This is a genomic window from Pandoraea captiosa (genome assembly GCF_902459775.1).
GTDB classification, from domain to species: domain Bacteria; phylum Pseudomonadota; class Gammaproteobacteria; order Burkholderiales; family Burkholderiaceae; genus Pandoraea; species Pandoraea captiosa.
Genome location: NZ_CABPSQ010000006.1, coordinates 171,808 through 229,478, shown reverse-complemented (window position 1 = coordinate 229,478; position 57,671 = coordinate 171,808). Strand labels below are relative to the sequence as shown.

Here is a 57,671-nt window from a genome sequence, read left to right as displayed (position 1 = left end):
ACGCCGACGCGGGTATGCCGAGCGTGGTGGGCGACCCGGACGGTCGTGTGGCCGAGCTGTACAAGGGCATCGCCCGCAAGGTCGCGGTAAAGATCGCGGCGAAGCAGAAGGACATGACCAGCAAGTTCCCGTCCATCGTCGTTCAGAACACGTAAGGACCGGGGGCAGCGGCCCGCGCGGGGCGGTGCGAGTGAAAACATCACCGCACCGCAACAATCGCGTAAAATACGCCCACTTTTTACGTACTACCCCAATTCAGGCCCAGACATGAGCATCAAGTCCGACAAATGGATCCGGCGCATGGCCGAAGAGCACGGCATGATCGAGCCCTTCGAACCGTCGCAGATCCGGTATTCCCAGGACGGGCAAAAGATCGTCAGCTACGGCACGTCGAGCTACGGCTACGACATTCGCTGTGCGCCTGAATTCAAGGTCTTCACCAACATCAACTCGACCATCGTCGATCCGAAGAACTTCGACGAGAAGTCCTTCGTCGACGTCGAGAGCGATGTGTGCATCATTCCGCCGAACTCGTTCGCGCTCGCGCGCACCGTCGAGTACTTCCGCATTCCGCGCAGCGTACTGACCGTGTGTCTGGGCAAGTCGACGTATGCCCGCTGCGGCATCATCGTGAACGTGACGCCGTTCGAACCCGAATGGGAGGGATACGTGACCCTGGAATTCTCGAACACGACACCGCTGCCGGCCAAGATCTACGCCAACGAAGGCGTGGCTCAGGTGCTGTTCTTCGAATCCGACGAAGTCTGTGAGACCTCGTACAAGGATCGCGGCGGCAAGTACCAGGGCCAGCGTGGTGTCACGCTGCCGAAAACCTAGCCTGTCAGGCTCGCACTCGCCGCCGGTGAGCACCCTACATTTCGCAATGCCCCAGAGCCACGGCCATGTCGGACCGTGGCTCGTTCTTTTGTCGAAGGAACGCCAATGAAATTCCGTTTTCCGATCGTCATCATCGACGAGGACTTCCGCTCCGAAAACATCTCCGGATCCGGGATTCGCTCTTTGGCGGAGGCTATCGAAGCCGAGGGCATGGAAGTCAACGGTCTCACCAGCTACGGTGACCTGACCTCGTTCGCGCAGCAGGCAAGCCGCGCGTCGAGCTTCATCCTGTCCATCGACGACGATGAGTTCGGCACGTTCTCGAGCGAAGCGGGCGGCGAAGGCGAGGGCGAGCTGGCGCTGGCCATCATCAACCTGCGTGCCTTCGTGCAGGAAGTGCGCCGCCGCAATCCGGACATTCCGATTTTCCTGTACGGCGAGACGCGCACGTCGCGCCACATCCCGAACGACATCCTGCGTGAGCTGCACGGCTTCATTCACATGTTCGAAGACACGCCGGAGTTCGTGGCGCGTCACATCATCCGTGAAGCCAAGTCCTACCTCGACTCGTTGCCGCCGCCGTTCTTCCGCTCCCTCACGCATTACGCGGCAGACGGTTCGTATTCGTGGCACTGCCCGGGGCACTCGGGGGGCGTGGCGTTCCTGAAGAGCCCGGTGGGACAGATGTTCCACCAGTTCTTCGGCGAGAACATGCTGCGTGCCGACGTTTGCAACGCGGTGGAAGAGCTGGGGCAGTTGCTCGATCACAACGGCCCGGTGGGCGCTTCCGAGCGCAACGCGGCGCGCATTTTCAACGCCGACCACCTCTTTTTCGTGACGAACGGCACGTCGACGTCGAACAAGATCGTGTGGCATGCGACCGTCGCCCCGGGCGACATCGTCGTGGTCGACCGCAACTGTCACAAGTCGATCCTGCACGCGATCACCATGACGGGGGCCGTGCCGGTGTTTCTCACGCCGACGCGTAACCACCTCGGCATCATCGGCCCGATTCCGAAGTCCGAGTTCGAGCCCGAAGTCATTCGCGCCAAGATCGAAGCGAACCCGTTCGCCCGCGAGGTGCTGGAGCGTGACCCGAACGCCAAGCCGCGCATTCTCACGATTACGCAGAGTACGTACGACGGTGTGATCTACAACGTCGAAATGATCAAGGACGTGCTGGGCAACAACATCGACACGCTGCACTTCGACGAAGCGTGGCTGCCGCACGCCGCGTTCCACGAGTTCTATCGCGACATGCACGCGATCGGCGAAGGCCGTCCGCGCTCGTCGGAAGCCACGATCTATGCCACGCACTCCACGCACAAGCTGCTCGCCGGGATCTCCCAGGCCTCGCAGATCGTGGTGCAGGACTCGGACGCGCGCACGTTCGACACGTACCGCTTCAACGAGGCGTATCTGATGCATACGTCGACCTCGCCACAGTACGCGATCATCGCGTCGTGCGACGTGGCGGCCGCGATGATGGAGCCGCCGGGCGGCACGGCGCTGGTGGAAGAGTCGATCGTCGAGGCGCTGGACTTCCGTCGCGCCATGCGCAAGGTGGACGCGGAGTACGGCGATTCCTGGTGGTTCTCGGTCTGGGGCCCGGAGCATCTGGGCGACGAAGGCACGATTCAGCGCGAAGACTGGGTGCTGCGCGCGAACGAACGCTGGCACGGCTTTGGCGATCTGGCCGATGGCTTCAACATGCTCGACCCGATCAAGGCAACGATCATCACGCCGGGACTCGACGTGGACGGCGAGTTCGGCGAGAGCGGCATTCCGGCGGCCATCGTCACGAAGTATCTCGCCGAGCACGGCATCATCGTCGAGAAGACCGGCCTGTATTCGTTCTTCATCATGTTCACCATCGGCATCACCAAGGGCCGATGGAACTCGATGCTGACCGAGTTGCAGCAGTTCAAGGACGACTACGATCACAACCGCCCGCTGTGGCGCGTGCTGCCGGAATTCGTAGCGCAATTCCCGCGCTATGAGCGCATTGGCCTGCGCGATCTGTGCGATCAGATTCATAGCGTCTACAAGGCGAACGATGTGGCGCGCGTGACGACCGAAATGTATCTCTCGGACATGCAGCCGGCCATGAAGCCGACGGATGCCTTCGCCAAGCTGGCGCACCGCCAGATCGACCGGGTGCCCATCGACGAACTCGAAGGCCGCGTGACGAGCGTGCTGCTCACGCCGTACCCGCCGGGCATTCCGCTGCTCATTCCGGGCGAGCGTTTCAACGCTGCGATCATCGAGTATCTGCGTTTCGCGCGTGACTTCAACGAACGCTTCCCGGGCTTCCATACCGATATCCACGGTCTGGTCGTCGAGGAAGTGGACGGGCGCCCCGAGTACTTCGTGGATTGCGTGCGTCAGTAAGCGCGTCGGCAGCGCGTGTATCGCGCGCGGATGCCTGACAACGCGGCCTCGTGTGAAAGCACGAGGCCGTTTTGCTTTGGCGACGTGCACGACGTGCGCGGCATGCACGGTGATTGGCGCAATGCCGCTTACGCGAATTTCGGTCGATGGAATTTCAATTAGCGCTCATACGCGTGGCGCGTACACTCGCTGGCGTTCCGAAGCGACACGCAACTTGCAGTGAAAGTACGCCAAATTCCACCAAATCGATGTGACGTAACGCAAAACGCAGGTTTTGTGGGGAAGCTCGACTTCACATTGTTTGGGACTTTTCCCGCAAATTCATGCGGTGACGGTTGCTACACTCGTCGCACTTTTGTCGCGGGGGAGAGGCATGGAAATCACCAGAGAATTCGCGTTCGGTACGTACGGCACGCTTGTGTGCGCGACGTTGGTGTTGTTGCTCGGACGTAAGCTGGTCGAATGGTTTGGTCCGTTACGTACGTACAGCATTCCGGAGCCGGTGGCGGCGGGACTGCTCGTTGCGCTCGGCACGCTGACGTTGCGCGAATTTGCCGACATCGAGCTGAAGTTCGATACGACGTTGCAGGGGCCGCTGATGCTGGCGTTTTTCGCGACGATCGGCCTGTCGGCGAACCTGGCCAGCCTGAAAGCGGGCGGCAGGCGGCTGGTGTTGTTTCTGGGCATCGTGGCGGCCATGCTGGTGATGCAGAACGCCATCGGGTTGAGCCTTGCGATGGCGATGGGGCTGCCGCCGGGCGTCGGGTTGCTGGGCGGGTCGATCACGCTGGCAGGTGGGCACGGCACGGGGGCCGCGTGGGGCGAGACCCTCACCGAGCGTTACGGCGTGCAGTCGGCGCTCGAAATCGCGATGGCGTGCGCCACCTTCGGGCTGGTACTCGGCGGCCTGCTTGGCGGGCCGGTCGCCCGTTATCTGGTGAGCCGCCTGGGGCGCTCCGGGGGCGGCGCGCCCGGTGTCGATGCCGCGAAGGACACCGCGCCTGAAGGATTCGAACAGCCGCATACGGTGCGCCTCATCACCGCCCAGGCGCTGATCGAGACGGTTGCGATGATTGCCATCTGTCTGCTCGGCGGCGAGATCATTGCGCGCGGGTTGTCGGGCACCGCCTTCGAATTGCCGACGTTCGTGTGCGTGCTGTTTACCGGCGTGGTGGTGCGCAACGTACTGTCGCTTGTCGGATACGAAGTGTTCGAGCGCTCGCTCTCGGTGTTGGGCAACGTCAGCCTCTCGCTGTTTCTCGCGATGGCGCTCATGACGCTGCGCTTGTGGGATCTCTCGACGCTTGCCCTGCCGATCGTCGTGATTCTCGTCGTGCAGGCAGTGGCGATGGCCGCATTCGCCATCTTCGTGACGTTTCGCGTCATGGGGTGCAACTACGACGCCGCTGTGCTCGCTGCGGGGCACTGCGGGTTCGGTCTGGGGGCGACGCCCACGGCCATTGCCAACATGCAGGCGGTGACCGAGCGCTTCGGCCCCTCGCATATTGCTTTCCTGATCGTGCCGATGGTCGGCGCATTCTTCATCGATATTCTCAACGCACTCGTCATCAAAGGCTTTCTGTCGTTGCCCGTGTTCTGAGACGTCGGGCGCACCGGCCAAAAAAAATGCCACCTGAGGTGGCATTTTTCATTGGCGAAGCTGACGCCGTCGAGCGGTAGACGCCTATTTGGCAAGATTACTTGGCGAGCTTCGCGCGGGCGGCCGCAATGGCGCGCTGCACTTGCGCCGGGGCGGTGCCGCCAATGTGGTTACGGCTGGCGACGGAGCCTTCGAGCGTCAGGTATTCGAAGACGTCTTCGCCGACGAGCGGCGAGAACTTCTGCAACTCGGCAAGCGACAGGTCGGCCAGATCGATGTCGCGATCCGAACAGATCTTCACCGCGTGCGCGACGATCTCGTGAGCATCGCGGAACGGCAGCCCCTTCTTCACCAGGTAGTCGGCCAGGTCGGTGGCCGTCGAGAAGCCCTGCAATGCAGCGTTGCGCATGTTGGCTTCGCGCACCTTGATGCCCGGCACCATGTCGGCAAAAATGCGCAGCGTATCGATCACGGTATCGACCGTGTCGAACAGCGGCTCCTTGTCTTCCTGATTGTCCTTGTTGTACGCGAGCGGCTGGCCCTTCATCAGCGTGAGCAACGCGATCAGATGGCCATTGACGCGGCCGGTCTTGCCGCGAGCCAGTTCGGGCACGTCCGGGTTCTTCTTCTGCGGCATGATCGAGCTGCCCGTGCAGAAACGGTCGGCCAGATCGATGAAGCCCACGCGCGGGCTCATCCACAACACCAGCTCTTCCGAGAAGCGCGAGACGTGCGTCATCACGAGGGCGGCGGCGGCGGTGAATTCGATGGCGAAGTCGCGATCCGACACGGCGTCGAGCGAGTTCGTGCAGACGTCCTCGAAACCGAGCGTCGCGGCCACGCGCTCACGGTCGATCGGGTAGCTCGTGCCGGCCAGTGCGGCCGCGCCCAGCGGCAGACGGTTCACGCGGCGGCGCACGTCGAGCATGCGCTCGGCATCGCGGCTGAACATCTCGAAGTAGGCCATCAGGTGATGACCGAACGTCACGGGCTGCGCGACTTGCAGATGCGTGAAGCCCGGCAGGATCGTGGCGCTGTGCTGTTCGGCCAGATCGAGCAGGGCGCGGCGCAGGTCGCCGAGGTGCTTGCCGATGGTGTCGATTTCGCTGCGCAGCCACAGGCGGATGTCGGTCGCGACCTGATCGTTGCGCGAACGGCCGGTGTGCAGACGCTTGCCGGCGTCGCCGATCAGGGCGGTCAGGCGCGCTTCGATGTTGAGGTGAACGTCCTCGAGATCCAGTTGCCACTCGAACTGACCGCCCTCGATCTCGCTGCGAATCTGCGTCATGCCGCGCTGAATGTCAGCCAGATCCTGTGCGCTGATGATGCCTTGCGCGGCCAGCATGTCGGCGTGAGCGAGCGAGCCCTCGATGTCGAACAGCGCAAGTCGCTTGTCGAAAAAGACCGACGCGGTGTAGCGCTTGACGAGATCGGAAACGGGTTCGGAAAAGCGTGCCGACCAGGCTTCGCCTTTCTTGTGGAGTTGGGAGGTCATTGTCGTAGCGTGGCTAGTCGTGGGGCCCGTGCTGGCCCGTTGGCGCAAACCGTGGCAAAGCACGGCAAACCGCAATTATACAGCCCCGGCGGGCACGCTACGACAGGCATCGGCCGAAGGGCCGCGCGACACGGACGCGCCCGTCGTCGCGTCTCAATTCACCCGCGACAGCGTCCACACCCGTGGGGGCGCGGACAGGCACAGGCCGGAGGTCGCTTCGTCGAATGCCGCGCGCTGCAGCGCTTCGAGCTTTGCCGTTCTGGCGATACGCTCGCGCGCCTGATGGATGCGGGCCAGACGCGACGGATCGTCCGGCAGCGCACACAGACGTCCGAGGTCGTGCATCAGCGACGTGCCGAGTTTGTCGAGCGCCGGTCGCAGCCGGGTGGCCAGATCGACCGGTTCGCCCGGCGCATGGCCGTCGCGGGTCCAGCGGGCGAGCAGGGCCGTTTGCACCAGCTTGCCCGCTTCGATCTGAAGGCGGAAGAAGGTGCGGGCCTGTGCCGGCGTCAGGCCGAACTGCGGTGCGCGCTCGGCCATGCTGTCTAGCAGTGCCTGCTCACGAGGCGTGTCTTGCACCGGCTTGCCCGAGGCGTACTTGTTGCGCGCCACGGCCTCGCTGATGGCCAGACGTTTGAGGATGCCGTTCATCAGCGGATCGAGCACCGGATCGACGATCTGTCGCGGTTTGGCCGGTTGCGCTGCCTGCGAAGGCGAAGCGGCCAGCGCCTGCGAGACCAGACGCACCGCAACGCCCCGCACGCCGTGCGGTGCGGCCGCCAGCGTGTGCGTGACGGGGGTTCCTGCGTCCTGCTCCGGGAATGCGGTTTCCGACGGGGCGGCCTGGGCGCCCGCGCAAACGGCGAGAAAGGTGAGGAGCGCGAGGCGCTTTGGAAGGGCGGGAAGGGCGGGAAGGGCGGTCACGAACCGGGCTGCCCGCCGTGTAAAGGTTCTCAATACCGATGAAGCATGTGCGGTGAAGCGAGTCGATCGGGCGGAAAGAGCGGAACGAGCGCGTTTTAACGGTCGTGTGGTCGAGTCGGATTGCATGATGGATTGGCCCCCCGGCAGCCATCGGGTCGAATGCGTCGAAATATACCGTTCTATCGGTCCCCTGTCGTTGGGGAGATTCCCAAGGATCGATGCAACGATCCCTGGGAATTTACACCGCGATGCGTCCGTCCTCCGTCACTTTCCCGTGCGGCGGAGTGCCGGGACCGGGCTGCCGCTTGGGGCGACGTCAGCCGGCATTCAGACGTTACTCAGTCGGTAGTCGGCCGATCTTTCAGCCGGTATTACGCAAGCCCGCTGCAATCCCGTTGATGGACAGATGAATGCCGCGACGTGCGCGCTCGTCCGATTCCCCTGCGCGATGCCGGCGCAGCAACTCGACTTGCAAGTGATTGAGCGGGTCGAGATACGGGAAGCGGTTCTTGATCGAGCGGGCGAGCAGCGGGTTGTCCGCCAGACGCTCCTCATGGCCTGTAATGAGCGCCAACGCTTGCGACGTGCTTTGCCACTCCGCCACGATCCGACTGAACACACGCTTGCGCAGCTTCTCGTCCGGCACCAGCTCCGCGTAACGCGACGCCACCGCCAGATCCGTCTTCGCAAGCACCATGTCCATGTTCGAGAGCAGATTCGCGAAGAACGGCCAGCGCTTGACCATCTGACGCAAGGTGTCCAGACGCTTGTCGCGACCGGCGGCGGCCGCCTTGCTGCCGTCGCCGTCCAGATACGCGCTCACGGCGCTGCCGAAGCCGTACCAGCCGGTGAGCAGCAGACGGCACTGCCCCCAGGAGAATCCCCACGGAATGGCGCGCAGATCTTCAATGCGGCGATGCTTCGGATCGGAGAACTTGCGCGAGGCCGGGCGCGAGCCGATGTTGAGTTCGGCGATCTCCGCAATCGGCGTTGCCGAGAAGAAGTAATCGGTGAAGCCGGGGGTCTCGTAGACGAGATCGCGATAGGCCGCGAACGCCGTATCGGAGAGCTGCTGCATGACCGCCTCATAGGCGGCCAGACGCGGCGGCTGATTGCGGCTCGGCAGCAGGGTCGCTTCGAGCGTTGCGGCGACGATCGTCTCCAGATTGCGGCGCCCGATTTCCGGGTTGGCAAACTTGCTCGCGATGATTTCGCCCTGCTCGGTCAGACGGATCTGGCCGTTCACCGTCCCCGGCGGCTGCGAGAGGATGGCCTGATAGGTCGGGCCACCGCCGCGCCCCACCGTGCCGCCCCGACCGTGAAACAGCCGCAGGCGAATGCCCTTCTCCTCGAACAGACGCACCAGCGCGAGTTCCGCCTTGTACAGCTCCCAGTTGGAGGTGAGGAAGCCGCCGTCCTTGTTGCTGTCGGAGTAGCCGAGCATGACTTCCTGCTCGCCGCCTTGCGCCGTCACGACGTCGGACATGCCCGGAATGTCGAAGAACTCGCGCATGATGACCGGCGCGTTGCGCAAGTCGGCGATCGTCTCGAACAGCGGGATGACCATCGCGCCGACCTTGGGCTCGACGTGTCGGCTGCTGCCATTGCCGCCATCGACTGCATTGCCCGCATTGCCCGCATTGCCGAGCGCACCCTGAAAGAGTCCCGTCTCCTTTTGCAGCAGCATCACCTCCACCAGATCGCTCACGGTTTCCGTATGCGAAATGATGTAGTTGCGCACTGCGCGTGCGCCGAACCGGGCGCGGATGTCGCGGGCCGCGGCAAACACGGCGAGTTCGTCGCGCGTGCGTTGCGAGTACTCGAGATACGGGGAGAAGAGGGGACGCGCCTCACGCAATTCGCGTAGCAGCAGTGCCAGCTTTTCGCTTTCGTCGAGCTTCGCGTAATGCATCTCGACGCCAGCTTTCGCAAACAACTCCGCAATGACCGCTTCGTGAACGTCCGAACTTTGGCGCAGGTCGATGCTTGCGAGGTGGAAGCCAAACACTTCGGCCGCACGCACCAGCGGCCCGAGGCGCTGCGAGATGAGCGCGCCGCCGTGATGCGCCATGAGCGAGGCGACGACCGTATTCAGATCGGAGATGAACTCGCTGGCGTCGAGGTAGGGGCTGGCGTTGCCCACCGCGCCGCGATGCGGCACGTGACCGACCCATTCGCGCGCGGTCGCAGCCAGTCGCGCGTACACGCCGATCAGCGCGCGTCGATAGGGCTCGTCGGTGCGGTGCGGCGAGTCGTCCGGCGAGCGGCGCGCGAGCGTGAGCAGGGCGTCGCTCGCACCGGCGAGCAGATGCGACACGGATAGCTCGGCACCCAGCAAATGCACCTGTTCGAGATAGTGCGCAAAGATTTCCGTGGCCTGACGTGTGATCGCCAGTCGCAGCGTCTGCGCCGTGACGTTCGGGTTGCCGTCGCGATCGCCGCCGATCCAGCTTCCCATTTGCAGGAAACGTCCGAGACCTTCGGAACGCACGCTCGGCACGGCGTCGTGCAGCTCGGCCGCAACGTCGTCGTAAAGCGCCGGGATTTCGGACAGGAACGTGCTGCGGTAATACGACAGCGCATTTTCGATTTCGTCGGCCACCGTCAGACGTGAGCTACGCAGCATGCGTGTCTGCCAAAGTGTGGTGACGTAGGCGCGCATCGATTCCGTATTGCGCGCCGATTCACGCTCGGTCAGGGCATCGTCACGATGTTCGAGCAGGCGGGCAATTTCGCGCTCGGCATCGAGAATGCTCTTGCGCTGGACTTCGGTGGGATGCGCGGTGAGCACCGGCACGATGAGGGCGCTGGCGAAGAAGGCTTGCAGCGTGGCGGGATCGTCGCGGCCGGCGTCCTTCAGGCTTTGCAGGGCGGCGCTCAGGCTGCCCGGCTGTGGGCGGCTGCCTGCGAGCGCGTGCACGCGGCGGCGGCGGTTGTGGTGACGATCCTCGGCGATGTTGGCCAGATGCGAGAAGTAGCTAAACGCCCGCACGACCTGAATGGCATGCTCGTTGGTCAGGCCGTTGAGCAGCTTGTCCAGCGCTTTGGCGGCGCTGCGATCGCCTTCGCGGTGAAATCGAACGGCGTTCTGGCGAATCGTCTCGACCAGATCGAAGGCGTCGCTGCCTTGTTGCTCGCGCAGCACGTCGCCAAGCAGGCGGCCGAGGAAGCGGATGTCCTCACGCAGCGGCGCGTCCTTGTCTTCGCGCGAGCGGCGGGCCTTGGGGCTGGCGGCAGTCTGTCCCGCGACCTTCGGCACCACGATCGCCGATGCGGACTTGTCCGCGCCGTTGAGCGCAGTGCCCGAGCGCGGCTGACGCACTGTGCGCGACGGCGTGGGTGGAGGGGATGAAACCGCGGCTGCTGCTTTCGCGGGGGACGTCTTGCCGACCGACTTGGCGAGGCCCTCTTTCGGGGCTTTTGCCTTTGCGCTGCTCTTCATGTCACTCCTCTCGCGACCCGCCGTTCGGGCCGGTCAAGCGTGTTACCATTTTTTCTTTTGGTCTTCACGCGGTTGCTGAATGAACTTCGCTGCTCCTGAAACCCTGGTGATCGCATCGCGCGAGAGCCGTCTTGCCATGTGGCAAGCCGAACACGTGCGTGACGCGCTGCACAAATTATATCCGCAGTGTCACGTCAGTATTCTCGGAATGACCACTCGCGGTGACCAAATTCTGGATCGTTCGCTCGCCAAGGTCGGCGGCAAGGGTCTGTTCGTCAAGGAACTCGAACTGGCGCTGGCCGACGGGCGGGCCGACCTCGCCGTCCATTCCCTCAAAGATGTGCCGATGCAACTGCCGGAAGGCTTCGCGCTGGCGGCCGTGCTTGAGCGCGAAGACCCGTGCGACGCGTTTGTGAGCAACGATTACGACAGCCTCGACGCCTTGCCTGCCGGGGCGGTAGTCGGCACATCGAGCCTGCGTCGCGAGGTGAGCCTGCGCACCCGTTACCCGCATCTGCGCGTCGCGCCGTTGCGCGGCAATCTCGATACCCGGCTGGGGAAGCTCGACCGTGGCAACTTTGCCGCCATCATCCTTGCGGCGGCGGGACTCAAGCGCCTGGGGCTGGGCGAGCGCATTCGCGCGATCATCCCGACGGACGCGAGCCTGCCGGCGGCGGGGCAGGGCGCGCTCGGTATCGAGGTGCGCGCCGGACGTCCCGAAATCTTGCAATGGCTCGCACCGTTGCACGATGCCAACACTACGCTGGCGGTCAGCGCCGAGCGCGCCGTCTCTCGCGCGCTTGGCGGCTCTTGTCAGGTGCCGCTGGGGGCCTACGCGGAATTCTCGGCGCAGGGTGAGCTTGCCTTGCGCGCCTTCATTGCGTCGACGGACGGAGCGACGGTACTGCGCGCGCAAGGCGCCGCCAAGGTGGCGTCGGGCGACGTGGCCGGTGCGGAAGCGCTCGGCCAGCGCGTGGCGCAGGAATTGATCGACGCGGGCGGGCTGGCGCTGGTGCCGCCGTCCGAGCCGAAGGACGCCGTTTGACGCCGCGCGCGCCCGTGCCGCCAGGCTCGTCGCCCTCGTCGGGTCCGTCGGGCGATCCGGTGTCGCCGGTGTCGCCGGTGTCACCGGCGTCGCCATCGGGCGGGACTGCCGGTGCGACGTCGGCCGACCTGGGGCACGTGACGAGCGTGCGCGCGGTCGCGGCGCCCGCCGCGCCGTGCGCGATCCTCACGCGCCCGGACGGGCAGGCCGATGCACTGGCCCGCGCGCTGAGCGTCGAAGGTATCGACGCGCTCGACTTCCCCTTGCTCGACATCGCCCCACAAACCGATCCTGATGCACTGACGGCGCTCGACGATGCGCTGCGAGCGCTGCCGTCGTATGCGATGGCGGTGTTCATTTCGCCGAATGCCGTGGCCTATGCGCTCGCGCGGCTGGTGCATTTGCATGTCGGCGACGATGCACAGAGTACGACGCGCGCGGCGGCCGCGGCCCCTGTGCGAGCCGCTGGCGCATTCTGGCCGACAACGTTGCCGGTGGCCGTCGTCGGCCCGGGCAGTGCGCAGGCGCTGGCGGACGCTGGCATCGCGCCGCCCGCGCATCGCGTGATCGTGCCGCCGGGCGGGCCGCAGGCACGCTTCGACTCCGAGGCGCTGCTCGAACAGCTCGATCTGCCCGCACTGGCCGGACGCCGCGTGCTGTTGGTCCGGGGCGACGGCGGTCGCGAACTGCTGGCCGATACGTTGCGCGCCAGCGGGGCGCAGCTGGATATCGTAAGCGCCTACACGCGCCGCGCGCCGACGCCGGACACCGCGGCATGGGCGGCGCTCGAAGCGCGTCTGGCCTCGCCGGAGCGCTGCGCGTGGGTGCTGACCAGTTCCGAGGCGGTGCGCCATCTCGCGACATTGCTCGCTGCGCGTTACGGCACACGTGCCGGCGTGCACACGCCGGGCACGCCGCAAATGCTCGCCAGAATCCTCACGGCGCAGTGCTTTACTTCGCATCACCGCATCGCGGATGCCGCGCGCTCCGCGGGGTTTGATAGGATTACGCAATGCGCGCCTGGTGACGAGAACTTGCTGGCCGCAATCAAAACATGGGCGGATCCCATTCAAGTCAAGCATGACGACAGATAATCGCGTTCCAGAGTCTTCTCAAAACCCGTCGGCGTCGACCGGCCCGACGGCGAATTCAACCGCGACGGGTAGTGCCGCCGGCCCGACCGCCGGAGGGGCAACCCGGGGTGCCGCCGCGGGGCCCGCCTACGGTACCGCCGGCGTCCCGCCCGCGTGGCAGCCGCCGGAACCACCGCAAAAGCGGCGCGGGTCGGGCGCGGCGCTGCCGTGGCTGCTCTTCGTGCTGGTCTCGGCCGGGGCTGGCATTGGCGGCTGGTCGCTCAACCAGAAGCTCGACCGCGTGCAGCAGGAAATGGCGCGCCGTCAGCAAGCGGGCGACGCGCAAGTCATGCAGGCGCAGGTGCGCACCGCGCAGGCGCTCGATAACCAACGCGATCTCCAGAACCGCCTCACGGCGCTCGAAGGCCGTGTGTCCGATTCGCGCAGTCAGCAGGCCGCGCTCGAACAGCTCTATCAGGAACTCGCGCACAACCGCGACGAGTGGGTGCTCGCCGAGACGGAGCAAATCGTTACCAGCGCCAATCAGCAATTGCAGTTGACGGGCAACGTGCGCGGCGCGCTGATCGCCCTTGAGGGGGCGGACGCCCGTCTGGCCCGCACCGGGGCGCCCCAACTCGCCGGTGTGCGCGATGCCCTCAAGAAAGACATCGATCGTCTCAAAGCCGTACCGGCTGCGGACCTGCCGCAGCTCACCGGCAAGCTGGATCAGGCCATCGCCATGATCGACACGCTGCCGTTGCAGGCCGAAGAGCAGCGCGTGGCCCCCAAGGCGGACGCCAGCGGCCCGAGCGGTGCTGGTGACACCGGCTGGAGCGCGACCTGGCATCGTTTGTCCGGCGAAATGCTCGGCAGCCTCAAGCAACTGGTGCAGGTGCGTCGACTGGACGATCCGGACGTGATGCTCGTCGCACCGGAGCAGGGGGCGTTCCTGCGCGCGAACCTGAAGCTGCGCCTGCTCAATGCGCGTCTGGCGTTGCTCGCGCGCAATGCGTCGGCGGTGCATAGCGACGTGCAAGTCGCGCAGGCCGCGCTCGACAAGTATTTCGACGCCAAGTCGCGCCGCATCGCCGCCGTCAAAACGCTGCTCGATCAGGTCGACTCGGGCTCGCGCACCATCGAACTGCCGACCCTTGACGCCAGCCTGACCGCCATCGGTCAGGTCAAGGACGTCAAGGAAAAGCCGTAAGGAGCCGGGCATGCGAGGACTGATCTGGTTGACGCTCCTGTTCGCGGTGGCGGCCGGCTTTGCCGTGCTGGCCACGTTCAATCACGGGCAGGTGGTGATGCTGGTGCCGCCGTACCGGGTGGACGTGTCGCTGAACCTCTTCGTGCTGGCGCTGCTGGCGCTGTTCGTTGCGCTGTACGTGATCATTCGCGTGTTGCGCAACATCTACAAGATGCCGGAGCGCGTGGCGGCCTATCGCAACCGCCAGCGCAGCCGTCGCGCGAACATCGCGTTGCGCGACGCCGTGGCGAACCTTTTCGCGGGACGCTACACCCGCGCCGAAAAGGCCGCACGCGAAGCCGCCGAGCAAGACGACAATCGTGGCGTAGCGGCGATCATCGGCGCGCGTGCGGCGCATCGCATGCGCGAGTTCGCACGTCGCGACGCCTGGCTGGCCGAGGCGCAAGGGGCGAATCTGGAAGAGGCGCGTCTGTTGCAGACGGCGGAGTTGCGGGTCGACACGCGCGACGCCGAAGGGGCGCTCGAGGCGCTGACCGAGATGCGGGCACAGGGCGCACGCCGCATGCAGGCGCAGCTGGTCGCGCTGCGCGCGCATCAGCATCTGAAGCATTGGCCCGAGGTGCTCAATCTGCTCAAGATGCTCGAAAAGCGCGAGGCGCTGCATCCCGCGCTGGCCGCGAAGCTCAAACAGACCGCCAGCGAAGGCATTCTGCGCGACCATCGTCACGACGCGGATGCGCTGCTCAAGTGCTGGCACGAACTGCCGGCCGATGCACGGACCTCGGCGCGCATCGCCGATGTCGCGGCAGAATTGCTGATCTCGCTGGACCGTCCGCGCGAAGCCCGGGATATCGTCGAAGCCGCGCTCGCCGAACACTGGGATGCGCGCCTGCTGCGCCGGTATGCCGATTGCGCGGGCGGTGACGCGCTGCCGCTCATCCAGAAAGCCGAAGCATGGCAGCAGCGTCACCCGAACGATCCCGACCTGCTCTATGCGCTGGGCAAGCTGTGTCAGCATCAGCGTCTGTGGGGCAAGGCGCAGACCTTCCTGGAAGGCGCGCTGCGCCACACCGACGATCGTCATTTGCAGCAGCGTCTGCACCTGGCGCTGGCCCAGTTATTTGAAGGCCTCGGGCAGATGGAGCAGGCCAATCGCCACTATCGGGCCTGTGCCACGGCATAAGCACACAGGCACATAAGCACAAGAACGCCGACGCAGTCCCCATGACACCCGCGTAAAGCGGGTGTCGTCATTTTGTGTTCCCGCCTCCTCCAGTTAGTCCATCATCGTCGCCTTGTACTCGTCGCAGACCTCGGCGAGCGTGTCTTCCAGAGTGCGGGTAAGGTCGTCGAAGCCGAGGCGTCGGCACGTCGAGCGCAGGTCGTCGAGCATTTGCGCGCTCTCGTCCGGGCCGAACACGAGGTAGTCGAAATCCCCGCGCATCATCACGATGTCCACGAGGTGTCCGATCAACGCTCGCGCGTCTCGCGCCGGCATTCGGTCGACGCAACCGGAGATGCTCTCCACGATGTCCTTCATGTCGGCGCCGTACAGTCGGCGTTCCGCCTGCGTCATTGCGCGCGCAATCTGCGCCATGTCGCGCGACGGCACCGCGCTCACTAACAGCGATGTCAGTTCGCGCCACCCGCCATGCGCCGCGAACGCGCATGACGCGTCGATGATGGCCATCGCCGCCGGCACCTGCTCATCGTTCGCCAGCAAACCGATAAAACGGGCAAGCGATGCGAGGCGCTCCGTGCTCGTGCAGATTTTCAGGCGACGCAGGCTTGCGAGCAGCTCGTGCCACGTCGTGGCGCGCCGCTCGGCGGGCATGTCGGCAATGGCATGCAGCCGGTGTCCGACAAGATGCTCGATGCTGGCGTTCGTCGAGGCCCGGGCCAATGCCTGCGCACCGTCGCCGGACGCCCTGTCGCAAGTCAACAGCATCGAACGGGCGACCTTTTCCGTGCGGGGTTCGAAGCGCAGCGTCAGCGCCACAACGCGCTCGAACGCCGTGGTCCAGTGTGCCAGCGATTGCTCGGCCTCCAACCGTCGAAGCAACCCTTCGAGCAGACGGTGCGCATCGACGTACGGACCTTTGTCCAGCACGACATCGAGCGCGCGCGATTCGAGTCTGGCCAACAAGTTCGGAGCGTGCGTCGCAGGGTCGCCGAGCGTGAGCAATGCGCTGCGCAACACGTTGTCGGGAACGGACGGGGTGCCGGATGTGCTGGATCCAACCACGCCGGACGTCGACGGTTTCGGTTCGAGCGTCGGCACGGCATGCAGGGCGGCGGCGCGCTTGCGGTGCGCTACGTCGGCGGCGGCGTCGCCGAATGCCAGAGAGAAGCCGCGCTTGCCTGAGGCCTGCGAGCCTTGTGCGTCTTGCCAGGAGACACCGGCAGGAGGCAGCAACGCGAAAGCGCCTGAAAAGTCGAAGTGCAAGGCCGACGTGGCGACAACCGACGACGGCAACGTCGGGAGCGCGTCCGCAGCCGATGTCCGATGCGTTTCCGGGATCAGGCGGGGCGGACTGAGCGGCGCTTGCGACGTCTGCCAGAAGTCATTGACGAACGCCGCACGCGGCGTGGCGTTTTCGGTGCTCGAATGCGTCGCGGCAGGCGCGGAAACTGCCATTGCCCCCGCTGCCGTTGTTGAGGGGCTGGAGGCGCTTGAGGGACTTGCGGGGGCGCTCGTCGGTGACGTCGTTTGCGTATGACGCGAGGAAGGGAACAAAGTGGACTCCATGAGCGAAAAAGTCGAAGGAGTCCGCACTTTGCAGCGATCGATGGCCGCAGACTTCGCCGCATGCGTCGGGGCTTTGCAGACCGAGCCCATCAGCCCGCCATCACCTCGCCATCACCTGCGCCACCCCGCTTCCACCCACATCACCGCCACCTGCCTGCCGTGGCTCACCCGTCGATCGATAACGGCGGTGTGCCCTCGATGCTGAGCATGTCGTCCAGCAGCAGGCCATAGGCCGGCGTGAACGCTCCCCGCAGGGACTGGAACACCGCGCGCACCGGGGCGTGCATACCGTCGCTGGTGTCGCGAGAACGCGTGAAGAGGGCCGCCGTGACGAATCCCCGGATGTTGAGGTCGTCCAGTGCGCGCAACACGTTTCGCAAATACGACTGCGCCGATTCGGGCTCGCATGCCGTTCTCGCCAGTGTGAGCAGGTAATCGGCGAATGCCTCGGCCGCCTTCCACTGCGCCGACGGCGCGGCCGATGGCAGATGCGCGATCGCATTCGCGTGAGGGACCAGGTCGGACGCGTCCGGCAATGCGCCCGGCTTCAGCCCTTCCTTGAGGGCGTTCAGGGCGCTGTGCCACGGACCGAGCCGGTAGCGCAAAAGCCGTTGCGGGAGCGTCCACAGGGTGGTCGAGGCCATGATGCGCGCCGAGTCTTCCGATGCGAAATGGGCCACCCCGTCGCTGATGCCCCACGCAACGAGGTGCTGCTTGCCCTCGAAATAGAGGCTGGCGTGTTCCCGCAGTGCCGCCGCAAACACGCCTGCGCTCGGTTCGTTTTTCATCCCCCGGAACACCGTGCCGATCTTGTCGCCAAGGCATCCGGACTGTCCGTTGGCAACGTGCCACTTCTGGAGACAGCCGACCGCGAATTTCGCCGCGCTGGCGCGCTGCGCGTCAGGCAGTCCGGCAAGGGCATCGACGTACGGACTCAGGAGGTCGGGCGGGATCGCGCCGTTGCTGTCACAGGATTGGTACGCCGAGGCAACCCATGCGTCGTGGCGTGTCTCATCGGGGAGGTCGGTCAGGCCTAAAAGGCGGTGACGAATGACGTCCCTCGGGGCAATGCCGCTCGCGTTGGGGTCGAGGGTCGCGCTCGGAATTTGCGATCTCAGGATCGCGTCGCCTCGCGCTCGGGCGCGTTGCATGTCGCTGTCGGGCGCGCGGGAGACCCGGTTGCCGAATCGGATAATGCGGGTAATAGATGACAAGCTAGTTGCCAGATCGCTCAGCACATTGCCCGACGACGAACCCGGTGCTGCGGCACGCACGACGTTGAGGTCGCCCGGCATGGCGGACGCGGCCGATAAAGACGGCTCGGCTTGTGCCCCCGCTTGCGCACCGTGAGGCGGACAGATCGGCAATGCCGTCGTCAGTGACGGGGTGGACTCGGCTTTCATGACGAACTCCTTGGAAGGCTGAAGGAGTTGTCACAGTGCCGTTAGTGTCGATTGCGCAGTTTGGGGAAAGTCGGCAAAGCGAAGCCGAACGCACGAAGATGAGCGAAACGTAAAAAGGACGAGATGCCTGCGCCCCGCAGGCACCCCGAGTCCGACGATCGCCCGCAAGTCGTCACTCGATCGCCGTCGCCTCGTTGCCCGAGCTTTGACGCAGCGGCAGTTCCGGCAATCGTGCAAGTGCGACGATGGCCAGCGCCGCGATCAGCGCACTCCCGCCGAAAAACGCCCCGAAGGCCACCCGAAGATGTTCCGCCATGCCGGCCGGTGCGCCGCCCGGGCGCAGGAAGTCCGTGAGTTCGTGGGGCGCGCCGCTGCCTTCGCCCGAGACGAGCAGGCCGACGATCAGCGCCCCGAACATTGCCACGCCGATCATGCCGCCCAGTGCGCGGAAGAAGGCGTGCGCCGCGGTCGCAATGCCGATGTCGCGCGGCGCCACGGCGTTTTGCGTGGCCACCGTCATCACCGGCATGGCGGAGCCGAAGCCGATGCCCACGAGACCCAGACAGATCCCGATGACCACGAGCGGCAGCGACGCCACCCCGATGGCAATGACCGCCAGTCCGGCAAAGGCCACCGGCAGACCGATTTGCGGCGGGCGCTTGTAGTGCCCCGTTCTGCGCATGTAGTGCCCGGAACTCAGCGCGCCGACCACAATGCCGAGCAGCGGCAGAATCAGCATCAGTCCCGAACTGCTGGCGGACTCGCCGCGCTGCAATTGCAGGTAGAGCGGGACATAGATGCCGATGCTGATGTTGACCATCATCACGAGTACGGCCATGGTCGAGGTCATGCGGAACACCGGGTTGGCGAGCAGGGCAACGGGCAGCAGCGGTTCACGCACCGTGCGCTGATGACGCAGGAACACCGCACCGATCACAACGGCGGCGGCGACGAGCGCGCCGATCTGCGGTGACATCCACGCATAGCGATGCCCGCCCCAGGTGAGCGCAAGCAGCAGGCAGACGGTGGCGACGATGAGCAGCAGCGAGCCGAGATAGTCGATGCTCGGCTTGCCCGAACGACGCGGCAGACGTCGCAGCGCACGATCGCTCAGGTAAATGGCGAGCAGGCCGAGCGGGAGGTTGATCCAGAAGATGAGCGTCCAGTTCAGGTATTGGGCGAATACGCCGCCGGTGACCGGCCCCGCCACGCCCGAGACGGCGAACATCCCGGAAATGTAGCCCTGGTAACGCCCCCGTTCGCGCGGCGAGACGATGTCGGCGATCACGGTGTTGGACAAGGCGATCAGCCCGCCGCCGCCGAGGCCCTGAACGCCGCGCGCGACGATCAGCGCCAGCATGCTCGGCGCGAGCGCACACAATACCGAGCCCACGAGGAAGACGGCGACGCTCACGGCAATGACGACGCGGCGTCCGAACAGATCGGAGAGTTTGCCGACAATGGGCGTGATTGCCGTGGAGGAGAGCAGGTAGGCGGTGACGACCCAGGAAACGGCATCGAAGCTGCCGAGGTCCCGGGCAATGGTGGGCAGTGCGGGCGCGACGATGGTCTGGTCGAGCGAGCCGAGAAACATGATGAGCAGCAGGCCGGTGAGGATCGACTTGACCTCGGCGGGAGTGAGCGAGACGCCGGCCGGCGTCGTCTGTGAGTCGTTGGCGGGCATGCGGATCTGCAAAACGGTAGGGGGCAAAAAACAAGCCGTCCCGGACGGGGACGGCCTCATGCGCGTTTGGCGTGCATGGCGCGCATCACGTGCATCACATGCGTCACGTGCATGAAGTGCAGGTGAAGCATGTTACTCCCACCCTTGCACCGACACCAACCGTCCCATGCCAGTAGGGTCTCGGGCGTCGAGACAGGGTTTCGTCAGGCGATCCGGCGTGGCATCGCCCGACGACGCGCGCGCTCAGCGATTCACGAGTCGCGCGGGCACCGCGAGCGTCAGCAAACCGCCGAGAATCATGAAGACGGTGAGCAGGAACATCCCGCTGTTGGTACTCTGCGTCGCGTCCTTGAGAAAGCCGATCAGGTACGGCCCGACGAAGCCCGCGAGATTGCCCAGCGAGTTGATCATGGCGATCCCGGCCGCTGCCGCCGTGCCGCCGAGAAACGCCGTGGGCAAACTCCAGAACAGCGGCAGCACGATCATGATGCCCATCGTGGCGAGCGTGAGCGCCACCATGGCGAGTTGCGTGTTGTGGCTCCACACCGTCGACAGAAACAGGCCGATCGCACCGATGAAGGCCGGAATGGCAATGTGCCAGCGACGCTCGCCGCGCAGGTCCGAGCGGCGTCCCACGAGCACCATCGCGATCACGGCGAAGAAGTACGGAATGGCCGTGAGCAGGCCGATCTGCAACGGATCGGTCACGCCGGTGCTCTTGATGATCGTCGGCAACCAGAAGCCCACCCCGTACAGCCCGATCACGAACGAGAAGTAGATCAGGCTCATCATCCACACGCGCGCGCTGGCGAAGACCTGTCGCAGCGGCAGATCTTCCTTCGTGAGGACATCGCTGGCGATGTTGCGCTCGAGCAGCGTTTTTTCGTCGTCGGTGAGCCATTTGGCGTCGCGAATCCTGTCGTCGAGCACGAACAGCACTGCAATACCGATGATCACCGACGGCACGGCTTCGAGCAGGAACATCCATTGCCAGCCCGCCAGACCGTTCACGCCGCTCATGTCCTTCAGAATCCAGCCGGAGATGGGCCCGCCGATCAGGCCGGAGAGGGCAACCGCGGTCATGAACCACGCCGTCATGCGCCCGCGACGCGAGGCCGGATACCAATAGGTAATGTAGAGAATGATGCCGGGGAAGAATCCCGCCTCGGCCACACCGAGCAAGAAGCGCATGACGTAGAACATCGACGGGGTGCTCACGAACATGGTCGCGCCCGAGATGATGCCCCACGAAATCATGATGCGGGCGATCCACACGCGCGCTCCCACGCGGTGCAGGATCACGTTGCTCGGCACCTCGAAGATGAAGTACCCGATGAAGAAGATGCCTGCGCCGAGACCGAACACCGTCTCGGAAAACTGGAGGTCGCCGACCATCTGCAACTTGGCGAAGCCGACGTTGACGCGGTCGAGATAGGCGACCACGTAACACAGCAGCAGGAAGGGGATCAGCCGCCAGCCGACCTTGCGGTAGGTGGCCGCTTCGAAGTCGGCCGAGGGTGCGCCGGTAAGGGAAGTGGGGGACGAGTGGGACGAGGGGGGCGTCGGAACGCTGTTCATGCGAAATCTCCTCCGGTTTGACGTGGTGTTGTCTAGTTATGGTGTGTTTGGGACAACTACGGTATTACCGACGACGAAAAACCTGCAGCAAGTACTCAGATACAGCGCCCGCCATCGACTTCGAGGCACACGCCGGTGATGAACGCGGCGTCGTCGCTGGCGAGATAAAGACAGGCGTTCGCGATGTCCTGCGCGGTGGAGAAGCGTCCAAGTGGAATCCCCGCGAGAAACTTGGCGCGGTTCTCGGGCGTGTTGGGCACCCCCATGAATTCGGCGGTCAGGCCGGTGTCGCCAATCACGGGATTGACGCAGTTGACGCGAATGTTCCGGGGCCCGAACTCGGCGGCCATGGCCTTGCTCGCGGTGATCACGGCGCCCTTGCTGCCGTTGTACCAGACGAGGCCGGGGCGGGGACGCACGCCCGCCGTCGACGCGATATTGATCATCACGCCGCCGCCGCGTTGCTGGAAATACGGGATGACCGCGCGTGCGCTCCAGAAGATGCTCTTCACATTGACGGCATAGACCCGGTCGAACTCGGCCTCGGTCACTTCGAGCAACGGCTTGTTGCGGTGCGTGGTGCCCGCATTGTTCACCACGATGTCGAGATGCCCGAAGCGGGTCACGGCCTCGTCGAGCAGGGTGACGTGATCATCCTCGCGCGAGACGTCGCCATACACGAAGGCAGCATGGCCTCCCGCTTCCACGATTTCGCCTGCCACGCGCTCGCCCGCCCCCCGGTTCAGGTCGTTGACGATGACGGCGGCGCCCTCTCGCGCGAAGGTCTTCGCGATGCCTTCGCCAAAGCCGGACCCGGCGCCTGTCACGATGGCCACTTTTTCTTGCAAACGCATGCCTTGTCTCCAAAGGTCTGTGCTGCTGCAAATCAACCGTGCCGGATGGCGACGGTCTTGAGTGTCGTGAAACCGTAAAGCGCTTCAAAGCCTTTCTCGCGGCCGTGGCCCGAGTGCTTCACGCCGCCGAACGGCAATTCCACCCCGCCGCCCGCGCCATAGTTGTTGATGAAGACCTGCCCCGCGCGAATGTCGCGCGCCAGACGCATCTGCCTGGCGCCGTCGCGCGTCCACACGCCGGCGGCCAGGCCGTACAGCGTGCCGTTGGCCAGACGCACGGCATCTGCCTCGTCCGTGAACGGCATGGCGGCGAGCACCGGACCGAAGACTTCGTCGCGAGCGAGGCGATGCGTGTGGGGTACGTCGCGCAACAGCGTGGGCGCCTGATAGAACCCGGCTTCGGGGGCGCTGCCGACAACCTCGCCCTGCGACATCACGGCAATGCCATCGTGCTGGGCTTCGGACAGGAAGTCCCATACGCGTTGCTGCTGACGGGCGTTGATGAGCGGGCCCAGGTCGAGATCGTCATGCGACGGTCCCACGCGCAGCCGGGCGAAGGCCTCCGCCAGATGCGCGAGGACAGACTCGTAGGCGTCGCGCTGCACCAGCAGGCGGCTGCCTGCCGAGCAGGTCTGTCCGGCGTTCTGCACGATCGCGTTGACGACGACCGGCAGCACGGCGTCCATGTCGGCGTCGGCAAAGACGATTTGCGGCGATTTGCCACCGAGTTCCAGCGTCACCGGGGTGTGATTCTCGGCCGCCATCTGCGTGATGAGGGTGCCGGTCGCGGGCGAGCCGGTAAACGAGATGTGGTCGATGCCGGGATGTTTGGCGAGGGCTGCACCGGCCTCGGCGCCATAACCGGTCACGATATTGAGCGCGCCCGGCGGTAGCCCGACTTCGAGCGAGAGCTCCGCCACGCGCAGCAACGACAGGCAGGCGTCCTCCGCGGGTTTGACGACGCAGGCGTTGCCCGTGGCCAGTGCGGCGGCCACGCTGCGTCCGAAAATCTGCAACGGGTAGTTCCAGGGAATGATGTGACCGGTCACCCCGTGCGGCTCACGCACCGTGAAGACGGTAAAGCCCTGTTGGTAGGGAATCGTCTCGCCATGCAGCTTGTCGGCCGCCCCGGCGTAGAACTCGAAATACCGCACGATCGCGGCGGCGTCCGCGCGGGCCTGTTTCAGTGGCTTGCCGGTGTCGCGCGCTTCGAGCTGAGCGAGCGCTTCCTGATGTTTAGCGAGGATGGAGGCGAAGGCGTAGAGCATGCGCCCGCGCTCGGCAGCGGCGGTGTGTCCCCAGTCGCCCTCGAAGGCGGCGCGCGCCGCGCGCACGGCGCGGTCGATGTCCTCTGCGTCGCCACGGGCGATCTCGGTGAAAGGGTGTCCGTCGGAGGGGTCGATGACGGCAATGACGGTGTTCGCAGCGTTGGCAGAAGTGGCGGAGAGACCCGCGCGCCTGGCGGGGGAGACCCACTGATTGCCGATGAAGTGTGTAGCTTCGGGCATGTCGACTGCACCTCGTGTGAAGGGTGGAGCCATTATCACTTAACTGACGAGAGCGTTGACCGTCGTATAGGTCACATCCGCATAAACACCTAAAACGATTGCATTGCAATTAAAGAGATTTTATTGCAATTTTTTCTCGCCTATCCTTGATTACAACGAATCGCCAGACGGGTGTCTGGTGGGGCAATGCCGCGCGTTGCGGTCCGACGCGCAGCGAGGCAGGCGAAGCGAAGCATTCAGGAGCAGGCAGGCAATGAACGACGCAGTCACGCACGACACGCTGTTGAACCGGTTGCAGGAAGCGCTTGGCGCGCATGCCGTTCTCTCGGGCGAGGCCGACACCGCCGGTTACACGGAAGACTGGCGCGGCCGTTACCGGGGTGAAGCGCTGTGTGTGGTGTTGCCGTCGTCGACCGAGCAGGTCAGCGAGATTGTGAAGCTGTGTGCCGCCGCAGGTGTGCCGATCCTCCCACAGGGCGGTAATACGAGCCTGTGTGGCGGCGCGGTGCCGCGCGCGCAGGGTCCGGCACCGGTCATTCTCAATCTGGCGCGCATGCGCCACATCCGTCAGGTCGATGCCGCCAACGGGTCGATGGTGGTCGAAGCCGGGTGCATTCTGAAAACCGTTCAGGACGCAGCGGCCGACGTCGGTCGTCTGTATCCGGTCAGCCTGGGCGCAGAAGGGTCCTGCCAGATCGGCGGCACGCTCTCGACCAATGCCGGTGGCACGAGCGTGCTGCGCTATGGCAACACCCGAGAGAACGTGCTGGGCCTCGAAGTGGTGCTCGCCGACGGCACGATCTGGGACGGTCTGCGCGCCTTGCGCAAGGACAACACCGGCATCGATCTGAAGCATCTCTTCATCGGGGCGGAAGGCACCCTAGGCATCATCACGGCGGCGGCGCTCAAGCTCCATCCGTTGCCCACGCATCACGCGCTCGCCTGGTTCGCGCCGCGCGACCCGGGCGCCGCGCAGCAGATTCTGGGCATGTTCCAGAACGCCTGCGGGTCGCGTCTGTCCGCCTTCGAAATCATGAACCGCCACCAGCTCGATCTGGTGCTGGCCAACGTGCCGAATCGCCGCAATCCGCTCACCGGTGCCCATGACTGGCACGTGCTTGTCGAACTGGGCGACACGCGCGACGCCGACGGCCTCGAAGCGGTCCTCACCGAAACGCTGGGCGCCGCCATCGAGCAGGGGCTGGTGGAAGACGCCGTCATTGCCGCGAACGAAACGCAGCGCGCCGACCTGTGGGAAGTGCGGCACAGCGTGAGCGAGGCGAACAAGAAAGCGGCCATCGGCCTGACGACCGACTGTGCGGTGCCGGTCTCGAGCGTGCCCGAGTTCATCGAAGCGTCCACGCGTGCGGTGCATGCCATCGTGCCGGGTCTCGATATCGCCATCGTCGGTCATATGGGCGACGGCAACGTGCACTTCATTCCGATGTTCTCGTTCGACGCCTGGGCGGCGCTCGCCGACAGCGCGGCCATGGGCGACGCGATGCGCGCCTGCGTCAATGACGTTGCGGCGCGGTTGTCGGGCACCTTCAGTGCCGAGCATGGCGTCGGTCAGACCGGCTTGCCGCTGATGCAGCGCTACAAGGCACCGGCCGAACTGGCGCTGATGCGCACGGTGAAGGCCGCGCTCGATCCGAACCAGTTGTTCAACCCGGGCCGCCTCGTTCCCTGATCGACCACGATTCCGTTTTCAAGTTTTTGCTGTTTGTTTTGCCATAACTGCGCGCGCGGCGGCTGTGCCGAAATCGCGTCCGTCGCCGCGCCCACCCTCCCAGTCAAGACCGGAGACCATGATGAAACGCAAGACCTCCGCAGGCCAGCTCGATACCTCTGAGAACAACGCGGCGACGCTCGCCCAACCGGGCCGTCGCACGGCCATGAAGACGGCGATCGTCGGGGCGGCTGCCGTCGCATTCCCGTTCGTGTGGACGCCGTCGCGCGCCGCCACCAAGCGCATCGTGGTGCGCGATGACGGCGGCATCTACACGAAGGCGTACGACGCCGTGTACTACAAGCCGTTCGCCAAGGCGACGGGCATCGAGGTGGTCGGTGTGCAGGCCAACGCCGAGCCGACCGCGCAGATCAAGAGCATGGTCGAAGCCGGTAGCTACACGTGGGACATGGCGAAGATCAGCCAGCCGGCGATCTTGCTGCTGACTTCGGGCGGCAAGGAGTATCTGGAGCGTCACGGTCTCGAGTCGGACCCGACCATCGCCAAGATTCCGAAGCAGTACATGTCGCCGTTCGGCGTGGGCACCAACGTCTACTCGACCGTGCTCGCCTATCGCACCGACGCATTCAAGGGCCGCAAGGCGCCGACGTCGTGGGCCGATCTGTGGAACGTGAAGGACTTCCCGGGCCGCCGTTCGATCCGCAAGTACCCGTTCGACACCATCGAGCAGGCGCTGCTCGCCGACGGCGTTGCGCCGGGTTCGGTGTATCCATGCGACTTCGATCGCGCATTCAAGAGCCTGGACAAGATCGCCAAGCAGGTCGCCGTGTGGTGGACGACGGGCGCCCAGGTCGAGCAGATGCTCGGCTCGGGCGAGGTCGATCTGGTCGCCACGTGGGCGTCGCGCGCGCAGTCGGCGCAAGCCAACGGCGTGCCGGTCGAGATCGTGTGGAATCAGAACATTTGGGGCGTGGACAACTGGTCGATCCTCAAGGGTACGCCGAATGCTGCCGCTTGCCGCGAATTCATCAAGTTCGCGAGCGATCCGAAGCGTCAGGCCGAGCTGGTCAAGTTCTTCCCCGCAGGCATGACGCAACCGGAAGCGTTCAATTACGTGAAGCCGGAAGTCGCAAAGCACTGCCCGACCTTCCCCGACAACATGAAGAGCGGCGTGCAAATCAACGCCCAGTTCTGGCAGCAGAACCAGAGCGTTGCGCTCGAACGTTTCAATCGCTGGATCCTGACCTGATCCTCACCTGCCGTTCCGTTTCACGTTTTTTGGGGTGTTGATCTCATGACCGTTGCCAATCTTCAAGTCTCGGGCCTGTCCAAGCGTTACGGCGATTTCGTCGCGCTCGCGCCGACCGACCTCGATGTCGCCCAGGGCGAATTCCTGACCTTGCTCGGCCCCAGCGGCTCGGGCAAGACCACGCTGCTCTCGCTCATCGCCGGTCTGTCGCAGCCCGATGCGGGCGCCATTCGTATCAATGGGACCGATGTCACGTACGGCGCGCCGTATGAGCGCGACATCGGCATGGTGTTCCAGAACTACGCGCTGTTCCCCCACATGACCGTGGCGGAGAACATCGCGTTCCCGTTGCAGATGCGTCGCACCGATGCCGCCGAGGCTCGCAAGATGGTCATGAACGCGCTGGAAATGGTGCATCTGCCGCATGTGGCCGAGCGCTATCCGCGCGAACTCTCGGGCGGCCAGCAGCAGCGCATCGCGCTGGCGCGCTGCATGGTCTACCGACCGTCGATCATTCTGATGGACGAGCCGCTGGGCGCGCTCGACAAGAAGCTGCGCGATCACATGCAGCTCGAAATCAAGCGCATTCACCGCGAGCTCGGCACCACCATCGTCTACGTCACGCACGATCAGGAAGAGGCGATGACGATGTCCGATCGCATTTGCCTGATGAACGCCGGGGAGATTGCGCAACTGGGCACGCCGGACGATCTGTACTTCCGTCCGAAGAGCGTGTTCGTCGCCGACTTCCTCGGCGAGTCCAACCTGCTCGACGCCACGGTGCTCGAACGCGCCGGCGATCAGGTGCGCGTGGCGATGCCCGGCGTGCAAGCCGAGAACGGCGCCCTCGCGATGGTCTATGACCCGCAGGTCGAGCGTGGTCGTCCGGTCAAGCTGATGTTGCGTCCGCAGAACCTGCATATTCACGACGGTCAGCCTGCGGGCGAGGGTGTCGCGACGATCACCGCCAAACTGACCGACATCATGGTCACGGGCGGCATGACGAAGCTGTACCTGCAATCGGCGGTGACCGGCGGCAATGGGGGCAATGGAGGCCACGGCGACCATTCGGGGCAGGGATTCGAGGGCGGCAAGTCGCTCGTCGCCGCCTTCCCCACGCACCGCCAGGGCAACCGCTACGAAATCGGTCAGACGCTGGGCCTCGCCTGGCGCGCTGACGATGCCGTGGCGATCGCGGGGTAAGCCATGAGTGCATCTGCCGTGGTTCGTCCTTCGTCCTCCCAACCCGTGCCGCCCACGCCGCGCCGCTCGCACTGGCGTGCGCGCATGCGTCCGTTGCTCATGGCCGCGCCCATCGTCATCCTGCTGGCGGTGATGCTGATCTACCCGGTCGGCCAGTTGCTGCTGCTGAGCATTCGCGGCGAAGGCGGCTTCACGCTCGCCGAATACCAGCGCCTGTTCGCCTCGTCGGTGTACGTCGAGGTGCTGCTCATCACGCTCAAGGTCTCGCTTTACACGACCTTCTTCGCGGTGCTCACGGGCTATCCGATTGCCTACCGGCTCTCCACGCTTTCCGGTGCACGCAAGCAGCGTTTGCTCTTCTGGCTGCTGCTGTCGTTCTGGACGAGCTTTCTCGTGCGCACCTTTGCGTGGGTGGTGCTGCTCGGGCGTAACGGGGTCGTCAACCGTACGCTGCTCGATCTGGGACTGATCGACCAGCCGCTCTCGCTGCTCTACAGCTTCCCTGCCGTGGTGCTCGGGATGGTGCATGCGCTCATGCCGCTTGCCGTGCTCACGATGCTGTCCGTGATGGAGAACATCGACCGTCGTCTGCCGAGCGCGGCCTCGACCCTGGGGGCGCGTCCGGGCACGGTGTTCTGGCGCGTGTATTTCCCGTTGTCGCTGCCGGGCGTGGCCGCCGGTGCGCTGATGGTATTCGTCACTTCCATCGGCTTCTTTATCACGCCGACGCTGTTGGGTGGCCGCCACGAGACCATGATCACGCAGCTCATCATCGATCAGGTGATGCAGGCGCTGAACTGGGGCTTCGCCGGTGCGATTTCGGTGCTGCTGCTTGCCGTGGTGCTGGTGGTGTTCTTCGTCTACGACCGCATGGTCGGCCTGTCGACGATGGCCGGCGGTGCGGGCGACGTGAAGACGGGCAAACGCCGGGGCGGCTGGAGCCGCACGCTGGGCGAGAAGGTGCTCGGCACGCTGGGCAGCGCCACCGACGTGTTGCTGCGGGTGCTGCCGCGCCATCAGGGCGAGCAGGGAGACGGGCCGCTGCTGCGCGTGGTCGTCTTCCTGTTGGTCGTGTTCCTCGCTGCGCCCGCGCTGCTCATGATTCCGATGTCGTTCGACTCGGCCTCGGGACTGGCCTGGCCGCCGAAGGGCTTCTCGCTCCAGTGGTATCAGCAGATCTGGGACTCGCCGCTGTGGATGCAGGCCGTGACGCGTTCGATGCTAGTCGGTATCGGGGCGGGCCTGCTGTCGATGCTCATCGGCACACCGGCGGCGTTCCTGCTCGTTCGCGGCGGCATGCGCGGCAAGTCGGCCATGCTCGCCTTCGTGCTCGCACCGATTGTCGTGCCGCGCATGATTCTGGCCGTCGGCGTGTTCTATTTCTTCGCGAAGGTCGGTCTGGTCGGCTCCAGCGTCGGTCTGACGCTGGCGCACACGGTGGTGGCCGTGCCGTACGTCGTCATCACGATGATGGCGGTGCTGCGCAACTACGACACCCGTCTCGATCTGGCCGCGTACAGCCTCGGTGCGCGTCCCTGGGCGACGCTGCGCCGCGTGACCTTCCCGATTCTCGGGGCCGGACTGCTGTCGTCCTTCCTGTTCGCATTCGCCACGTCGTTCGACGAGCTCACGATTGCGCTGTTCTCGTCGGGTGGTTTGTCGACCACGTTGCCCAAGCAGTTCTGGGACGAAATCACGATGCAGATCTCGCCGGTCATTGCCGCCGTGTCCACGTGCCTCTTCCTTTTCATTGCCGCGCTCATCTGGGTGGCCGAGCGGCTGCGTCGCCGTAGCTTGCGCAGCCTCGCCGCCTGAGGCGGTATCCGCTTTCACCGAACTCACGATTCACGGACGTCTATTACATGCTTCGCTCCGCACAACTCAAGGGCATCTTCCCGGCGATCCCCACGCCGGTGAATGCCGACGACACGATTCACACCGACGCCGCACGTGCGCTCATGCGCTACTTGCTCGCGCAGGGCATCGACGGTGTGGTGCCGCTCGGCGGCACCGGCGAATACGGTGCGCTCTCGCGCGCCGAGCGCGTGCGCATGGCCGAGCTCACGGCTCAGGAAGTCAAGGCGCACGGCCGCGACGTGCCGGTCATCGCCGGGGTGCTCGACCCGGGATATCACGACGCCATCGAGGCCGGGCGTGACTTCGCTGCGGCCGGTGCCGACGGCCTGCTGGTGCTCACGCCGTACTACACCAATCCGACGCAAGCGGGCATTCGCGACTACTTCCTGCGCTACGCCGACGAGTCGCCGCTGCCCATCCTCATCTACGAAATTCCGTATCGCACGCGTATCGCGATCGCGCCCGAAGTGCTGCACGAACTGTCGCGCCACGAGAACATCATCGGCATGAAGGCGTGCAACACCGACATGTGGCATTTCCTGCGCACGGTGGCCGGTGTGGACGAATCGTTTGCCGTGCTCAGCGGTGAAGACACGCTTTTCCCGCTGCATGTGGCCGCAGGCGCGCGTGGTGGGATCGTGGTGACGGCGTCGCTGCTGCCGAGCGCCTGGCAACGCATCTTCTCGCTCGCCGCCGAAGGCAAGACGGCCGAAGCGCTGGCGCTGCACCGTTCGCTCATTCCGCTGATGAATCTGGCGTTCGCCGAGACGAACCCGGGGCCGATGAAGTCCGTGATGGACCTGATCGGCGTGAACGCACCCGCGATGCTGGCACCGCTCGTGCCGCCGGCGCCCGCGCTGTCGGCAGAATTGCGCGAGGAACTCAAGCGTCAGCTCGCGATTTTCGAGGGGCGTTGAGCGCGTTGGGCGGTGACCGATGTCACCGCCTGAAGGCCTGGGGCGCCAAGTGCATGAGTGCTGCCAATCGGCGAACGGACTATCGCCGGAACGTGGAGAGTCGCGACTTCGAGATCGAGGTGGCGGCCACCTGAATGTGCGGGGCGAGTTCGGCTTCTGCACGCTCGCGTGTCCAGCGCGAGGTCGGCACCGAGATGTTGATGGCGGCAACCGCATGACCGTCGTGATCGGTAATCGGCGCGGCGACCGAGATGTCGCCCATCACCGTCTCGTTCTCGACGATGGCGTAGCCGCGACGTGCCGTGATCTGAATCCGTTCGAGCAGTTTCTTTTCGTCGATGAGCGTGTACGGCGTCATCGGTTCGAGCGCGGTGCCCGAGAGGATCTCGCGCACCCGCGCGTCCGGCAGGCGCGACAGGATCGCAATGCCCGACGCGGTGAACATGGCGGGCAGGCGTGCGCCCACCACGATGTCGATATTGACCAGATGCTGGCCGGGGAAGCGCGCGACGAACACGATTTCGTGACCGTCGAGCTCCTGAAGGTTGGTCGTCTCGCCCACGCGGCGGCTGATGTCGAGCAGATAGGGCGAGGCCTTGTCGACCAGTTCGTTCGCGCGGATGTAGTTGTACGAGAACTGCAAGACCTTGGTCGTGAGGCCGTACGTCCGTGTCTCGGGCACCCGGTAGAGATAGCCGAGCGCTTCGAGCGTGTGAACGAGTCGCTGGGTCGCGCTGCGGTCCAGGTCGGCGGCTTTGGCGATATCGCCGAGCGTCATGTAGCGCGCCGGTCCGTCGAAGGCGTGCAGCACCTGAAAGGTCTTCTCCGTGGAGCCGACGAAGAGCGACGAGCGCGAGGCGCGCGAAGTGCGCGGTTCGGGCGATGCGTTCGTTGTGTCGCTCGCAGGCTGGGCGGCAGCCTCCTGCAAAGCGCGCGACGAGCGTGACGACCCGGCGGATGAGCGCGACATGGGGTGAGTGATGATGTTCGGATTGTAATGAAGATGATTGTAATGCAATTGTTTATGCGCAAGTAGCGAACTTTCCCTGATGGCGCCGTGAGCGGCACGGGGAACACGGCACGGCAATACAGCATCGGCCGACATCGGCACGAGCGCCGGCACAGGCGTCGGCACAAGCGTCGGCAAGAGGTGGCAACGGTTCGCAATAACGGGATCAGGGGGAGAGCAATGCACGCGTTTTCCTGCGTGGAGGATTACCGGCTGGCGGCGCGCCGCCGGTTGACGAAGCTGGCGTTCGATTATCTGGAAGGCGGTGCGGAAGATGGCGATGCGCTGCGTCGCAATCGCGATGCGTTCGGGCAGTGGGGATTCTCGCCGCGAGTGATGACGGATACCTCGCAAACGTCGAGCAAAACGACGTTCTGGGGCCGCGACGCCGCCGCGCCGATGGCGGTGGGACCCACGGGCCTCAACGGGCTGTTCTGGCCGCGTGCAGACGAATTGCTCGCTCGCGCGGCGGCCGACGCTGGGCTGCCGTTCGTGCTCTCGACGGCGTCCACGTCGCTGCTCGAAGATGTGCGCGCCGCCGTGCCCCACGGCGAACTGTGGCTTCAGCTCTACGTGCAACAGGACCGTCGCATTGCCGAGAGCATGATGCGCCGCGCACGTAAGGCGGGCTTTCGCACGCTGATGCTCACCGTCGACACGCCTGTGCATGGCAAGCGCGATCACGACACGCGCAATGGATTCAGGCTGCCGCTGCGTTTCACGCCGCGTCTCGTGGCGGACTGCATGCGGCATCCGCACTGGAGCTGGCAGATGCTCATGGGCGGCGCGCCGCAGTTGCGCAACATCGCCAGAAGCGTGGGCGAACGGGCGGATCTGGCGCGTCACGCGGCGATGTTGAGCCGCCAGATGGACTTGTCGCTCAGTTGGGACGATCTGGCGTGGGTACGTCGTCACTGGCCGGGCGAAGTGCTGGTCAAGGGCATTCTGAGCGTCGACGACGCGCGCCAGGCGCAGGCGCACGGCGCGGACGGGATCGTCGTCTCCAACCACGGTGGTCGGCAGTTGGGCAGCACGCTGGCGCCGGTCGAGGCGTTGCCGATGATCGTCGAGGCGCTCAGCGCCGGTGGTCGCGGCGGGCCGGCCATGTCCGTCTTCGTCGATGGCGGCGTGCGGCGCGGCGCAGACGTGGCCAAGGCCGTAGCGCTGGGGGCGAAGGGCGTATTGCTCGGACGTGCGCCGTTGTACGGCGTGGCCGCACGCGGCGCGCGGGGTGTGGCCGGGGTGCTGGAACTGATGCTGGGCGAGTTGCGCACGACGATGCAGTTGCTCGGCTGTGCGAGCGTGGACGATCTCACGCCGCAGCGGCTGGCGAGGTTGCCGGCGCTGCGTTCCTAGCGGTCGGTGCGCAGCACGACCCCGCCTGATCGTTCATCGCCGTGTCGGGCGCCACCACGGGCGGCGGATCGGGCAAACCCGCTATAATGTCCGGCGCCCGATTGCCGTCGGGCGGCGCAGCATCCGGCAGGTTGGCGGGCGTGTGCGTCGTGCGGCGGCATGCCATTTTCTATACACAGGAATGCCATCATGAGCTTCAACCACGTGCCTGCCGGTAAGGACATCCCCAACGATTTCAACGTCATCATCGAGATCCCGGCGCAAAGCGACCCGGTGAAGTACGAAGCCGACAAGGATCTGGGCCTGCTGGTCGTTGACCGCTTCATCGGCACGGGCATGCGTTACCCGGCCAACTACGGCTTCATTCCGCAAACGCTCGCTGGCGACGGCGACCCCGTCGACGCGCTGGTCGTCACCCCGTTCCCGCTGCTGGCCGGCTCGGTCGTTCGCTGCCGCGCACTGGGCATGCTCAACATGACCGACGAATCGGGCGTGGATGCCAAGCTCGTCGTTGTGCCGGTCGACAAGATTTGCCCGATGACGGCTCACATGAAGTCGATCGACGACGTGCCGGGTTACCTGAAGGACCAGATCAAGCACTTCTTCGAGCAGTACAAGGCGCTGGAGAAGGGCAAGTGGGTCAAGGTGGAAGGCTGGGAAGGCATTGAAGCTGCCCACAAGGAAATCGTCGACGGCGTGGCCAACGCCAAGAAGTAATCGACGACGCAAGCGACGATTCGGGGGCTGCATTGCCCGTGACGTCGCTGCTCGACGCCCATGAGAAACCCGGCCGATGGCCGGGTTTTCTGTTGTCCGTGCGATGGCGCGCTTGCGCGGTGGTGCGATACCGCAATACCGCAATACCGCAATACCGAGATAACGGCCAGCCGATTCGCTCACGCGCCAGCCGCTTACGACTTGTGCCGTTTGACCATTGCGATGATGGTCTGTTGCAGTTCGGCGCGCGCGTCGTCCGGCGTGATGTCGCCGGCGACGGCCGCATCGGACAGCGCATCTGCGGCGCCCAGCATGGCCCACATGGCCGGGGCCGGCAGGCCCGCCGGTCCCGCATACGGCGCCAGAATTGCGGCACATTTCGCGATGAACGTGTGTTGATACTGCCGCTTCACCGCCGCGAGTTCCGCCGATCCGCCAAGGGCGGCCAGTACGCCGGGGATCTCCCGACCCTGTGTCAGTACGCACGTCACATAGCTCGATGCAATCACGCGCGCCTTGTCCTGCAAATTGGGGCGAGCCGCCGCCACGGCATTGTCGAACACTGCCGTTTGTCGCTCATCGAAGTCACGGTACAGCGCGGCGAGCAGACCCTCGCGTGTGCCGAAGTGGTCGTATACCACCGGCTTCGTCACCCCGGCCTCGTCCGCTAGGCGCCCCAGCGTCAGCGCATCGGTTCCCGACGCGCCGATGAGCGCCCAGGCCGCGTCGAGCAACTGTCGCGTGCGCGCTTCACGTGGCAGGCGGCGGCGTGGTAGGTCGTCGGTGGCAGGACTCATGATCGGAAAAATGGGGACGGTAGGTTGGGTCGGGCCAAGGCGCGCCAGCGCCTCACCCGGTATGGGCGAAAACCCGCTGGCCGAAAGCCCGCGCCGTTTCGAGATGGGCTTCAGGGTAGCCGCTGTCCGAGGCCAGAAGCAACTCGGATGTGACGACCTGCGCGCCGCAGTAATCGAAAATCCCGTGATCGATCTGGGTTTTCATCGCGCCGAAGTAGCCGTAACGCGCCATGGTGCGCTGATCTGCGCCGCCGCTTGCGACGAGATGCACGCGCAGACGTTGCAGCTTTTTGAGCGATTTGCCGAGCGCCACGTCTTCGTACGCCCAGCCTTGCGTGAACACACGATCGATCCACCCCTTGAGCAAGGCGGGGAACGACCACCAATAGATCGGATAGACGATGACCAGCGCGTCCGCACGGTCGATCCGCGCTTGCTCCGCGGCAACGTCGGCAGGGACAGGCCCCGCATTTCGGAACGCCGCAAGATCGTCGGCAGTGAAGCGCGGATCGAACCCTTCCGCCGACAAATCGGCAATCTCGGCCGAGTGGCGCGATTGCCCTGCGCCCGGGGCCGACGACGCGGTTATCCCGTCGGCAATGCGCGCCGCAAGTGCATGGGTCAGGGAGTCCCGTTCGGGATGTGCGACGACGATGAGTGCGTGCATGGCGAGGTCCGTGAAGGAGGAGTCAATAACCTACCAATGGTAACTTACTTTTAGTAGGTTATGTTGGCATGCAACGTTTGCCTGAAGCCGCGAGCAAGTTCGGCGACAATGTCGGGCAGTACAGGGGGCATGCGGTCGTTGGATGACCGTGCGCTGCCGCCGGTTTGCAGACGAGGTGAGAAGTGAGCAGTGACGTGGTCATCCGTGTAGTGCCATCGATTGAAGACGTACCGGTCGACGCGTGGGACGCGCTCGCGGGCGATAACCCGTTCGTGCGGCACGCGTTCCTGCACGCCATGCACGAGACGGGGTGTGCGTCCCGGCGCACCGGCTGGCAACCGTCCTATTTGCTCATGCATGCGGACGACGTGCTCGTGGGCGCCATGCCGCTTTACGTCAAGTCGCACTCCCGTGGGGAGTACGTCTTCGACCATGCATGGGCCGACGCCTTTGCACGCCACGGTATCGAGTACTACCCGAAGCTGCTGTGCGCCGTGCCGTTCTCGCCGGTGACCGGGCCGCGTCTGCTCGCGCGCACGCATGCCGATCGCGTGGCGCTCGCGCGCGGTGCGATTGCGTTCGCCAGACAACTGGCGGTGTCGTCCATACACGTGCTGTTCACGCACGACGACGACCTCGCCGCGCTGACCGAGGCGGGTTACCTGTTGCGCGAAGGCGTGCAGTTCCACTGGGAGAATCCGGGCTTCGCCACGTTCGACGACTTCCTTGCGCAGATGAATCAGGAAAAACGCAAGAAGCTCCGGCAGGACAGGCGTCGCGTGCGGGAGGCAGGGGTGACGTACCGGTGGCTGCGCGGCGAGCAGATCGACGCCGCCGCGCTGGACTTCTTTTACCAGTGTTACGAGAACACCTATCGCGAGCATTGGAATGCGCCCTATCTGAGTCGCGAGTTCTTCGGGCGGGTCCACGCCACGATGCCCGACGCGTTGCTCATCGTGATGGCCGAGCGCGACGGGGCGCCGCTCGCATGCGCGCTCAACGTGGTGAGCGGCGACACGATGTACGGCCGGTATTGGGGAACGACCGATTTCGTCTCCGGCATGCACTTCGAGACGTGCTACGCGCAGGGCATCGAGTACTGCATCGCCAACGGACTGCGCAGCTTCGAGGGCGGGGCGCAGGGCGTGCACAAGATGTCGCGCGGACTGCTGCCCACGCCCACGTGGTCCGCCCATTGGATCGCGGACGAGCGGTTTGCGCAGGCCATCGAGGACTTTCTCGAGCGCGAGACGTCTGCCATGGACGAGCATATCGGCGAGCTCGAGGCCCACACGCCGTTCAAACGTCGCGCGTCCTGAACCGGGCGCGCCGGTGCGAGTCCGTGCCAGTCGATGCACCGCAATGCACCGGCCCGGCAAGTCGGGGGCTTGCGTAATATACTGGCGATTCCTACGTCCGCCGTTCGCCACGCGGGTGCGACAGCCGGACACGCGTCGGTTGCCGTGCCTGTGGCCTCACGGCACATGGGCGATGCATCGTAGCTGCCGACATGACCAACCGATTTCTCAATCTCTACAATCACGACTTCGCGCGTGTGGCCGTCGGAGTGCCGCAGTGCCGCGTCGCCGACCCCGCTTTCAACGCTGCACAGACCATTGCGCTCGCCCGACAGGCCGACGCGCAGGGCGCCGTGCTCGTGGCCTTCCCCGAACTGGGCATTCCCGCCTACAGCTGTGAAGATCTGTTCCAGCAACGCGCCTTGCAGGACGCCTGCGACGCCGCGCTGGCCGAGATCGTGGCGGCGAGCGGCGAACTGGGGGCGGCGCTCATTGTCGGCATGCCGGTGCGCGTGCAGCAGCGTCTGTTCAACTGCGCGGTGGTCATCGCGCGTGGACGCGTCCATGGCGTCGTACCCAAGACGTATCTGCCGAACTACAGCGAATTCTACGAAGCGCGTCAGTTCAACGCGTTCGATGACGCGGGCGTCGATCAGGTGACGCTGCTGGGCCACGACGTGCCGTTCGGCGCGTTGATCTTCGAGGCGGCCGATCAGCCGTTGCTGCGCTTTCATTGCGAGATTTGCGAGGATGTCTGGGTGCCGGTGCCCCCGTCGTCGTTCGCTGCGCTCGCCGGCGCGACCGTGCTGGTCAATCTTTCGGCATCGAACGTGGTCGTTGGCAAGTCGGCCTATCGTCATCAGCTGGTCGCTCAGCAGTCGGCGCGTTGTCTGGCCGCGTATCTGTACACGTCGGCCGGCCAGGGCGAGTCGACGACCGATCTCGCGTGGGACGGTCAGGCGCTCATCTACGAAAACGGCGACATGCTGGCGGAGTCGGAGCGCTTCGCCAGCGATTCGCATCTGATCGTGGCGGACGTCGATCTGGAGCGTCTGGCGCGCGAGCGCATGCATCAGACGACGTTCGGCGTGTCTGTGCGTCGGCATGCGCAGGAGGTCGAGCGCTTTCGCACGATCAAGGTGGATGTGCGCGTGCCGCGCGATGTCGAGCTGCCGCTTGCACGCACCGTCGCCCGCTTCCCGTACGTGCCGTCCGACGCGCAACGTCGCGACGAGCGCTGTCATGAGGTCTACAACATTCAGGTGCAGGCGCTCATGCAGCGGCTGGCCTCGTCGAACCTTCAGAAGGTCGTGATCGGCGTGTCCGGCGGGCTGGACTCGACGCATGCGCTGCTCGTCTGCGCAAAGGTCATGGACCGGCTCGGCTTGCCGCGCACGAATATTCTCGCGTACACGATGCCGGGCTTCGCGACGAGCGAGCGCACGCTGCGTCAGGCGCGCGAGTTGATGGAGGCGGTTGGATGCACGGCGCGCGAGATCGACATTCGCCCGAGCTGCATGCAGATGTTGAAGGACCTCGATCATCCGTTCGCCAAGGGCGAGGAAGTCTACGACGTGACCTTCGAGAACGTGCAGGCGGGCGAGCGCACCAACCACCTGTTCCGTCTGGCGAACCACCTCGGGGCCATCGTGATCGGCACCGGCGACCTGAGCGAGCTGGCGCTGGGCTGGTGTACGTACGGGGTGGGCGACCACATGTCGCACTACAACGTAAACGCCAGCGTGCCCAAGACGCTCATCATGCACCTCGTGCGCTGGGTGGCGGAGACGGGGCAACTTGGTGGCGCGGCGTCGGTCCGGCCCGGCAAGGGTGACAAGGGCCACAAGGTGGAAAAGGCGGAAAAGGCGGAAAAGGGCAGTGGCAAGGACCTGGGCAAGGACGCCGGTCAGCGTCGCAACGTGCTGATCGACATTCTCGAGACGGAAATCAGTCCGGAACTCGTACCGGGCAAGGCCAACGGCGCACCGGCGCAGCGCACCGAGCATTTCATCGGGCCGTACGAGTTGCAGGACTTCAACCTCTACTACACGTTGCGCTTTGGGTATGCGCCGCGCAAGGTGGCGTTCCTGTCGTGGAGCGCATGGCACGATGCGTCGCAGGGACGTTGGCCGGACGAAGGGCATCTGGCGCACAACGCTTACGATCTCGTGGCGATCAAGCGCAACCTGCGCATCTTCCTGGACCGGTTCTTCCGCACGAGCCAGTTCAAGCGCTCGTGCGTGCCGAACGCGCCGAAGGTCGGCACGGGTGGCTCGCTCTCGCCGCGCGGCGACTGGCGGGCGCCGAGCGATTCGGAATCGGTGGTGTGGCTGGCGGATCTGGACACGGTGCCGGACGATCCGCACGCCTGAGTCCGCGCGTGCGGGATTTCACTGAAGTCATGCCGGGGTGCGCCGTCATCAGCACGTGGCCCCGGCCCGGTACAATAGCCCGGCGAAATTGCAGAACACTCCAACCAGGATATCGAGGCGACAATGAAACGCGTAACTGCCATCATCAAACCCTTCAAGCTCGACGAAGTTCGTGAGGCGCTGGCCGAAGTCGGCGTGACCGGCCTGACCGTCACGGAAGTGAAGGGATTCGGCCGTCAAAAGGGCCATACCGAGTTGTATCGCGGCGCTGAGTACGTGGTCGACTTTCTGCCGAAGATCAAGATCGAGGTCGTGGTGAGCGCAGCGCAGGCCGAGCAGGTCATCGACGCGGTGCTGGGCGCTGCCCGCACCGGCAAGATCGGCGACGGCAAGATCTTCGTGACGGACGTCGAGCGCGTGATTCGCATCCGCACGGGCGAAGAGGGCGAACAGGCGGTGTGATGGCTGCCCGTTAGTGCCTGTGAGTGGCCGCAAGTGGCCGCAAGTGGCAGTCAGGCGGCCCGTCAGGGCACTCCGGGACCACTCGGAACAACGAAGGGCGACGGCCGCGCGAGCGGCGTCGCCCTTCGGCGTTTTGTTGGCGTGGCATGCAGCCGACCGCGATCAGGACTTGAGTCGTACGTCGAACGCCACGGTGATCAGTCGCACGAAGATCACGGAAAACGCGCTGATCGACAGCGTGTAGACGGGGTCGAGGTCGGCATAAGTGAGCGCTATGTAGATCCATCCCCCGATGAAGGCGCATACCGCATATGGCCGGGTGTCGCGCAACACGAGCGGTACCTCGTTGCAGAGAATGTCGCGAATCACGCCGCCGCCCACGCCCGTAATGACGCCCATCATGACGGACATGAACGCGGACATGTCGGTTTGCAGCGCCAGCGACGTGCCGGAAGCACTGAAGAATCCCAGCCCGATGGCATCGGTAATGAGCAGCACGCGTTCGGTGGCCACGCGCGAGACGAGCTTGAGCACGGCCGACGTGGACAGCGACAGCACCAGGATGATGACCGAGTACCACTGATGCTGTACCCAGTAGAAGGGACGGTGGTCGAGCAGCACATCTCGCAACGTGCCGCCGCCAAAGGCGGTGGCGAAGGCCAGCACGAAGGCGCCGACCGGATCGAGGTGTTGTTTGCGGGCTTCGGCGAAGCCGGAGATGGCGCACGACAATACGGCGATGGCCTCCATGATGGCCAGGATCGTATGCAGCTGGGCGCTCATCTCGTGAATCATCGGCGAATCCTGTCAGGGGGCCGCACGCGCCGATTCATGCTTTAACGCACGAATACGGTAACGCGACCCCTCATAAAACGTCGTGATCTGCGGCGGAAATTCCAGTGTGGCGTGGGCATCGCTCCCATGCGCGCACCGTAGCGGCATCGGTCGGCATCGGTCGGCATCGGTCGGCATCAGGTCGGCAGGGTGTCAGTCGCCCGCGCGAGACGCTCTGGACTGCGAAGCCTGCAGCAATACTACCAGCGCACCTCCTCCGCCGTCGCGTCCTTGCGCCTGCGCCCATGCCAGCACTTCGTTCTTCTGGGCGAGCCAGCCGCGCACCTTGTCCTTGAGCACGGGCTCGCGGTTCACCGACCCCAGGCCCTTGCCGTGGATGACGCGAATGCAGCGCAGGCCTCGCTTGACGGCGTCATGCAGGAAGGCGGAAAGCGCTTCGCGGGCTTCGTCGCGACGCATGCCATGCAGGTCGATCTGCGCCTGCACCACCCAGTCGCCGCGTTGCAGCTTGAGCACGGCATCGTGGCTGATGCCGGGCCGACGGTACGAGAGGCGGTCGTCCGTATCGAGCAGCGCCTCGGGGTCGAATTCGTCGGACAGGGATTCGTGCAACACGGCCGCTTCGTCTTCCTGCGTCTGGCGCGCGACAGGGTCGGGCGGCAAGCGCGGATGTTCGACGCGATTGACCGAACCCTTACTGGTGAGCGGCGCAATGTCGCCAATGCTGTCGCGGAACACGTTGGCGTCGCGCCTGGCCTGGGCGGCGCGCTTCTCGGCGGCAATGCGCTCGGCTTCGCGGGCCGCGCTCTGGCTGGCAAGCGCGTCGCGCAGGCCGTTGAGATCGCTGAGACTGAGTTTCGGTGGCTTCTTGCTCATGGTCGTGCGAACAAGGTGGAGGGGCAGTGCAGATGATAGCGGGATATCGCACGCTATCGAGGACTATCGAGGGCAGGCAGGGACTGGTGAGGGCGAGCGGGGCCGTCAGACGGCGTCAGGTGCGGCCCAACGCTATCGCCCGTCCAGACGATCGCGGCGCCCTGGCTGCATGACGATCACGCAGCCGGGGCGCCGCTGCAGGGCGCGTGCGTGCTTACTGGTCGAGGTTTTCGAGGTAACGCTGGGCGTCGAGCGCGGCCATGCAACCCGTGCCGGCGCTGGTGATTGCCTGACGGTAGATATGGTCCTGCACGTCGCCGGCAGCGAACACGCCCGGCACGCTGGTGGCGGTGGCGTTACCGTTCAGGCCGCTGTGCGTGACGATGTAGCCGTTTTTCATTTCCAGCTGACCGTCGAAAATGTCGGTATTCGGCTTGTGGCCGATGGCGATGAACACGCCGTGCAGCGCGATGTCTTCGTGTGCGCCGGTCTTCGTGTTCTTGATGCGAACGCCGGTCACGCCGCTGTCGTCGCCCGTCACTTCGTCGAGCACGCTGTCGTACTTCAGTTCGACCACCCCTTGCTTGGCCTTTTCCAGCAGACGGTCGATCAGAATCGGCTCGGCGCGGAACTTGTCGCGACGGTGGATCACGGTGACCTTGCTCGCGATGTTCGAGAGATAGAGCGCTTCTTCCACGGCCGTATTGCCGCCGCCGACCACGCACACTTCCTTGCCGCGATAGAAGAAGCCGTCGCAGGTGGCGCAGGCCGACACGCCGCGGCCGGAGAATGCTTCTTCGGACGGCAGGCCAAGGTATTGGGCCGAAGCGCCGGTGGCGATGATCAGGGCGTCGGCCGTGTACTCGCCGGAATCGCCGACCAGACGCAACGGGCGCTCGTTCAGATGCACCGTATGAATGTGATCGAAAATGATCTCGGTGTTGAAGTGCTCGGCGTGGGCCTGCATGCGGGCCATCAACTCGGGGCCCTGCACGCCGGTCGGGTCGCCGGGCCAGTTCTCGACGTCCGTGGTGGTCATCAACTGACCGCCCTGGGCGATGCCCGTGATCAGCACGGGGTTGAGGTTGGCGCGCGCGGCGTACACGGCGGCGCTATAGCCGGCGGGGCCGGAACCGAGAATCAGGACTTTGGCGTGCTTGGCAGCAGACATGGAACTCACCGGAAAGGGGATGGGCGCTGGCGTCGGCTCGCCCACTGCGTTGGCCCGTAAAGGGGCTGCCGAGGGGGAGATGACGCAAACCGCCATTATAAGGGGGCGCCGTCGTTTCGTTGATGGAGCTTGGCAATCGCCCCGATAGCATGGGGTGTTGCCGTTCCGGGAAACGGAGCGACGCAGGGCGTCAGGGGGCATCAACGGGAATCAGGTCGCGACAGGTGGCGGCGGGCGGCGCCAGGGAGGAGGCCGCATCGCCCGGAAAGCCGCGGCGTTACTGCTTGTCACCTTTTCGTGCAAATGCGAATGTAATAGTTGTTTACAATGGAGCCTTGCCGCGCGGCAGGCCGCCCGTCTGCCCGCCCAACCGCATGGCTTGATGACGACGAAATCTTCCTACTCTGCTGGTGCCGGATCGTCGTTGCCCAACCGGGTGACGCACCTTTTCCATGAAATCCGCTGGATGGCGCAAGTTGCGCTGATGGTGTTCCTGTTGATGGCGTTGTTCTCCTACAGCCGTCTGGACCCCAGCTGGACACATGCGGCGCACGTGGAGCGTATCTCCAACTGGGCAGGGCGCGTCGGCGCGTGGGTCGCCGACATGTTGCTGCTCATGCTCGGCCTGTCCGCGTACTGGCTGGTGGTCTTTATCGCCCGGCGCGTGGTCTCGGGCTATCGCCGGATCTCGGCCAGGCGCGAGGCGCCGCCGCTGCGCGAGCGTCTGGCCAGCGGCGGATGGGTGGAGATCGTCTCCTCCCTGATGGTGCTGCTCTCGAGCGCGGGCATCGAATCCCTGCGTCTTTACCGCCTCAAGGCCCAATTGCCGCGCGGCTCGGGCGGCGTCATCGGCGAGACCGTCGGCGGCTTCTTCCAGCATGCGTTGGGTTTTACCGGCGGCACGCTGGCGCTGTTGCTCATCTTTGCCTTTGGACTGTCGCTCCTTTTCCATTTCTCCTGGTTGTCGGCCGCCGAGAAGGTCGGTGCGGTGATTCTCGATACCGGTACCGTGATCCGCCGCCGCCGCGAGGCGCGCCAGGACCGTCGTCTGGGCGAGGAGGCGGCCATCGCACGCGAAGGTGCCGTCGTGCAAAACCGTGTGCGCGCGGAAGTGCACGAACCGGTGCAGATCGTGCCGCCGGTCAAGGTGGTCCCCAAGAGCGAGCGGGTCGAGAAGGAAAAGCAGGCACCGCTGTTCGCCGATCTGCCCGACTCCATCCTCCCGCCGCTGGCGTTGCTCGATGCCGCGCCGGTGGCGCAGGAGACGGTCTCGGAAGAGACGCTAGAATTCACGTCGCGCCTGATTGAGAAAAAGCTCAAGGATTTCGGCGTCGAAGTGAGCGTGGTGGCCGCCTATCCCGGCCCTGTCATCACGCGTTACGAGATCGAACCCGCCACCGGCGTGAAGGGCAGCCAGATCGTGAATCTGGCGAAGGATCTGGCGCGCTCGTTGTCGCTCGTGTCGATTCGCGTGGTCGAGACGATCCCCGGCAAGAACTACATGGGGCTGGAGTTGCCGAATCCGCGTCGTCAAACGGTGCGGATGACGGAAATTCTCGGCTCGGAGGTCTACAACAGTTCGTCGTCGCTTCTGACGCTGGCGCTCGGCAAGGACATCGGCGGCAAGCCGGTCGTGGCGGATCTGGCCAAGATGCCTCACCTGCTGGTTGCCGGTACCACCGGTTCGGGCAAGTCGGTGGGGATCAACGCGATGATCCTGTCGCTGCTGTACAAGGCGACGGCCGAGCAGGTGCGCCTGATCCTGATCGATCCGAAGATGCTCGAAATGAGCATGTACGAAGGCATTCAGCATCTGTTGTGCCCGGTGGTCACGGACATGCGTCAGGCGGGGCATGCGCTGAACTGGGTGGTCGCGGAGATGGAGCGCCGTTACAAGCTGATGAGCAAGCTCGGCGTGCGCAATCTGGCCGGATACAACAACAAGATCGACGATGCGGCCAAGCGCGAAGAGCACATTCCGAATCCATTCTCGCTGACCCCGGACGAGCCGGAACCGTTGCAGCGTTTGCCGTACATCGTTGTTGTGATCGACGAATTGGCCGACCTGATGATGGTCGTCGGCAAGAAGGTCGAAGAGTTGATCGCCCGGATCGCGCAGAAAGCGCGTGCGGCGGGCATTCACCTGATTCTGGCGACGCAGCGTCCGTCGGTGGACGTGATTACGGGCCTCATCAAAGCCAACGTGCCCACGCGGGTGGCGTTCCAGGTGTCGTCGAAGATCGACTCGCGCACGATTCTGGACCAGCAGGGCGCCGAGACGTTGCTCGGCATGGGTGACATGCTCTACATGCCGCCGGGCACCGGGCTGCCGTTGCGTGTGCATGGGGCGTTTGTGTCCGACGACGAGGTGCATCGCGTGGTCGAACGGCTCAGGGAACAGGGCGAAGCGAACTACGTCGAGGGGATCCTGGACGGCGCGACCGAAGGCGAAGACGGCGGTATCGACGGCGCAGGCGCAGGAACCGGCGAGGGGGGCGGTGAGTCCGATCCCCTGTACGATCAGGCGGTGGCCGTGGTGCTCAAGCAGCGGCGTGCGTCGATCTCGCTGGTGCAGCGTCATTTGCGCATCGGTTACAACCGGGCGGCGCGTCTGCTCGAACAGATGGAACAGTCCGGCGTCGTGTCGGCGATGGCGAGCAACGGCAATCGGGAAATTCTGGTGCCGAATCGCGAGGGAGAATAAGGAACATGCTGGGATTCAAGCGCAGTTTGCCGCTCATGGTGGGCGCGGTGGGTGTCACACTGGCAGCGATGGTTGCACCGGTGTATGCGAGCGGCACGGCACAACTCAAGGCGTTCGCGGCGCAGGTGAAGTCGGCGCGCGGCGAGTTTGAGCAGAAGCAGGTGAAGCCGCAACAGGGGCAGGACGGCGCGATGAAGGTGACGAACAATGCCTCGGGCACGTTCGAGTTCTCGCGTCCCGGTCAGTTCGTCTGGCATTACACGAAGCCTTACGACCAGTTGTTGCAGGCGGACGGCACGACGCTTTATGTCTACGACAAGGATCTGAATCAGGTCACGGAGCGCAAGCTGGGCGACTCGCTCGGCGCGAGCCCGGCGGCGATTCTGTTCGGCAGCAACGACATCGAGAAAAGCTTTTCGCTCAAGGATGCCGGCGTGAAGAACGGCATCGACTGGGTGGAGCTCAAGCCCAAGTCGCAGGACACGCAGTTCCAGCGCGTGGGCATCGGTTTTCGCGATGGCAATCTGGCTGCGATGGAGCTTTACGATGCGTTCGGCAACGTGACCTTGCTCACGTTCAGCAATATGCAGAAGAATCCGTCGCTGCCGGCGGGCAACTTCAAATTCACGGTGCCCAAGGGCGCCGACGTCATCAAGGGATAAGCCGGCGCGACCCCGATCCCACGGATTCCCCATTGTTACCGGGAAGCGCAATACCGGCGATACCGGCGATACCGGCGGTACCAGCGGTAGCGGCGATAGCGGTGATGGCGGCATTCCCGGCATCCCCGACGGGTTGGCCGACGGGCTGGCATAATGGGGACATCTGATTATCTGACTGCGGCCGGGGATTCCCCCGGCCGCGCTGCTTGAGAACATGCCAAACGACGCCCCACTGTCGGCTTCGGTGCCTTTGGCCGAGCGCCTTCGCCCCCATACCATCGACGATGTGATTGGTCAGCGTCATCTGCTGGGCAAGGGGAAGCCTTTGCGCGTCGCATTCGAGGCCGGTCGTCCGCATTCGATGATCCTGTGGGGACCGCCGGGCGTCGGCAAGACGACGCTCGCCCGCCTGATGGCGGACGCCTTCAAGGCGTACTTCATTGCGTTATCGGCGGTGCTCTCCGGGGTCAAGGACATTCGCGACGCCGTCGAGGCCGCGCAGATTCAGCGCGCGCAGGGCAAGCAGACGGTCGTGTTCGTCGACGAGGTGCATCGCTTCAACAAGGCCCAGCAGGATGCATTCCTGCCGCACGTCGAGTCCGGTCTCTTCATCTTCGTTGGCGCGACGACGGAGAACCCGTCGTTCGAAGTCAATGGCGCATTGCTCTCGCGTGCGGCGGTCTACGTGCTCAAGAGTCTGAACGACGAAGAGCTCGGCGAGATGGTCACGCGCGCAGCGCACGAGTTGGGCGACATCGTTTTCACTGACGAAGCGCGTCAGGGGCTGATCGACTCGGCCGACGGCGATGGCCGCAAGCTGTTGAACAATGTCGAGATCGTGGCGCAAGCGGCGATGTCGCAGGATCTGGAGATCATCGACGAGGCGTTGCTTGCCAGCGTACTGGCCGAGAATCTGCGTCGTTTCGACAAGGGCGGCGACGCGTTTTACGACCAGATCAGCGCGTTGCACAAATCCGTGCGCGGCAGTTCGCCGGACGGCGCACTGTACTGGTTCTGCCGCATGCTTGACGGCGGCGCCGATCCGCGTTACCTGTCGCGTCGCATCGTGCGCATGGCGTGGGAGGACATCGGTCTGGCCGACCCCCGCGCCGCACGCATCGCACTGGATGCGGCCGAGACGTACGAGCGTCTCGGTACGCCCGAGGGGGAACTGGCGCTGGCGCAGGCGATTCTTTATCTCGCGTCGGCGCCGAAGTCGAACGCAGGCTACAACGCGTACAACCAGGCGCGTGCCTTCGTCGGCAAGGACAAAACGCGGGCGGTGCCGATTCACCTGCGCAATGCCCCGACGAAGCTCATGAAGGAACTCGGCTACGGCCACGAGTATCGGTACGCGCACGATGAGCCCGATGCCTACGCGGCCGGTGAGACGTATTTCCCTGACGACCTGCGGGCGCAGAACTGGTACCGTCCGGTGCCGCGCGGGCTGGAGGGCAAGATCGGCGAGAAGCTCAACTGGCTGAAGTCGCTCGATGCCGAATGGCGTCGCGCGAATGCCAAGGATGCCAAGGGACGAAAGATGGGCGACGGGCCCGCCAGGGCGCCGGGCGCCGAGAGCAAGTCGTCGTCATCCACTGCCACGAAGACGCCGCCAGCGGACACAGGGGAAGACGAGTCCGCCTGAGACACTGACTTAGGCGCTGACCCTGGCGCTGGCTCGGGGCCGAAAGTTGCTGAACGAGACGCCGGTCAGTCGGCTTGGCGAAGTCCCGTTCGAAAGCCCGCACGAAATCCCGCACGAAAGCCCCTTCGAAGTCTCGATAAGCGTCAAATGACGTCATGGGGCTGCGCGTTTGGTAAAATCGCGCCATTGCCGTTTTGCGCGACGAGAAACCGCGTCGGCGGCGGCCAACACACAATTCATGGCTCACTGACGTGGGCCGCTCACCAAAGATTTCCCACCATGCTCGACATTCAACTTCTTCGCAAGGATCTCGACGGCGTTGCTGCGCGACTCAAGGCGCGTGGCTTCTCGCTGGACGTGGCGGCGTTTGCCGCGCTCGAAGCGGAGCGCAAGCAGATCCAGACGCAAACCGAGGAGCTTCAGGCGCGTCGCAATGCGCTGTCGAAGCAGGTCGGCATGAAGAAGGGCAAGGGCGAGGACGCTTCTGCCGAGATCGCCGAAGTCGGCGGTATCGCGGACACGCTCAAGGCGTCGTCGGTGCGTCTGGAAGAGATTCAGACACGGCTGTCGGATTTGTTGCTGGGTGTGCCGAACCTTCCGCATGAAAGCGTGCCGGTCGGCTCGGACGAGACGCAGAACGTCGAAGTGCGCCGCTGGGGCACCCCGCGAGAATTCGACTTTACGCCGCGCGATCACGTCGATCTGGGCGCGGCGCTCGGTCTGGATTTCGATGCTGCCGCGAAGCTTGCGGGTGCACGTTTCTCGGTGATGAAGGGTGGCATTGCGCGTTTGCATCGGGCGTTGGCGCAGTTCATGCTCGATACGCACACGAGCGAGCATGGCTACACGGAGACGTACGTGCCGTACATCGTGAACGCGGCGTCGATGCGCGGCACGGGCCAGTTGCCGAAGTTCGAGGACGATCTATTCAAGGTGCCGCGCAAGGTTGGCGGTGGCGATGAGGGTGAGCGCATCGAGAACTTCTACCTGATTCCGACGGCGGAAGTGTCGCTGACGAATCTGGTGCGTGACGAGTTGCTGCCGGGCGATGCCTTGCCGTTGAAGATGGTCGCGCATACGCCGTGCTTCCGCTCGGAGGCGGGCAGCTATGGCAAGGACACGCGCGGCATGATTCGTCAGCATCAGTTCGACAAGGTCGAGTTGGTGCACGTGGTGCGTCCGGAGGAGTCTTACGATGCGCTTGAGACGCTCGTCGGTCACGCCGAGACGATTCTGAAGAAGCTGGGCTTGCCGTTCCGCACGCTGGTGCTTTGCACGGGCGATATGGGTTTCGGCAGCGCGAAGACGTACGACATGGAAGTCTGGATTCCGGCCCAGAACACGTATCGGGAGATTTCGTCGTGCTCGAACATGGAGAGCTTCCAGGCACGTCGTATGCAGGCACGCTATCGCAATGCACAGGGCAAGCCGGAGCTGGTGCACACGCTCAATGGTTCGGGCCTGGCGGTGGGACGCGCGTTGGTCGCGGTGCTGGAGAACTACCAGAACGCCGATGGTTCGGTGACGGTGCCGGAGGTGCTGCGTCCGTACATGGGGGGCATTGAGCGACTCGAACCGGCGACGCAAACGTCGAAGTAAAAAACTTCGAAAAAGGGGTTGCTGAAAAAAGAAATTCGGCTATAATCTCTTTCTCGCTGCTTGAGGCCACTCAGGCAGCGAACCAAAGCAGAAAGAACGCTTGGAGAGGTGGCAGAGTGGTCGAATGCGCCGGACTCGAAATCCGGTATACGGTTATACCGTATCGTGGGTTCGAATCCCACCCTCTCCGCCAAGCACACAATGAAGCCCTTGATCATTCAAGGGCTTTTTTGTTTTCTGCGTCGGCGGATGAACGAGATAACGGTAGAGGTTCACTCCACCGACATGTATGGCGTGTGGAAATCCATCCAGTCGTAGGACTCGTTCGACCATGCCCAACAGTTCGTCACCGGCGAACGTCCCGAAGTGGCAGAAGCGGCAGAAGAGACAGACGGGCGTACCGTCGGCGACGCGCCGTGGGCCGCCGCAGCCGTAGGCTGCCGTTCGTACGTTGGTGCAGATGCAGTAGCGCGTTCGTTCATATTCCTGATTCCAAATACCGGTTTGCCCCGAATCGTGGCGGGGGAAGTGAGATCGCCCTCTCGAGTGACGGGATCTCTTGAGTAAAGGCGCTCGATCAACGCGAATATCGTGTTCAGGCTGCGAATGCCGTCACACGGCGTCACCACGTTCGGCAGGCGCAGCGTGTCATAAACAATGCCGGAGAACTGGGAGTGAATGAGCCGTGCAAACGCCCGTGCGTCGAACGTTTCCACCATTTGCCTCAGGGCCACGGCACGCTCAAGCGCTCGCGTGATGTGCAGAATCGCCTTCTCCGCATTGGCGCGCACCAGCTCAACCGTTTTGACTTCGTCGCCAATGAACTCGCTCTTGTTGAGCAGGATTTCGGCCATCCGACGTCGACGAGCATCCGTGCTCAGCGATTGCAATGCCGACACCAAAACGTCGCGCAAAGACCGAAGGACGGTGTCATCCCGACTGTCGACACAAGTGTCCAGAGCGTCGTAAATCGGATCCCACGCGCGACGAAACATGGCGTCGAAAACGTCGTCCTTGCTGCGGAAGTGCACGTAAATTGCGCCACGCGTCAAGTTGGCGTTCCTCGCAATGTCATCGAGCGTCGTTTTGGCTCGCCCTTCCAGTGCGAAGAGCGATTCCGCGCTGTCAAGTATCGCTTCGCGAGTGATCGACGGTTGTCTTTTGCGTCGCGCCGAGCGCACTGTCTCATCAGCAAACATTTCCATGTCGATCCGGGTCAGCCACCCAGCCCTTGCACCATTTCCGGAACGGCGGAGAAAAGATCGCCGACCAGCCCATAGTCAGCCACGCCAAAGATAGGTGCTTCGGGATCCTGATTGATGGCGACGATGACTTTCGACTCTTTCATGCCGGCCAGATGCTGGATGGCGCCGGAGATCCCGACCGCGATGTAAAGGTCCGGCGCGACCACTTTGCCGGTTTGTCCCACCTGGTAATCGTTCGGCGCGAAGCCGGAATCCACTGCTGCGCGAGATGCACCCAACGCGGCATTCAGCTTGTCGGCCAGCGGTGCGAGAACGTTCTCGTAATTTTCCTTGCTGTTAAGTCCCCGTCCGCCTGAAACCACGATGGCGGCAGACGCCAACTCCGGACGCGTGAGCTGCGCGATTTCGCGTCCCACCAGCTTGACCTTGGCGCACGCCGCTCCGGCGGAGAGCGTCGAAATTTCCGCGGTGCTGTCCCCCAGGCAAGCGACATCGAACGCTGTCGCGCGAATGGTCAGCACTTTGATCGCGTCAGATGATTTCACCGTGGCGATGGCGTTGCCCGCATAGATCGGACGTTTGAACGTGTCGGGCGAAATCACGGCAATGACATCGCTGATCTGTGCGACGTCGAGACACGCGGCGATACGCGGCATCAGGTTCTTTCCGTGTGCGCTCGCCGCAGCCAGAACGTGCGTGTACTGTCGCGCGATGTCCAGAACCGTGTTCTGCAGATTCTCTGCAAGTCCGTCGCAGAGATGCTCCGCATCCGCGACGAGGACCTTGCTGACGCCGGCGACGCGACCGGCCTGTTCGGCAACGGCGGCGGTCCCGCTACCAGCGATCAAGACATGAATCTCGCCGCCGATGGCCTGGGCTGCCGAGATGGCGCTGAGCGTTGCGGGCTTTACCGATTGGTGATCATGCTCTGCGATGACGAGTGTTGTCATTTTCCGATTTCCTGGATGACTTTGGCTTCCGACTTCAACTTCTGGAGCAACGTGGTGACGTCAGGGACCTTGATGCCGGCGCTACGCGACGGCGGCTCGGAAACACTGACGGTGGTGAGCCGAGGCGTGACGTCCACACCAAGCTCGTCGGGCGTGATCGACGCCAGCGGCTTCTTCTTCGCCTTCATGATGTTCGGCAGGGTGACGTAGCGCGGCTCGTTCAGACGAAGGTCGGTCGTCACAACGGCGGGCAGTTCAACGCAAAGGGTTTCGGTGCCGCCGTCGACCTCGCGGCTGACGATCGCTGCGCCGTCGCTGAATCGGATCTCCGATGCGAACGTTGCCTGAGGCATGTCGGCCAGTGCGGCGAGCATTTGCCCGGTCTGATTCGAGTCGTCGTCGATGGCCTGCTTGCCGCAAATGACAAGGGACGGCGCTTCCCGATCCACCACTTCCTTGAGTAGTTTCGCGACGGCAAGCGGCTGAAGATCCGCGTCGGTTCTGACCAGAATGGCACGGTCGGCCCCCAGGGCCAACGCGGTGCGCAGCGTCTCCTGCGCCTGATCCGGACCGCACGACACCACGATGACTTCGGACGCGACGCCGGCTTCCCTGGCTCTGACGGCCGCTTCGACGGCGATTTCGTCGAAAGGGTTGACCGCCATCTTGACGTTGGCGAGGTCCACGCCCGAACCGTCCGGTTTGACGCGTGCTTTGACGTTCGGGTCAATTACCCGTTTGACGGGCACCAAAATTTTCATCCCACGACTCCCAGTTCACGAACGGGCTCCTTAGACCCGGTGCGCCAACTTTAGGGCGGGCATTGCGGTGCAGCATCGTCCTTGTGGACTAAGGCGGAGCAGGCATCTTTAACCCATTCGCGGGGATAGTCTCAATGGACGATGACGCATGGATCGTCCAGTTCCAGTATTCGTGCAACTGCTGCGTCGTTGCAGCGCCGAATGCAAGGAACGCTATGAGAGAAGCTGTCGTTGTCGCCACTGCACGCACCGCCATCGGAAAGGCTTTCCGTGGGGCCTTTAACGACACGGAGGCCCCATGGCTGGGCGCTCACGTGACGCGCGCCGTCGTTGAGCGCAGTGGTGTGGAGCCCGAACTTATCGACGACGTTGTCCTCGGGGTCGCAGCACAGCAGGGCACACAGGGATACAACCTCGGGCGTCTGGTCGCGCGAGCCGCCGGCCTGCCCGAGACGGTTCCGGGCGCGTCGGTGGATCGTATGTGTTCTTCGGGACTGATGGCCATCTCGATGGTTGCCAAGAGCATCATGTGCGGTGAGCTCGATATTGCGGTGGCCGGTGGCGTCGAGTCGATATCGCTCACGCAGAACAAGCACAAGAACGCTTACCGTGCGCGATCGGCAGCCGTGCTGGCGATGGATCCCACCGCCTATATCCCGATGATCGAAACGGCTGAACTCGTCGCGAGCCGCTACGGTATTTCCCGTCAGGCGCAGGACGAATACGCACTGTCGAGTCAGCAGCGCGTCGCATCGGCGCAGCGAGACGGTTTGTTCGAACCGGAGATCATCCCTGCCGACGTCGAGAAGCAATTGTTCGACAAGGAGGGCAATCCGAGCGGGAAGTCGAGAGTGGTTCTTGGCGCGGATGAAGGCAATCGTGCAGACACGTCGATGGCGTCCCTCTCGCTGCTCAAGCCGGTGTGGAAGGACGGCGAATGGGTCAGCCAAGGTGAATTCATCACGGCGGGCAATTCAAGTCAGCTCTCTGACGGGGCTTCGGCATGCCTGCTGATGAGCCGGGACGAAGCGAATCGCCGCGGACTCAAGCCGCTCGGCGCCTACCGCGGATTTGCGGTCGCGGGATGCCGGGCCGACGAGATGGGCATTGGTCCCGTCTTTGCCATTCCGAAGCTTCTGAAACGTCATGGTCTGAGCGTCGCGGACATTGGGCTCTGGGAGCTCAACGAGGCTTTCGCATGCCAGGTGATCTATTGCCGCGACCAATTGGGAATTCCTTCGGAGCGGCTTAACGTCAACGGCGGCGCGATCGCCATCGGCCATCCCTTCGGTATGACCGGGAGTCGACTGACGGGGCATGCACTGCTTGAGGGAAAGCGCCGTGGTGTGCGGTATGTGGTCGTTTCGATGTGCATCGGCGGTGGCATGGGCACCGCGGCACTGTTCGAAATCGACTGAGGCGACACCATGCATGACGTGGTGGAAAGACCGGCGCCAGGTGCCGAACGAATCGGCCGTACGTTTGGCCCGATCGTCGCTTGGGACGCGGTCAATACGGCGATGGCGCGACAGTGGCGCGAGGTGTTCGGCTACCCGGCATCGCGCGATGAAGATGTTCCGCTCGCCATGCTCCAGGTCTGGACGATGCCCGGCTACGGGGGCGTTCATGCGCCGGGTTCGTCAGCGACGGACGCCTGGGATGTGTTAAATGTCCTGGCGGATCACGGTTTCACGAAAGCCGTGGGGATCCGCTCGCATCAGCGCTTTCACCGGCGGCCGTGCATAGGAGACCGTCTCAGATATTCCTCGCATGTCGGCACGATCAGCGCACTCAAGCGAACTGCGCTGGGAGACGGACACTTTGTGACCGTGCATTACCAGTTCACGGATCAGCACGAGAGGCCGGTCGGCACAATGGAATTCACGATGCTCGTTGCTTGTCCACGGGCGTCTGACGGTCACGCCGACGCGACGGCGTCGCCGACGAATATGCCGGAAATTGGCCATGGCGTGTCGGGCGACACTGCGTCGGAGCGCTACCCCGAACTGCGTCTTTCCGTGTCGACGACGAGCATCGTCGCGTCGGCGATCGCCACGCGCGACTTTCATCCGATTCATCACGACCAGGCATACGCTCGTGCCTCAGGTTCGCCCGACATCTTCCTGAACATTCTCTCCGTCACCGCCTACGTCGAACGGTTTGGCCTTCTTGTATGCCCGCCGGCGTCCACCATTGCGTCAATCGACGTCAAGCTCGCGTTGCCGATTTTTCCTGGCGATGAACTCGTGTTGACAGGGGAGGGCGAGGACACGGAAGTCGACGCGGAAAAATCGATAACGGTGGTCGGACGCAGTGCGAGGGGAACCCACGTGCGTGGGGCCGTACGGTTCGAGCGGAGCCATGATGCGTGACACTCGTGACATTTCAGCCGTTGCGTCAGATCCCGTCTTGTATTCGCAACACGGTGGCGTGGCCACACTGATCCTCAATCGCCCGCAACAGATGAACGCCCTCAGCCGTTCGTTGGCACGTCGACTGCGCGAGTGCGTCGAGCGTGCCGTGTCTGCGTCCGATGCGCGCGTCATCGTGATTCGTGGGGCAGGTGCGAATTTCATGGCCGGGGGCGATCTGCGCGAGTTTCAGGCGTTGCTGCAACTGGCCACGGAAGACGGCAAAGCGGCCTTCAGCGATCTTATCGACGACGCACATCACGCCATCTTGCTGTTACAACAAACCGGCAAGCCCGTTGTCGCCTGCGTGCACGGCGCTGTCGCCGGATTCGGCGTGGGGCTGATGGCGGCGTGCGATCTGGCGATTTGTGCGGACGACACCTTCCTCAAGCTCGCCTACAGTCTTATCGGGGCGAGCCCTGACGGCGGGGCGACCTACGCACTTCCGCGCGCGATGGGACACAAACGCGCGATGGAGTTGACGTTGCTCTCCGATCGCGTCGATGCGCACACCGCGATGCGCCTGGGCCTCGCCAACTGGGTCGTGCCTGCGGACAGACTGGACGACGAACTGAACGCGTTGGTCGAACGCCTGGCACGGGGCTCGACCGGCGCGATGGCAAAGTCAAAGGCGCTCGTCCATCAAGGCGCCGTCAATACGCTTGCTCAACAATTGTCGGCCGAACAAGACATGTTTGTCCGAGGCGTCGAAGCGCCTGATTTCGCTGAGGGCGTGAACGCGTTTCTCGCTCGCCGTGCACCGATCTATCGCAGCTAGTCCCATCGGACGATGCCTGCCCGTTCAATCGCGCCAACAATCCATCTCATCGAATGCACCGCTCCCGAATCGACGGAGTCCGGCGATTCGTTACCTCATCACAACTAGCGCAATACATGCGCATCCGGAGACACGAGGCGGCCTCGCAGTCAGCGTCGTTGCCTAAGGAGGAGCTGTGCACAAGCTTGTCGGTATCGCGATGTCGGCGATTGTCGCCGTCGCATCTGTCGTTGCGTTTTCGGCGCGTCCCGAACCCGCATTCCCTCCAACCCAGATCAAGTCCGACAAGTTATTGGTCAGCGGCATTGACGTCAATGCGTCGGGCGCCGCTGCGGCCGGGGACATCGGAACGATGCTCGTCAGCACCGACCAGGGCAGGACATGGCATCCGGCGCAGACCTCGCCGGGGGGCAAATCGGCGGAATCGGCATTGACCCGACTTCATTTCGTCGACGCGAGTCATGGATTCTCCGTGGGGCAGGATCAATCGATTCTGAAGACGGAGGACGGTGGAAAAAGCTGGACTCGCGTGCACGTGGCGTCTGATCGCCCGGAACCGCTGTTCGATCTCTATGCATCGGCGGGCGGCCCGCTGTTTGCGGTCGGCGCGTTTGGCGCATTCCTCGAATCCACAGACGCGGGGCGCACATGGAACGCACGCGAGATCGGTGTCGAAGATGCGCATCTCTACGGGATCGCCGGACGCGGGGACAAGCTGCTGATCGCCGGCGAGCAAGGATTGGTGGCCCGATCTGTCGATGGCGGACGGCACTGGACGACCGTGCCGAAGTTCTATGGCGGATCGTTCTTCGGTGCACTGGCTCTGTCGCAAGGGAAGTGGCTGGTCTATGGCATGCGTGGGCGCGTGTACATCAGTGACCCCGACATGGTGTCCTGGCAGGAAATCCCCACCCATTTGAACGCGGCACTGTACGGCGGCACGCAATTGCGCGACGGCCGCGTCGTCCTTGTCGGACAGGGAGGTGCGATCGCACTCTCCGACCCGGGCGTGCAGTCGTTCGTGACGCTTCACACCGGCGCAAGAGGAAGTTATTCCGACGTTCGTGAAATGCAAGACGGCAGCCTGTTGCTCGCCGGCGAGACAGGGATTGCGGTGGACAAGGCAATCCTGAATGCAAAGCAGCCCTGAGGAAAAAGCGATGCACTCATCATCCTACAAATTCGTCGGGCGCTGTGCCGATCGCCTGTTCGCCAGCCGCCGGCTTCTATTGACGATCTTCGTCATCGTCACCATGCTTCTGGCCGCCAGTGCATCAAGGCTCAGTCTGGATCCGGGCTTCTACAAGATGATCCCGCTGGATCATCCGTACATGAAGACCTTCATGAAGTACGCCAACGTCTTTCCGGGGGGAAACCGAATTCTCGTCAACCTGCGCTGGAACGGTGAGGGCGATATCTATAACGCGAAGTTTCTGAATGCGCTACGCGGCGCCACTGACGATGTGTTCTTCATCCCGGGGGTCGACCGCCCGCGCGTGGCGTCGATCTTCACCCCGAACGTCCGTTTCGTCGAAGTCACGGAGCAGGGCTTTTATGGCGACGTCGTCGTGCCGTCGAAGTTCAGTGGCACGCCGGACGAGTTGGCAACGGTCAGACGAAATGTGGCGAAATCCGGCCAGATCGGTCAGTTGGTACAGAGTGACCTGAAAGGCGCGATGATTCGCTCGGACCTGCAGGAGACGGATCCGCAGACCGGCAAGAAAGTCGATTATGTCGAGGTGGCAAAGCGCCTCGAAATGGTTCGGCAACACTTCAGTTCGCCGGACATCTCAGTAGAGATCATCGGATTTCCGACATTGATCGGCGATATCGTCAGCGGACTTGCCGGCGTGGTGACGTTCTTCGCCGCCGCATTTCTGATCACGGGGGCCTTGCTCTTCGCGTATTGCCGATCGGTGAAGATGACGCTGCTTGCGCTGCTCGTCGCGCTGCTACCTGTGGTGTGGCTGCTGGGCATACTGCCATTGATCGGATATGGCATCGATCCACTCTCCATTCTTGTGCCCTTCCTGATCTTCTCGATCGGCGTTTCGCACGCGGTGCAAATGACCAACGCGTGGAAGCAACAGATTCTGGTCGGTCGAAATTCCATTGAAGCGGCACATGGCGCATTTTCCTCGCTGTTCATCCCGGGCAGTGTTGCGTTGCTCACCAACGCGCTGGGCTTTCTCGTCATCATGCGCATTGATATCCCCAGCGTTCGTGAGCTCGGCGTAACGGCGTGCCTGGGTGTGTTGCTCATGATTGTGACGAACAAGATGCTGTTGCCGATCGTGCTCTCGCATATGAGGCTCGAGGCGTCTGCCAGGAAAGCTCATGCGTTCGACGAAGACGGTAAGCACCCCCTTTGGTGGGCGATGTCGAAGGCGGCATCGCAGCCGACGGCAATGGTGGTTTTCATCATTAGCCTGGCGTTGCTCGCCGTCGGTGTTTACGAATCGAGAAACCTGACTGTCGGCGATATCGGCAGCGGTGCGCCCGAGCTGCGAGATCAGTCGCGCTACAACCTCGACAACGCCGGCATCATCAAGAGTTACTACACCGGTGTCGACGTGCTCAGTGTGATTGCCGAGACTTCCGGATATACGGATGACGCCTGCCTTCACTATCCCGTCATGCACGCCATCGACCGGTTCGAGATGCAGATGCGCGGTGTGTACGGCGTGCGATCGGTGGTCAGTGTGCCCGACGTGGCGAAGGTGGCCATCG

Annotated in this window: 42 protein-coding genes, 1 tRNA gene and 4 pseudogenes (2 of these 47 only partly in view); 28 read left to right on the top strand and 19 right to left on the bottom strand. The window is 64.1% G+C overall.

What is annotated here, in order from left to right; genetic code table 11:
- From apbC to gltS, 4 genes and pseudogenes are all read left to right on the top strand, one after another.
- Positions 1-155: pseudogene (gene apbC, locus PCA31118_RS17350) on the top strand (iron-sulfur cluster carrier protein ApbC); its annotated part reaches 937 nt to the left of the window's first position; the annotation flags it as partial.
- A gap of 112 nt (positions 156-267) precedes the next feature.
- Entirely contained in the window at positions 268-837 is a 570-nt protein-coding gene (dcd, locus tag PCA31118_RS17345; protein WP_039373928.1) for a dCTP deaminase, read from the top strand.
- 105 nt (positions 838-942) lie between these two features.
- On the top strand, positions 943-3,228 hold the full coding sequence (locus tag PCA31118_RS17340; protein ID WP_044454786.1) for an arginine/lysine/ornithine decarboxylase: 2,286 nt from the start codon (positions 943-945) through the stop codon (positions 3,226-3,228).
- A gap of 373 nt (positions 3,229-3,601) precedes the next feature.
- Positions 3,602-4,828 carry a sodium/glutamate symporter gene (gene gltS / locus PCA31118_RS17335; RefSeq protein ID WP_150626361.1) on the top strand — a complete coding sequence of 409 codons (1,227 nt, stop codon included), beginning with the start codon at positions 3,602-3,604 and terminating at the stop codon, positions 4,826-4,828.
- A gap of 97 nt (positions 4,829-4,925) precedes the next feature.
- Here gltS and argH read toward each other — a convergent pair whose 3' ends face one another.
- The 3 genes from argH to ppc form a co-directional block, all read right to left on the bottom strand.
- The gene (argH, locus tag PCA31118_RS17330) at positions 4,926-6,323 is read right to left on the bottom strand and encodes an argininosuccinate lyase (protein ID WP_044454790.1); all 1,398 of its coding nucleotides are present in this window, start codon (positions 6,321-6,323) and stop codon (positions 4,926-4,928) included.
- A 153-nt stretch (positions 6,324-6,476) separates the two neighbouring features.
- Positions 6,477-7,247, bottom strand: a complete 771-nt coding sequence (gene aroQ / locus PCA31118_RS17325; RefSeq protein WP_150626360.1) for a gamma subclass chorismate mutase AroQ — start codon at positions 7,245-7,247, stop codon at positions 6,477-6,479.
- A gap of 361 nt (positions 7,248-7,608) precedes the next feature.
- The gene (ppc, locus tag PCA31118_RS17320; RefSeq protein ID WP_150626359.1) at positions 7,609-10,689 is read right to left on the bottom strand and encodes a phosphoenolpyruvate carboxylase; all 3,081 of its coding nucleotides are present in this window, start codon (positions 10,687-10,689) and stop codon (positions 7,609-7,611) included.
- 79 nt (positions 10,690-10,768) lie between these two features.
- Between ppc and hemC the strand changes: the two genes are divergently transcribed.
- The 4 genes from hemC to PCA31118_RS17300 are packed head-to-tail and all read left to right on the top strand — an operon-like array spanning position 10,769 to position 15,197.
- Complete coding sequence (gene hemC, locus PCA31118_RS17315) at positions 10,769-11,734, top strand: hydroxymethylbilane synthase (RefSeq protein WP_150626358.1); 966 nt, start codon at positions 10,769-10,771, stop codon at positions 11,732-11,734.
- A complete protein-coding gene (locus tag PCA31118_RS17310; protein WP_174990511.1) occupies positions 11,731-12,828 on the top strand; it encodes a uroporphyrinogen-III synthase in 1,098 nt (365 codons plus the stop codon). The genes hemC and PCA31118_RS17310 overlap by 4 nt, the downstream gene beginning before the upstream one ends.
- Positions 12,815-14,014, top strand: a complete 1,200-nt coding sequence (locus PCA31118_RS17305) for a uroporphyrinogen-III C-methyltransferase (RefSeq protein ID WP_174990510.1) — start codon at positions 12,815-12,817, stop codon at positions 14,012-14,014. Before PCA31118_RS17310 ends, PCA31118_RS17305 begins: the two co-directional genes overlap by 14 nt.
- 10 nt (positions 14,015-14,024) lie before the next feature.
- Positions 14,025-15,197 (top strand): heme biosynthesis HemY N-terminal domain-containing protein, encoded by a 1,173-nt coding sequence (locus PCA31118_RS17300; protein WP_150626355.1) that lies wholly within the window; start codon positions 14,025-14,027, stop codon positions 15,195-15,197.
- Positions 15,198-15,290: 93 nt separating this feature from the next.
- Here the strand turns inward: PCA31118_RS17300 and PCA31118_RS17295 are convergent, their stop codons facing one another.
- From PCA31118_RS17295 to PCA31118_RS17270, 6 genes are all read right to left on the bottom strand, one after another.
- Positions 15,291-16,652 carry a hypothetical protein gene (locus PCA31118_RS17295; protein ID WP_150626354.1) on the bottom strand — a complete coding sequence of 454 codons (1,362 nt, stop codon included), beginning with the start codon at positions 16,650-16,652 and terminating at the stop codon, positions 15,291-15,293.
- Positions 16,653-16,927: 275 nt separating this feature from the next.
- Positions 16,928-18,166 carry a hypothetical protein gene (locus PCA31118_RS17290; protein WP_150626353.1) on the bottom strand — a complete coding sequence of 413 codons (1,239 nt, stop codon included), beginning with the start codon at positions 18,164-18,166 and terminating at the stop codon, positions 16,928-16,930.
- Positions 18,167-18,338: 172 nt separating this feature from the next.
- The gene (locus PCA31118_RS17285) at positions 18,339-19,850 is read right to left on the bottom strand and encodes an MDR family MFS transporter (protein WP_174990509.1); all 1,512 of its coding nucleotides are present in this window, start codon (positions 19,848-19,850) and stop codon (positions 18,339-18,341) included.
- A 243-nt stretch (positions 19,851-20,093) separates the two neighbouring features.
- Entirely contained in the window at positions 20,094-21,428 is a 1,335-nt protein-coding gene (locus tag PCA31118_RS17280) for an MFS transporter (RefSeq protein WP_150626351.1), read from the bottom strand.
- Between the two features lie 95 nt (positions 21,429-21,523).
- A complete protein-coding gene (locus PCA31118_RS17275) occupies positions 21,524-22,282 on the bottom strand; it encodes an SDR family oxidoreductase (RefSeq protein ID WP_150626350.1) in 759 nt (252 codons plus the stop codon).
- Positions 22,283-22,314: 32 nt separating this feature from the next.
- Positions 22,315-23,790, bottom strand: coding sequence for an aldehyde dehydrogenase family protein (locus PCA31118_RS17270; protein ID WP_150626349.1), 1,476 nt, complete (start codon positions 23,788-23,790; stop codon positions 22,315-22,317).
- A gap of 253 nt (positions 23,791-24,043) precedes the next feature.
- Between PCA31118_RS17270 and PCA31118_RS17265 the strand changes: the two genes are divergently transcribed.
- The 5 genes from PCA31118_RS17265 (at position 24,044) to PCA31118_RS17245 (ending at position 30,706) form a co-directional block, all read left to right on the top strand.
- Positions 24,044-25,480, top strand: a complete 1,437-nt coding sequence (locus tag PCA31118_RS17265) for an FAD-binding oxidoreductase (protein WP_150626348.1) — start codon at positions 24,044-24,046, stop codon at positions 25,478-25,480.
- 205 nt (positions 25,481-25,685) lie between these two features.
- Entirely contained in the window at positions 25,686-26,729 is a 1,044-nt protein-coding gene (locus tag PCA31118_RS17260) for an ABC transporter substrate-binding protein (RefSeq protein ID WP_174990514.1), read from the top strand.
- A 45-nt stretch (positions 26,730-26,774) separates the two neighbouring features.
- Entirely contained in the window at positions 26,775-27,932 is a 1,158-nt protein-coding gene (locus tag PCA31118_RS17255; protein ID WP_150626347.1) for an ABC transporter ATP-binding protein, read from the top strand.
- Between the two features lie 99 nt (positions 27,933-28,031).
- Positions 28,032-29,747 (top strand): ABC transporter permease subunit, encoded by a 1,716-nt coding sequence (locus PCA31118_RS17250; RefSeq protein WP_150626399.1) that lies wholly within the window; start codon positions 28,032-28,034, stop codon positions 29,745-29,747.
- Positions 29,748-29,794: 47 nt separating this feature from the next.
- Positions 29,795-30,706 carry a dihydrodipicolinate synthase family protein gene (locus PCA31118_RS17245; RefSeq protein WP_150626346.1) on the top strand — a complete coding sequence of 304 codons (912 nt, stop codon included), beginning with the start codon at positions 29,795-29,797 and terminating at the stop codon, positions 30,704-30,706.
- Positions 30,707-30,785: 79 nt separating this feature from the next.
- Here PCA31118_RS17245 and PCA31118_RS17240 read toward each other — a convergent pair whose 3' ends face one another.
- The gene (locus PCA31118_RS17240) at positions 30,786-31,676 is read right to left on the bottom strand and encodes an IclR family transcriptional regulator (RefSeq protein WP_246190286.1); all 891 of its coding nucleotides are present in this window, start codon (positions 31,674-31,676) and stop codon (positions 30,786-30,788) included.
- Between the two features lie 219 nt (positions 31,677-31,895).
- Here PCA31118_RS17240 and PCA31118_RS17235 point away from each other — a divergent pair, with 219 nt between their 5' ends.
- Both PCA31118_RS17235 and ppa read left to right on the top strand, forming a co-directional pair.
- Positions 31,896-33,071 carry an alpha-hydroxy acid oxidase gene (locus PCA31118_RS17235; RefSeq protein ID WP_150626345.1) on the top strand — a complete coding sequence of 392 codons (1,176 nt, stop codon included), beginning with the start codon at positions 31,896-31,898 and terminating at the stop codon, positions 33,069-33,071.
- Between the two features lie 189 nt (positions 33,072-33,260).
- Positions 33,261-33,788, top strand: a complete 528-nt coding sequence (gene ppa / locus PCA31118_RS17230) for an inorganic diphosphatase (RefSeq protein ID WP_150626344.1) — start codon at positions 33,261-33,263, stop codon at positions 33,786-33,788.
- A gap of 194 nt (positions 33,789-33,982) precedes the next feature.
- Here the strand turns inward: ppa and PCA31118_RS17225 are convergent, their stop codons facing one another.
- Positions 33,983-34,585, bottom strand: coding sequence for a TetR/AcrR family transcriptional regulator (locus tag PCA31118_RS17225; RefSeq protein ID WP_150626343.1), 603 nt, complete (start codon positions 34,583-34,585; stop codon positions 33,983-33,985).
- A gap of 52 nt (positions 34,586-34,637) precedes the next feature.
- Positions 34,638-35,252 (bottom strand): NAD(P)H-dependent oxidoreductase, encoded by a 615-nt coding sequence (locus PCA31118_RS17220; protein ID WP_150626342.1) that lies wholly within the window; start codon positions 35,250-35,252, stop codon positions 34,638-34,640.
- A 182-nt stretch (positions 35,253-35,434) separates the two neighbouring features.
- On the opposite strand from PCA31118_RS17220, the gene PCA31118_RS17215 reads away from it, so the two are divergent.
- The 3 genes from PCA31118_RS17215 (at position 35,435) to PCA31118_RS17205 (ending at position 39,384) form a co-directional block, all read left to right on the top strand.
- A complete protein-coding gene (locus PCA31118_RS17215) occupies positions 35,435-36,571 on the top strand; it encodes a GNAT family N-acetyltransferase (protein WP_150626341.1) in 1,137 nt (378 codons plus the stop codon).
- 191 nt (positions 36,572-36,762) lie between these two features.
- Positions 36,763-38,922, top strand: coding sequence for an NAD(+) synthase (locus tag PCA31118_RS17210; protein ID WP_150626340.1), 2,160 nt, complete (start codon positions 36,763-36,765; stop codon positions 38,920-38,922).
- A gap of 123 nt (positions 38,923-39,045) precedes the next feature.
- The gene (locus PCA31118_RS17205; protein ID WP_010805431.1) at positions 39,046-39,384 is read left to right on the top strand and encodes a P-II family nitrogen regulator; all 339 of its coding nucleotides are present in this window, start codon (positions 39,046-39,048) and stop codon (positions 39,382-39,384) included.
- A 162-nt stretch (positions 39,385-39,546) separates the two neighbouring features.
- Here the strand turns inward: PCA31118_RS17205 and PCA31118_RS17200 are convergent, their stop codons facing one another.
- The 3 genes from PCA31118_RS17200 to trxB form a co-directional block, all read right to left on the bottom strand.
- A complete protein-coding gene (locus PCA31118_RS17200) occupies positions 39,547-40,167 on the bottom strand; it encodes a trimeric intracellular cation channel family protein (RefSeq protein WP_044457846.1) in 621 nt (206 codons plus the stop codon).
- A gap of 204 nt (positions 40,168-40,371) precedes the next feature.
- Positions 40,372-41,055 (bottom strand): Smr/MutS family protein, encoded by a 684-nt coding sequence (locus PCA31118_RS17195; RefSeq protein WP_150626339.1) that lies wholly within the window; start codon positions 41,053-41,055, stop codon positions 40,372-40,374.
- A gap of 214 nt (positions 41,056-41,269) precedes the next feature.
- The gene (gene trxB, locus PCA31118_RS17190; protein ID WP_150626338.1) at positions 41,270-42,226 is read right to left on the bottom strand and encodes a thioredoxin-disulfide reductase; all 957 of its coding nucleotides are present in this window, start codon (positions 42,224-42,226) and stop codon (positions 41,270-41,272) included.
- 382 nt (positions 42,227-42,608) lie between these two features.
- On the opposite strand from trxB, the gene PCA31118_RS17185 reads away from it, so the two are divergent.
- The 5 genes and pseudogenes from PCA31118_RS17185 (at position 42,609) to PCA31118_RS17165 (ending at position 49,029) form a co-directional block, all read left to right on the top strand.
- The gene (locus tag PCA31118_RS17185) at positions 42,609-44,930 is read left to right on the top strand and encodes a DNA translocase FtsK (RefSeq protein WP_150626337.1); all 2,322 of its coding nucleotides are present in this window, start codon (positions 42,609-42,611) and stop codon (positions 44,928-44,930) included.
- Between the two features lie 5 nt (positions 44,931-44,935).
- Positions 44,936-45,592, top strand: a complete 657-nt coding sequence (lolA, locus tag PCA31118_RS17180) for an outer membrane lipoprotein chaperone LolA (protein WP_044454834.1) — start codon at positions 44,936-44,938, stop codon at positions 45,590-45,592.
- Between the two features lie 214 nt (positions 45,593-45,806).
- Positions 45,807-47,123: pseudogene (locus tag PCA31118_RS17175) on the top strand (replication-associated recombination protein A); the annotation flags it as partial.
- A gap of 393 nt (positions 47,124-47,516) precedes the next feature.
- The gene (gene serS, locus PCA31118_RS17170) at positions 47,517-48,836 is read left to right on the top strand and encodes a serine--tRNA ligase (protein WP_150626335.1); all 1,320 of its coding nucleotides are present in this window, start codon (positions 47,517-47,519) and stop codon (positions 48,834-48,836) included.
- Positions 48,837-48,938: 102 nt separating this feature from the next.
- A tRNA-Ser gene (locus tag PCA31118_RS17165) sits at positions 48,939-49,029 on the top strand.
- A gap of 79 nt (positions 49,030-49,108) precedes the next feature.
- Here PCA31118_RS17165 and PCA31118_RS17160 read toward each other — a convergent pair.
- The 4 genes and pseudogenes from PCA31118_RS17160 to PCA31118_RS17150 form a co-directional block, all read right to left on the bottom strand.
- The gene (locus tag PCA31118_RS17160; protein WP_425495374.1) at positions 49,109-50,035 is read right to left on the bottom strand and encodes a TetR family transcriptional regulator; all 927 of its coding nucleotides are present in this window, start codon (positions 50,033-50,035) and stop codon (positions 49,109-49,111) included.
- Positions 50,036-50,052: 17 nt separating this feature from the next.
- Positions 50,053-50,457: pseudogene (locus PCA31118_RS27690) on the bottom strand (electron transfer flavoprotein subunit alpha/FixB family protein); the annotation flags it as partial.
- 74 nt (positions 50,458-50,531) lie between these two features.
- Positions 50,532-50,991, bottom strand: a pseudogene (locus PCA31118_RS27685) (electron transfer flavoprotein subunit alpha/FixB family protein); the annotation flags it as partial.
- Positions 50,988-51,752 (bottom strand): electron transfer flavoprotein subunit beta/FixA family protein, encoded by a 765-nt coding sequence (locus PCA31118_RS17150; RefSeq protein ID WP_150626332.1) that lies wholly within the window; start codon positions 51,750-51,752, stop codon positions 50,988-50,990. The pseudogene PCA31118_RS27685 and the gene PCA31118_RS17150, both read right to left, overlap by 4 nt.
- A gap of 215 nt (positions 51,753-51,967) precedes the next feature.
- Between PCA31118_RS17150 and PCA31118_RS17145 the strand changes: the two genes are divergently transcribed.
- From PCA31118_RS17145 to PCA31118_RS17125, 5 genes are all read left to right on the top strand, one after another.
- A complete protein-coding gene (locus PCA31118_RS17145; protein WP_150626331.1) occupies positions 51,968-53,170 on the top strand; it encodes a thiolase family protein in 1,203 nt (400 codons plus the stop codon).
- 9 nt (positions 53,171-53,179) lie between these two features.
- On the top strand, positions 53,180-54,124 hold the full coding sequence (locus PCA31118_RS17140) for a hotdog family protein (protein ID WP_150626330.1): 945 nt from the start codon (positions 53,180-53,182) through the stop codon (positions 54,122-54,124).
- Positions 54,125-54,161: 37 nt separating this feature from the next.
- Positions 54,162-54,941 carry an enoyl-CoA hydratase/isomerase family protein gene (locus PCA31118_RS17135; protein WP_174990508.1) on the top strand — a complete coding sequence of 260 codons (780 nt, stop codon included), beginning with the start codon at positions 54,162-54,164 and terminating at the stop codon, positions 54,939-54,941.
- A gap of 175 nt (positions 54,942-55,116) precedes the next feature.
- The gene (locus PCA31118_RS17130) at positions 55,117-56,091 is read left to right on the top strand and encodes a WD40/YVTN/BNR-like repeat-containing protein (protein ID WP_150626328.1); all 975 of its coding nucleotides are present in this window, start codon (positions 55,117-55,119) and stop codon (positions 56,089-56,091) included.
- A 10-nt stretch (positions 56,092-56,101) separates the two neighbouring features.
- Positions 56,102-57,671 carry the 5' portion of an efflux RND transporter permease subunit gene (locus PCA31118_RS17125; RefSeq protein WP_150626327.1) on the top strand. The gene runs 872 nt beyond the window's last position, so 1,570 of the gene's 2,442 nt are visible here — the first part of the coding sequence; it begins with the start codon at positions 56,102-56,104; the stop codon falls past the right edge of the window.

Excerpts from the sequence above, each read along its gene's own strand:
- PCA31118_RS17255 (WP_150626347.1), top strand. The coding sequence starts at position 26,775 with ATGACCGTTGCCAATCTTCAAGTCTCGGGCCTGTCCAAGCGTTACGGC.
- PCA31118_RS17305 (WP_174990510.1), top strand. The coding sequence starts at position 12,815 with ATGACGACAGATAATCGCGTTCCAGAGTCTTCTCAAAACCCGTCGGCG.
- PCA31118_RS17275 (WP_150626350.1), bottom strand. The coding sequence starts at position 22,282 with ATGCGTTTGCAAGAAAAAGTGGCCATCGTGACAGGCGCCGGGTCCGGC.
- gltS (WP_150626361.1), top strand. The coding sequence starts at position 3,602 with ATGGAAATCACCAGAGAATTCGCGTTCGGTACGTACGGCACGCTTGTG.
- PCA31118_RS17280 (WP_150626351.1), bottom strand. The coding sequence starts at position 21,428 with ATGAACAGCGTTCCGACGCCCCCCTCGTCCCACTCGTCCCCCACTTCC.
- PCA31118_RS17270 (WP_150626349.1), bottom strand. The coding sequence starts at position 23,790 with ATGCCCGAAGCTACACACTTCATCGGCAATCAGTGGGTCTCCCCCGCC.
- hemC (WP_150626358.1), top strand. The coding sequence starts at position 10,769 with ATGAACTTCGCTGCTCCTGAAACCCTGGTGATCGCATCGCGCGAGAGC.
- PCA31118_RS17235 (WP_150626345.1), top strand. The coding sequence starts at position 31,896 with ATGCACGCGTTTTCCTGCGTGGAGGATTACCGGCTGGCGGCGCGCCGC.
- PCA31118_RS17340 (WP_044454786.1), top strand. The coding sequence starts at position 943 with ATGAAATTCCGTTTTCCGATCGTCATCATCGACGAGGACTTCCGCTCC.
- PCA31118_RS17220 (WP_150626342.1), bottom strand. The coding sequence starts at position 35,252 with ATGCACGCACTCATCGTCGTCGCACATCCCGAACGGGACTCCCTGACC.
- ppc (WP_150626359.1), bottom strand. The coding sequence starts at position 10,689 with ATGAAGAGCAGCGCAAAGGCAAAAGCCCCGAAAGAGGGCCTCGCCAAG.
- PCA31118_RS17285 (WP_174990509.1), bottom strand. The coding sequence starts at position 19,850 with ATGCCCGCCAACGACTCACAGACGACGCCGGCCGGCGTCTCGCTCACT.
- PCA31118_RS17185 (WP_150626337.1), top strand. The coding sequence starts at position 42,609 with ATGACGACGAAATCTTCCTACTCTGCTGGTGCCGGATCGTCGTTGCCC.
- PCA31118_RS17250 (WP_150626399.1), top strand. The coding sequence starts at position 28,032 with ATGGCCGCGCCCATCGTCATCCTGCTGGCGGTGATGCTGATCTACCCG.
- PCA31118_RS17245 (WP_150626346.1), top strand. The coding sequence starts at position 29,795 with ATGCTTCGCTCCGCACAACTCAAGGGCATCTTCCCGGCGATCCCCACG.
- lolA (WP_044454834.1), top strand. The coding sequence starts at position 44,936 with ATGCTGGGATTCAAGCGCAGTTTGCCGCTCATGGTGGGCGCGGTGGGT.
- dcd (WP_039373928.1), top strand. The coding sequence starts at position 268 with ATGAGCATCAAGTCCGACAAATGGATCCGGCGCATGGCCGAAGAGCAC.
- PCA31118_RS17290 (WP_150626353.1), bottom strand. The coding sequence starts at position 18,166 with ATGAAAGCCGAGTCCACCCCGTCACTGACGACGGCATTGCCGATCTGT.
- trxB (WP_150626338.1), bottom strand. The coding sequence starts at position 42,226 with ATGTCTGCTGCCAAGCACGCCAAAGTCCTGATTCTCGGTTCCGGCCCC.
- PCA31118_RS17205 (WP_010805431.1), top strand. The coding sequence starts at position 39,046 with ATGAAACGCGTAACTGCCATCATCAAACCCTTCAAGCTCGACGAAGTT.
- PCA31118_RS17240 (WP_246190286.1), bottom strand. The coding sequence starts at position 31,676 with ATGTCGCGCTCATCCGCCGGGTCGTCACGCTCGTCGCGCGCTTTGCAG.
- ppa (WP_150626344.1), top strand. The coding sequence starts at position 33,261 with ATGAGCTTCAACCACGTGCCTGCCGGTAAGGACATCCCCAACGATTTC.
- PCA31118_RS17150 (WP_150626332.1), bottom strand. The coding sequence starts at position 51,752 with ATGAAAATTTTGGTGCCCGTCAAACGGGTAATTGACCCGAACGTCAAA.
- PCA31118_RS17210 (WP_150626340.1), top strand. The coding sequence starts at position 36,763 with ATGACCAACCGATTTCTCAATCTCTACAATCACGACTTCGCGCGTGTG.
- PCA31118_RS17200 (WP_044457846.1), bottom strand. The coding sequence starts at position 40,167 with ATGAGCGCCCAGCTGCATACGATCCTGGCCATCATGGAGGCCATCGCC.
- PCA31118_RS17145 (WP_150626331.1), top strand. The coding sequence starts at position 51,968 with ATGAGAGAAGCTGTCGTTGTCGCCACTGCACGCACCGCCATCGGAAAG.
- argH (WP_044454790.1), bottom strand. The coding sequence starts at position 6,323 with ATGACCTCCCAACTCCACAAGAAAGGCGAAGCCTGGTCGGCACGCTTT.
- PCA31118_RS17225 (WP_150626343.1), bottom strand. The coding sequence starts at position 34,585 with ATGAGTCCTGCCACCGACGACCTACCACGCCGCCGCCTGCCACGTGAA.
- PCA31118_RS17140 (WP_150626330.1), top strand. The coding sequence starts at position 53,180 with ATGCATGACGTGGTGGAAAGACCGGCGCCAGGTGCCGAACGAATCGGC.
- PCA31118_RS17195 (WP_150626339.1), bottom strand. The coding sequence starts at position 41,055 with ATGAGCAAGAAGCCACCGAAACTCAGTCTCAGCGATCTCAACGGCCTG.
- PCA31118_RS17295 (WP_150626354.1), bottom strand. The coding sequence starts at position 16,652 with ATGGCAGTTTCCGCGCCTGCCGCGACGCATTCGAGCACCGAAAACGCC.
- PCA31118_RS17160 (WP_425495374.1), bottom strand. The coding sequence starts at position 50,035 with ATGTTTGCTGATGAGACAGTGCGCTCGGCGCGACGCAAAAGACAACCG.
- serS (WP_150626335.1), top strand. The coding sequence starts at position 47,517 with ATGCTCGACATTCAACTTCTTCGCAAGGATCTCGACGGCGTTGCTGCG.
- PCA31118_RS17260 (WP_174990514.1), top strand. The coding sequence starts at position 25,686 with ATGAAGACGGCGATCGTCGGGGCGGCTGCCGTCGCATTCCCGTTCGTG.
- PCA31118_RS17265 (WP_150626348.1), top strand. The coding sequence starts at position 24,044 with ATGAACGACGCAGTCACGCACGACACGCTGTTGAACCGGTTGCAGGAA.
- PCA31118_RS17300 (WP_150626355.1), top strand. The coding sequence starts at position 14,025 with ATGCGAGGACTGATCTGGTTGACGCTCCTGTTCGCGGTGGCGGCCGGC.